General features: G+C 60.2%; 44 protein-coding genes. 24 read left to right on the top strand and 20 right to left on the bottom strand.

Features of this window, described 5'->3' with window-relative positions:
* Window positions 1-41: 41 nt before the first annotated feature.
* Window positions 42-302, bottom strand: a complete 261-nt coding sequence (gene rpsT, locus RIF72_RS16950) for a 30S ribosomal protein S20 (RefSeq protein WP_054808077.1) — start codon at window positions 300-302, stop codon at window positions 42-44.
* A gap of 178 nt (window positions 303-480) precedes the next feature.
* Entirely contained in the window at window positions 481-1,008 is a 528-nt protein-coding gene (locus RIF72_RS16945; RefSeq protein ID WP_309076004.1) for a type II toxin-antitoxin system PemK/MazF family toxin, read from the bottom strand.
* A 159-nt stretch (window positions 1,009-1,167) separates the two neighbouring features.
* On the opposite strand from RIF72_RS16945, the gene lepA reads away from it, so the two are divergent.
* A complete protein-coding gene (gene lepA, locus RIF72_RS16940; RefSeq protein WP_026005317.1) occupies window positions 1,168-3,021 on the top strand; it encodes a translation elongation factor 4 in 1,854 nt (617 codons plus the stop codon).
* Window positions 3,022-4,251, top strand: a complete 1,230-nt coding sequence (gene hemW / locus RIF72_RS16935; RefSeq protein WP_309076003.1) for a radical SAM family heme chaperone HemW — start codon at window positions 3,022-3,024, stop codon at window positions 4,249-4,251.
* A 28-nt stretch (window positions 4,252-4,279) separates the two neighbouring features.
* Here hemW and RIF72_RS16930 read toward each other — a convergent pair whose 3' ends face one another.
* Both RIF72_RS16930 and RIF72_RS16925 read right to left on the bottom strand, forming a co-directional pair.
* On the bottom strand, window positions 4,280-4,693 hold the full coding sequence (locus RIF72_RS16930) for a DUF4870 domain-containing protein (protein ID WP_026005318.1): 414 nt from the start codon (window positions 4,691-4,693) through the stop codon (window positions 4,280-4,282).
* 123 nt (window positions 4,694-4,816) lie between these two features.
* Window positions 4,817-5,668 (bottom strand): DUF3097 family protein, encoded by an 852-nt coding sequence (locus RIF72_RS16925; RefSeq protein WP_309076002.1) that lies wholly within the window; start codon window positions 5,666-5,668, stop codon window positions 4,817-4,819.
* Window positions 5,669-5,860: 192 nt separating this feature from the next.
* Here RIF72_RS16925 and hrcA point away from each other — a divergent pair, with 192 nt between their 5' ends.
* Genes hrcA through RIF72_RS16910 form a run of 3 tightly spaced genes read left to right on the top strand, consistent with a single transcriptional unit; the run spans window position 5,861 to window position 8,824 of the window.
* Window positions 5,861-6,868 carry a heat-inducible transcriptional repressor HrcA gene (hrcA, locus tag RIF72_RS16920; protein WP_309076001.1) on the top strand — a complete coding sequence of 336 codons (1,008 nt, stop codon included), beginning with the start codon at window positions 5,861-5,863 and terminating at the stop codon, window positions 6,866-6,868.
* A 52-nt stretch (window positions 6,869-6,920) separates the two neighbouring features.
* Window positions 6,921-8,048, top strand: coding sequence for a molecular chaperone DnaJ (dnaJ, locus tag RIF72_RS16915; protein ID WP_309076000.1), 1,128 nt, complete (start codon window positions 6,921-6,923; stop codon window positions 8,046-8,048).
* A gap of 2 nt (window positions 8,049-8,050) precedes the next feature.
* Window positions 8,051-8,824, top strand: coding sequence for a 16S rRNA (uracil(1498)-N(3))-methyltransferase (locus tag RIF72_RS16910; protein ID WP_309075999.1), 774 nt, complete (start codon window positions 8,051-8,053; stop codon window positions 8,822-8,824).
* Window positions 8,825-8,869: 45 nt separating this feature from the next.
* Here RIF72_RS16910 and RIF72_RS16905 read toward each other — a convergent pair whose 3' ends face one another.
* Complete coding sequence (locus tag RIF72_RS16905) at window positions 8,870-9,742, bottom strand: GerMN domain-containing protein (protein ID WP_309076006.1); 873 nt, start codon at window positions 9,740-9,742, stop codon at window positions 8,870-8,872.
* A 423-nt stretch (window positions 9,743-10,165) separates the two neighbouring features.
* Between RIF72_RS16905 and RIF72_RS16900 the strand changes: the two genes are divergently transcribed.
* From RIF72_RS16900 to RIF72_RS16880, 5 genes are all read left to right on the top strand, one after another.
* The gene (locus tag RIF72_RS16900) at window positions 10,166-11,248 is read left to right on the top strand and encodes a PhoH family protein (protein WP_309075998.1); all 1,083 of its coding nucleotides are present in this window, start codon (window positions 10,166-10,168) and stop codon (window positions 11,246-11,248) included.
* Window positions 11,245-11,718, top strand: coding sequence for an rRNA maturation RNase YbeY (gene ybeY / locus RIF72_RS16895; protein WP_309075997.1), 474 nt, complete (start codon window positions 11,245-11,247; stop codon window positions 11,716-11,718). The genes RIF72_RS16900 and ybeY overlap by 4 nt, the downstream gene beginning before the upstream one ends.
* On the top strand, window positions 11,715-13,046 hold the full coding sequence (locus tag RIF72_RS16890; RefSeq protein WP_309075996.1) for a hemolysin family protein: 1,332 nt from the start codon (window positions 11,715-11,717) through the stop codon (window positions 13,044-13,046). Before ybeY ends, RIF72_RS16890 begins: the two co-directional genes overlap by 4 nt.
* Window positions 13,030-13,992, top strand: coding sequence for a GTPase Era (gene era / locus RIF72_RS16885; protein ID WP_017197589.1), 963 nt, complete (start codon window positions 13,030-13,032; stop codon window positions 13,990-13,992). Before RIF72_RS16890 ends, era begins: the two co-directional genes overlap by 17 nt.
* A gap of 106 nt (window positions 13,993-14,098) precedes the next feature.
* Complete coding sequence (locus RIF72_RS16880; protein ID WP_375164243.1) at window positions 14,099-15,658, top strand: LCP family protein; 1,560 nt, start codon at window positions 14,099-14,101, stop codon at window positions 15,656-15,658.
* A 74-nt stretch (window positions 15,659-15,732) separates the two neighbouring features.
* Here the strand turns inward: RIF72_RS16880 and RIF72_RS16875 are convergent, their stop codons facing one another.
* Window positions 15,733-17,685 carry a M13-type metalloendopeptidase gene (locus RIF72_RS16875; protein WP_309075994.1) on the bottom strand — a complete coding sequence of 651 codons (1,953 nt, stop codon included), beginning with the start codon at window positions 17,683-17,685 and terminating at the stop codon, window positions 15,733-15,735.
* A 249-nt stretch (window positions 17,686-17,934) separates the two neighbouring features.
* Here RIF72_RS16875 and leuA point away from each other — a divergent pair, with 249 nt between their 5' ends.
* The 3 genes from leuA to RIF72_RS16860 all read left to right on the top strand — a co-directional run bounded on the left by leuA (window position 17,935) and on the right by RIF72_RS16860 (window position 21,336).
* Window positions 17,935-19,674 carry a 2-isopropylmalate synthase gene (gene leuA / locus RIF72_RS16870; protein ID WP_309075993.1) on the top strand — a complete coding sequence of 580 codons (1,740 nt, stop codon included), beginning with the start codon at window positions 17,935-17,937 and terminating at the stop codon, window positions 19,672-19,674.
* 82 nt (window positions 19,675-19,756) lie between these two features.
* Window positions 19,757-20,509 carry a DNA repair protein RecO gene (recO, locus tag RIF72_RS16865; RefSeq protein ID WP_309076005.1) on the top strand — a complete coding sequence of 251 codons (753 nt, stop codon included), beginning with the start codon at window positions 19,757-19,759 and terminating at the stop codon, window positions 20,507-20,509.
* 2 nt (window positions 20,510-20,511) lie between these two features.
* Complete coding sequence (locus RIF72_RS16860; RefSeq protein WP_309075992.1) at window positions 20,512-21,336, top strand: isoprenyl transferase; 825 nt, start codon at window positions 20,512-20,514, stop codon at window positions 21,334-21,336.
* Between the two features lie 15 nt (window positions 21,337-21,351).
* Here the strand turns inward: RIF72_RS16860 and RIF72_RS16855 are convergent, their stop codons facing one another.
* Together RIF72_RS16855 and RIF72_RS16850 are read right to left on the bottom strand one after the other, a co-directional pair.
* The gene (locus RIF72_RS16855) at window positions 21,352-22,425 is read right to left on the bottom strand and encodes an alpha/beta hydrolase (RefSeq protein ID WP_309075991.1); all 1,074 of its coding nucleotides are present in this window, start codon (window positions 22,423-22,425) and stop codon (window positions 21,352-21,354) included.
* Window positions 22,422-23,447: an alpha/beta hydrolase gene (locus RIF72_RS16850; RefSeq protein ID WP_309075990.1), complete on the bottom strand. Its 1,026-nt coding sequence runs from the start codon at window positions 23,445-23,447 to the stop codon at window positions 22,422-22,424. The genes RIF72_RS16855 and RIF72_RS16850 overlap by 4 nt, the downstream gene beginning before the upstream one ends.
* A gap of 207 nt (window positions 23,448-23,654) precedes the next feature.
* Here RIF72_RS16850 and RIF72_RS16845 point away from each other — a divergent pair, with 207 nt between their 5' ends.
* The gene (locus RIF72_RS16845) at window positions 23,655-24,734 is read left to right on the top strand and encodes a quinone-dependent dihydroorotate dehydrogenase (RefSeq protein ID WP_309075989.1); all 1,080 of its coding nucleotides are present in this window, start codon (window positions 23,655-23,657) and stop codon (window positions 24,732-24,734) included.
* A 93-nt stretch (window positions 24,735-24,827) separates the two neighbouring features.
* On the opposite strand, the gene RIF72_RS16840 is transcribed toward RIF72_RS16845, so the two are convergent.
* Complete coding sequence (locus tag RIF72_RS16840) at window positions 24,828-25,421, bottom strand: DUF3043 domain-containing protein (RefSeq protein ID WP_309075988.1); 594 nt, start codon at window positions 25,419-25,421, stop codon at window positions 24,828-24,830.
* Window positions 25,422-25,553: 132 nt separating this feature from the next.
* Between RIF72_RS16840 and RIF72_RS16835 the strand changes: the two genes are divergently transcribed.
* The 5 genes from RIF72_RS16835 (at window position 25,554) to RIF72_RS16815 (ending at window position 30,732) form a co-directional block, all read left to right on the top strand.
* A complete protein-coding gene (locus RIF72_RS16835; RefSeq protein ID WP_309075987.1) occupies window positions 25,554-26,987 on the top strand; it encodes a dipeptidase in 1,434 nt (477 codons plus the stop codon).
* Between the two features lie 164 nt (window positions 26,988-27,151).
* Entirely contained in the window at window positions 27,152-27,544 is a 393-nt protein-coding gene (locus tag RIF72_RS16830) for an iron-sulfur cluster assembly accessory protein (protein WP_011774901.1), read from the top strand.
* A 182-nt stretch (window positions 27,545-27,726) separates the two neighbouring features.
* Window positions 27,727-28,599, top strand: coding sequence for a cytochrome c oxidase subunit II (gene coxB, locus RIF72_RS16825; protein ID WP_309075986.1), 873 nt, complete (start codon window positions 27,727-27,729; stop codon window positions 28,597-28,599).
* 10 nt (window positions 28,600-28,609) lie between these two features.
* Window positions 28,610-30,334, top strand: a complete 1,725-nt coding sequence (gene ctaD / locus RIF72_RS16820; protein WP_309075985.1) for a cytochrome c oxidase subunit I — start codon at window positions 28,610-28,612, stop codon at window positions 30,332-30,334.
* Window positions 30,331-30,732, top strand: coding sequence for a cytochrome c oxidase subunit 4 (locus RIF72_RS16815; protein ID WP_309075984.1), 402 nt, complete (start codon window positions 30,331-30,333; stop codon window positions 30,730-30,732). The genes ctaD and RIF72_RS16815 overlap by 4 nt, the downstream gene beginning before the upstream one ends.
* 119 nt (window positions 30,733-30,851) lie before the next feature.
* Here the strand turns inward: RIF72_RS16815 and RIF72_RS16810 are convergent, their stop codons facing one another.
* On the bottom strand, window positions 30,852-31,145 hold the full coding sequence (locus RIF72_RS16810) for an HPr family phosphocarrier protein (RefSeq protein WP_309075983.1): 294 nt from the start codon (window positions 31,143-31,145) through the stop codon (window positions 30,852-30,854).
* Window positions 31,146-31,293: 148 nt separating this feature from the next.
* On the opposite strand from RIF72_RS16810, the gene RIF72_RS16805 reads away from it, so the two are divergent.
* Window positions 31,294-32,091 carry a GntR family transcriptional regulator gene (locus tag RIF72_RS16805; protein WP_309075982.1) on the top strand — a complete coding sequence of 266 codons (798 nt, stop codon included), beginning with the start codon at window positions 31,294-31,296 and terminating at the stop codon, window positions 32,089-32,091.
* A gap of 105 nt (window positions 32,092-32,196) precedes the next feature.
* Here RIF72_RS16805 and RIF72_RS16800 read toward each other — a convergent pair whose 3' ends face one another.
* From RIF72_RS16800 to RIF72_RS16785, 4 genes are all read right to left on the bottom strand, one after another.
* Window positions 32,197-33,870, bottom strand: a complete 1,674-nt coding sequence (locus RIF72_RS16800; RefSeq protein ID WP_309075981.1) for a ubiquinol-cytochrome c reductase cytochrome b subunit — start codon at window positions 33,868-33,870, stop codon at window positions 32,197-32,199.
* Entirely contained in the window at window positions 33,848-34,918 is a 1,071-nt protein-coding gene (locus RIF72_RS16795) for a Rieske 2Fe-2S domain-containing protein (protein WP_309075980.1), read from the bottom strand. The genes RIF72_RS16800 and RIF72_RS16795 overlap by 23 nt, the downstream gene beginning before the upstream one ends.
* A 95-nt stretch (window positions 34,919-35,013) precedes the next feature.
* Window positions 35,014-35,802 (bottom strand): c-type cytochrome, encoded by a 789-nt coding sequence (locus RIF72_RS16790; protein ID WP_309075979.1) that lies wholly within the window; start codon window positions 35,800-35,802, stop codon window positions 35,014-35,016.
* A gap of 88 nt (window positions 35,803-35,890) precedes the next feature.
* Entirely contained in the window at window positions 35,891-36,529 is a 639-nt protein-coding gene (locus RIF72_RS16785) for a heme-copper oxidase subunit III (protein ID WP_309075978.1), read from the bottom strand.
* A 148-nt stretch (window positions 36,530-36,677) separates the two neighbouring features.
* Between RIF72_RS16785 and trpD the strand changes: the two genes are divergently transcribed.
* Window positions 36,678-37,736, top strand: a complete 1,059-nt coding sequence (trpD, locus tag RIF72_RS16780) for an anthranilate phosphoribosyltransferase (RefSeq protein WP_309075977.1) — start codon at window positions 36,678-36,680, stop codon at window positions 37,734-37,736.
* Between the two features lie 18 nt (window positions 37,737-37,754).
* Here the strand turns inward: trpD and RIF72_RS16775 are convergent, their stop codons facing one another.
* Window positions 37,755-38,033: an Lrp/AsnC family transcriptional regulator gene (locus RIF72_RS16775; RefSeq protein WP_211712356.1), complete on the bottom strand. Its 279-nt coding sequence runs from the start codon at window positions 38,031-38,033 to the stop codon at window positions 37,755-37,757.
* 72 nt (window positions 38,034-38,105) lie between these two features.
* Entirely contained in the window at window positions 38,106-38,495 is a 390-nt protein-coding gene (locus RIF72_RS16770) for a DUF3054 domain-containing protein (protein WP_309075976.1), read from the bottom strand.
* A gap of 130 nt (window positions 38,496-38,625) precedes the next feature.
* Between RIF72_RS16770 and RIF72_RS16765 the strand changes: the two genes are divergently transcribed.
* The 3 genes from RIF72_RS16765 to RIF72_RS16755 all read left to right on the top strand — a co-directional run bounded on the left by RIF72_RS16765 (window position 38,626) and on the right by RIF72_RS16755 (window position 40,063).
* The gene (locus tag RIF72_RS16765; RefSeq protein WP_309075975.1) at window positions 38,626-39,003 is read left to right on the top strand and encodes a VOC family protein; all 378 of its coding nucleotides are present in this window, start codon (window positions 38,626-38,628) and stop codon (window positions 39,001-39,003) included.
* Between the two features lie 252 nt (window positions 39,004-39,255).
* On the top strand, window positions 39,256-39,684 hold the full coding sequence (locus tag RIF72_RS16760) for a VOC family protein (RefSeq protein ID WP_309075974.1): 429 nt from the start codon (window positions 39,256-39,258) through the stop codon (window positions 39,682-39,684).
* A 145-nt stretch (window positions 39,685-39,829) separates the two neighbouring features.
* A complete protein-coding gene (locus tag RIF72_RS16755) occupies window positions 39,830-40,063 on the top strand; it encodes a hypothetical protein (RefSeq protein ID WP_309075973.1) in 234 nt (77 codons plus the stop codon).
* Between the two features lie 192 nt (window positions 40,064-40,255).
* On the opposite strand, the gene RIF72_RS16750 is transcribed toward RIF72_RS16755, so the two are convergent.
* The 4 genes from RIF72_RS16750 to RIF72_RS16735 form a co-directional block, all read right to left on the bottom strand.
* The gene (locus RIF72_RS16750) at window positions 40,256-40,615 is read right to left on the bottom strand and encodes a hypothetical protein (RefSeq protein WP_309075972.1); all 360 of its coding nucleotides are present in this window, start codon (window positions 40,613-40,615) and stop codon (window positions 40,256-40,258) included.
* Between the two features lie 314 nt (window positions 40,616-40,929).
* Window positions 40,930-42,246, bottom strand: coding sequence for a hypothetical protein (locus RIF72_RS16745; RefSeq protein ID WP_309075971.1), 1,317 nt, complete (start codon window positions 42,244-42,246; stop codon window positions 40,930-40,932).
* Window positions 42,247-42,427: 181 nt separating this feature from the next.
* Window positions 42,428-42,760, bottom strand: a complete 333-nt coding sequence (locus RIF72_RS16740) for a helix-turn-helix transcriptional regulator (RefSeq protein WP_309075970.1) — start codon at window positions 42,758-42,760, stop codon at window positions 42,428-42,430.
* 5 nt (window positions 42,761-42,765) lie between these two features.
* Window positions 42,766-43,863 carry a site-specific integrase gene (locus tag RIF72_RS16735; protein ID WP_309075969.1) on the bottom strand — a complete coding sequence of 366 codons (1,098 nt, stop codon included), beginning with the start codon at window positions 43,861-43,863 and terminating at the stop codon, window positions 42,766-42,768.
* Window positions 43,864-44,287 lie beyond the last annotated feature (424 nt).

Genomic DNA, 44,287 nt, shown 5'->3' with positions numbered 1-44,287 from the left:
GGGCGCCGGCCTTTTGATCAGCTCAGTCGAACTGGAAAACCTTAGAGTGCGTTGACCTTCTTGGAGATCGCCGACTTGCGGTTTGCAGCGTTGTTCTTGTGAATAACGCCCTTGCTGACAGCCTTGTCCAGCTTGCGGCTGGCAGCAACAAGTGCAGTTCCAGCAGCATCCTTGTCGGCAGACTCAACGGCGGTGGTGACGGCGCGGATGGCCGTCTTCAGCTCAGACTTGACGGCGTTGTTACGCAGGCGAGCCTTCTCGTTGGTGAGGATGCGCTTCTTCTGGGACTTGATATTAGCCACGTATGAACTCTCTTTTTAATGCGGAAATGGTCTAGAGGGTTTTCAGGTTGGCCATCGACTGAGCGGCGTGGGGATGCCTATGGCAGCCAACCATGTATGGCCGTCGACCTGCACGGACACACAGCTATAAAGGATAGCAGAAACTCAGGGGTCACGCAGAACCTGGCGCATAGGCTGGCTAGTTCCGGGCTTGTAGCGCCCGGGCAACCTCGTGGAACTGCGACTTTCCCAGAACAGCGCCTTCCCGCCGGATCGCGTTAGGATTCAGCCGGATGACGCGACCCACGTTGATTTCACTGGGCCTGCCTTGCCGATCCCAGGCGCCGGTTCCGATATCGACATACTCGCCCGCCCGCGCGTCGTTGTCGTGTTCCTTGGACGTCAGCATGAGACCCAACAGCCACTCGCGGTCCCGACCAACAAGAAGTACGGGGCGGTCTTTGCCTTTCGTGTGGTCCTCTTCATAGGGAACCCAGCTCCACACAATCTCGCCAGGGTCCGGTTGGCCATCGGGTTTGGGGGAGTAGCTGACTTTAACCGAGCCACGAAAATCGCCGGGGTAGGGGCCTGGTTGGCGCACGACGTCGGATCGCCGGGTCTGCGTCTTTCGGGCACCTGCCGGGGTGGCTGTCCTGGTGCTGTTGCCTCCCAACGACTCGAGGGACCGCATGATGAGTTTGCCAAGAGGGCGAAAGTCGAAAGCCATGTGACAACGCTACAGCTGGCTCCTGCTAGTGCCCGGCACGCAATGTACGGCGAAACGCCGGTTCATGGGAGACTAGAGGATCAGATGCGCGGCTTGTTCCGACTGGCCTATGCCCAGTGGCGGGAATTACCGCGCGAGTGTCGACAGTAAGGATCCTGCGTGTCTCCCATGGCCCGCACCGCACCGGTGCCCGCCGCAACAGATCCGGCCATCATCCGGAACTTCTGCATCATTGCCCATATCGACCACGGTAAATCCACCTTGGCCGACCGCATGCTGCAGTACACCGGCGTCGTTAAGCAACGCGACATGAAGGCCCAGTATCTGGACCGTATGGATATCGAACGTGAGCGCGGCATCACCATCAAATCCCAGGCTGTTCGTATGCCGTGGGAACTCGATGGCAACAGCTATGCGCTGAACATGATCGATACTCCCGGCCACGTCGACTTCACCTATGAGGTGTCCCGTTCCCTGGCGGCCTGTGAAGGTGCAGTGCTGCTGGTGGACGCTGCCCAGGGCATCGAGGCCCAGACCCTTGCCAACTTGTACTTGGCGATGGAAAACAACCTCACCATCATTCCGGTCTTGAACAAGATCGATCTCCCGGCCGCGCAGCCCGAGAAGTATGCGGCTGAGCTTGCCAACCTGATTGGTGGCGATCCGGATGATGTGCTCAAGGTTTCAGGTAAAACCGGCGTAGGTGTGGAAGCGCTGCTGGACAAAATTGTCCGCGACCTTCCCGCGCCCGTTGGCGATCCCAATGCTCCGGCACGCGCCATGATCTTTGACTCGGTCTATGACACCTACCGCGGCGTGGTCACCTATGTCCGTGTGGTTGACGGCATGCTGCACCCCCGGGAACGCATCCAGATGATGTCCACCAGGGCCACGCACGAGCTCTTGGAGATTGGTGTCAGCTCCCCGGAGCCCACACCGTCCAAGGGCTTGGGCGTCGGTGAGGTGGGATACCTGATCACCGGTGTGAAGGACGTCCGCCAGTCCAAGGTTGGCGACACGGTCACCAACCTGGCCAAGCCGGCATCGGAGTCGCTCAGCGGTTACGCCGATGCCAAGCCGATGGTCTTCTCCGGTCTCTACCCGCTGGACGGAACGGATTACCCGGTACTCCGCGACGCCCTCGAAAAGCTGATGCTCAATGACGCCGCGCTGGTTTACGAGCCCGAGACGTCTGCAGCGCTGGGCTTCGGTTTCCGTGTTGGGTTCCTTGGGTTGCTTCACCTCGAGATCACGCGTGAGCGCCTCGAGCGCGAGTACAACCTGGACCTTATCTCCACGGCTCCCAACGTGGAGTACGAGGTGACCCTGGAGGACAAGAAGGTTATCCACGTCACCAACCCCAGCGAGTACCCCACGGGCAAGATCTCCGAGGTCCGTGAACCAATGGTGTCCGCAACCATCCTGGCGCCCAACGAATTTGTCGGATCCATCATGGAACTCTGCCAGAGCCGCCGTGGCCAGATGCGCGGCATGGACTACTTGTCCGAGGATCGCGTGGAGCTCCGCTACTGGATCCCGCTGGCCGAAATCGTCTTCGACTTCTTCGACCTCCTGAAGTCCAAGACACGCGGCTACGCCTCGCTTGACTGGAAAGCCGACGGCGAACAGGTGGCCGACCTCGTCAAGGTGGACATCCTGCTCCAAGGTGAACAAGTGGACGCATTCAGCGCCATCACCCACCGTGACAAGGCCTACGCCTACGGTGTGATGATGACGGGGAAGCTCCGTGAGCTCATTCCCAGGCAACAATTCGAGGTGCCTATCCAGGCCGCCATCGGATCACGCATCATTGCACGCGAGAGCATCCGGGCCATCCGCAAGGACGTTCTTGCCAAGTGCTACGGCGGTGACATCACCCGTAAGCGCAAACTTCTGGAAAAGCAGAAGGAAGGCAAGAAACGCATGAAGATGGTTGGACGCGTGGAGGTGCCCCAAGAGGCATTCATCGCAGCCCTGACCACTGACGAGTCCAAGGACAAGGCCAAGAAGTAAATGCCCAGCGTCCTACCTCTGGGCGACCCTGCACCTGCGGATGGCATTTTGCCTCCGCAGGTGCTGGCCGGCGTCGAGCACCGCAATTTCGGGCTCTACGTCCATATCCCGTTTTGCGCCGTTCGCTGCGGCTACTGCGACTTCAATACCTATACGGCCACCGAGCTTGGCGGTGGGGCCTCGCAGGATGCTTACGCTACTACGGCGGTATCTGAGCTCGACTTCGCGTCGTTGGCACTGGACGCGTCCGGTTTGCCTCGGCGTCCTCTCAGCACTGTTTTCTTTGGTGGGGGTACTCCCACGCTCCTCCCGGCGGAAGACCTGGCGCGGATCCTGCGCGCCGCCGTCGACCATTGGGGCTTGGAGCCCGGCGCTGAGGTGACAACTGAGGCCAATCCCGATTCTGTGACCCCCGAATCTCTGAAGGTGCTGGCTGATGCCGGATTCACCCGGGTCTCGTTCGGCATGCAATCCGCCGTCCCGCACGTTCTGAAAGTACTGGACCGCACCCATACTCCAAGCCGCGTGCCTCTGGTGGTGCAATGGGCACGTGAAGCGGGCCTTGCAGTGAGCCTGGACCTCATCTACGGCACGCCCGGGGAATCCATGGCTGACTGGCAGCTGTCACTCGAAACTGCGCTCTCATACCAGCCGGATCACATCAGTGCTTATGCACTGATCGTCGAAGACGGTACCAAACTTGCCGCCCAGATTCGACGCGGCGAAGTACCCGGAATCGATGACGACGACCACGCAGCCAAGTACGAGTTGGCGGACAAAATGATCTCCCAAGCAGGATTGAACTGGTACGAGGTCAGCAATTGGTCCCGGACACCGGAACAGGCTTGCCGGCACAATCTTGCCTACTGGCGCGGGGATGACTGGTGGGGCATCGGACCAGGGGCACACTCCCACGTGGGAGGTGTTCGGTGGTGGAATGTCAAGCACCCCACTGCCTATGCGGGACGGTTGGCTGCTGGAAGCTCGCCGGCCGCCGGCCGGGAAACCCTCGACGCTGAAACCCGCGAAGTTGAGCGCATCATGCTCGAAGCGCGGCTCGGAACGGGCTTGTCCGTGGATGCATTGGACGCGATCGGGAGGCATGCGATGGCCGGGCTGATTGCTGACGAGCTGGTGGACCCCGTTCAGGCGTTCAAGGGCCGGCTTGTCTTGACGTTGAAGGGGCGGCTGTTGGCTGACGCCGTAGTCCGCAGGATCCTTCCGGACTAACCGCAGCGCCCGCCCGAAAGGGGCGGGGCTACTTTATCCAGCGCAGGTTGACCTTGTAACGGTGAGGTTGCCCGTGGTTTACCCGGATTCCGGCCGAGACTGAGAAGCACGTCAGGGCCACCCAAATGGCTGTGGCAATCACGGCGAAGATGTTGCCCACAACCGGCAGCAGCACCAGAATGTTGGCCAGCACTGCGGCGATGGTGGGAGGCAACGTGAAGTTCAGCGCCTCTTTGGATTCCTGCGCGGTGAACGGCCCGCGATCCCGGAAAATCAAGTAGATCAGAAGGGATGGCAGGCATCCCAGGATGCCGCCAAAGTGGGCCAGCGTAGCCCACTGCCTGTCTTCGCTGGCCGTTAACGGGAGTGCGTTGGCAGGCGCGCCATGGTACTGGGGCCGGCCTGCGGCGCTACCCGGTTCTTCAGGAGCGTTATCTGCCACGGTGTCTTCCCTTTGCTTTAAAAGATGCTGCGGTATTGCTGTCCCAGAATACCGGCCCCAACGTAGTTCCCGGGACCAACGCCCCGTTGACACGGTAGTTGCTGTTCCTTCATGGACGTCGCCTCAAGGAACTGTCAGGAAGTCGATGACTTCTTCGACACGGCCCAGGAGTGAGGCTTCAAGGTCGGCATAAGTTCGAACCGCTCCGAGGAGCCGCTGCCAGCCCAAGCCTATGTCCTCTGCGGTATCGTGGGGCCAGCCGAAGGCTGTGAGGATTCCTGTCTTCCAATCGATCCCTCGTGGAACGGCAGGCCAAGCCTCTATGCCCAGGACCTTTGGCCGGATGGCCTGCCAGACGTCCACATAGGGGTGGCCGACAATCAAAACGTTTCCTGCCGCTCCGGGCACCGTCATTGCATCGGCGGCGATGCGCGACTCTTTGGACCCGGGGACAAGGTGGTCCACCAGGATGCCAAGGCGGCGGCCCGGGCCAGGATTGAAGGCAGCGATGGCTGACTTCAGGTCGTCAACGCCATGCAAAGGCTCCACGACGATGCCCTCCACACGGAGATCGTCACCCCAGACCTTCTCGACGAGCTCGGCGTCGTGCTTTCCTTCCACCCAAATGCGGCTGGCCTTTGCCACCTGGGCACGTTGGCCTTGTACCCTCACGGATCCGGACGCTGTCCGGCTGGAAGGAGCGGCAGAGGCGGCAGGACGGGCGGCAGGGGGCATTAGCCGGATGGCCTGCCCCTCCAGAAGGAACCCGAATCCCAACTGGAATGACTTGATCTTTCCACGCCTGTCTTCAAGGGAGACAACGTGCATTCCGCCTGATTTCTCAACACGAGTGACTTCGCCCACCCAGCCCGACTGCACGTCTTCGAGGACCATTCCCCGCTGTACGGCCACTTCCGGCAGCTGGTTTTTGCTGGGAGCGGACAGATCCTGCGGGCCCCAATTGTCGAAAGCCAAGGGATTCCTACCTTTTGTGCGGGTTTATGGCGCGGGCCGAAGCCGGCCACGGGAGGTTTCAATGCTAGCAACGGGGTGGCTCATACTAGACTTGTTAGCACTTGGGCATGTTGAGTGCTAAGTGTGGTGGTCCGGTTGAGATCCCGCGTTGACCGGTCGCAGGGACCAAGGTAGTCGTCAGGAGGTGGAGCAATGAGTGAGCCGCGCAAGCTTGAGGTGCTGCGTGCCATCGTTGAGGATTACGTGCATTCCAGGGAACCTGTTGGATCGAAGGCCCTCGTGGAGCGTCACCATCTTGGCGTCTCCAGTGCCACCATCAGGAACGACATGGCTGTCCTGGAAGAGGAAGGCCTGATTGCAGCGCCCCACACCAGCGCGGGCCGAATCCCAACGGACAAGGGCTACCGCCTTTTCGTTGACCGCATTTCCCAAGTCAAACCGCTTTCGGCTGCCGAACGCAGGGCGATCCACTCGTTGCTTGAAGGCCCGGATGATGTTGATGACATCCTGGAGCGAACTGTAAGGCTCCTGTCGCAGCTGACCAACCAAGTGGCCGTCGTGCAGTATCCGCATTCCAACCGTGCTCTGGTCCGGCACGTGGAATTCGTCTTGTTGGCCCCAAAACAGGTGCTTGTGGTCCTCATTGCGGATACGGGCAGCGTTGGGCAGAAGGTCATCGACGCCGGCTCTGACGTGAGTAACGAGGCGCTGATGCTCCTGAGGTCGCGCTTCCTCGGCAGCATCGCCGCCACCCAGCTGGCTCTTTTGCCCCAAGTGCTTCCTTCGGTAGTCGCCTTGTGTCCGCCGGAGCTCCGCAGCGTGGCGCAGACGCTGGCTCAGGGGTTGCAATCACTCAGCGACACCAGCCGTGAAGAGCGCATCCTGATGGCAGGAACCGCCAACCTGGCCCGCTCCAATGTGGACTTCCCGTTGAGCATCGGTCCTGTGCTGGAGGCTCTCGAGGAACAAGTTGTCATGCTCCGGTTGTTGTCTGACATGGGGGATGATCCCCGCGGCGTCACCGTGAGCATTGGACGTGAGAATCCGTACGACGGACTGGCTGAGGCGTCCGTCGTAGCTACGGGCTACGGCTCCGGCGCGAAAGTGGGGATTCTCGGTCCGACACGCATGGACTATCCCACCACCATGGCAGCCGTACGCGCCGTGGCCCGTTACCTTTCCCGCATTCTCGGCGGTTGAACAAGCCGGTCCGAGGAAAAATCCGCAGTACAACAAGGAAGAGATACCGACTTTGAGCAGCCACTATGACGTTTTGGGAGTCTCGCCGGAAGCCACCGGGGAAGAGATCAAAAAGGCGTACCGCAAGTTGGCGCGGAAACTGCACCCCGACGTAAACCCCGGTGAAGATGTCGCGGAACAGTTCAAGGCCGTGACCCACGCTTACGAAGTGTTGTCAGACCCCCAGAAGCGCCGGGTCTACGATGCCACTGGCAATGAGAACGGCACCGACAACGGTTTCGGTGGCGGCTACTCCGGTCAGGGTTTCGCGTTCCAGGACATCTTCGACACCTTCTTTGGTGGCGGCGGCGGCCACGGTGGTCCCGCCTCGCGTGTCCGTCGCGGCCAGGACGCACTCATCAGCGTCCGCATCGACCTCAAGGACGCGGTGTTCGGCGTAAACAAGAAGCTTGAAGTGGACACTGCTGTGGTTTGCCCCACCTGTGACGGCAGCTGCTGCCGCCCGGGCACCCACCCGGAACGCTGTGACATTTGCGGTGGCAGTGGCCAGGTACAGCGGGCCGTCCGATCCATTCTTGGTCAGGTCATGACCACTGCACCTTGTGGTTCCTGCGAGGGCTTTGGCACGGTCATTAAGGACCCTTGCAACGAGTGCAATGGACAGGGCCGAATCCGTAGCCGCCGTTCCCTCACCATCAAAGTACCGGCAGGCGTCGCAACCGGTACTCGCATCCAGTTGTCCGGGCAGGGCGAAGCAGGTCCCGCAGGTGGTCCCGCCGGTGATCTCTACGTCGAAATCCGGGTCAACAACGATTCCATGTTCATGCGTGAAGGCGATGACCTTCATGCCACGCTCAGCGTTCCCATGACGGCGGCGGCACTTGGTACAGAGCTGCAGCTGGACACCTTCGACGGCGCGCAGGATATCGACGTGAAGGCTGGCACGCAGTCGGGCGAGGTCATTACCCTCCGCGGCCTGGGCGTCACGCACCTCCGTGGTTACGGACGAGGCGACCTCAAGGTGCACCTGCACGTGGAGACGCCAGGCAAGCTCGACCCTGCCCAGGAAGAACTCTTGCAGCAACTCGCCAAGCTGCGCGGTGAGCAGTTCACCGAAGGAAAGCTTGTGGCAAGCGGCGGCATGTTCGCGAAGCTGCGGGACAAGCTGGGTAACCTGTAGCGGTGAGCAATCCCGTTTTCTTTACAACGGCGGGTAGCCTCGACCAGGTGATTCCGGGCTCCACTTTCGTGCTGGATGGTCCTGAGGCCCGTCATGCTGTCACGGTCAAGCGCCTGGCTGTGGGTGAGCCGGTGGACCTGGCGGATGGATCGGGCGTGCGGCTGATAGGCACCGTAGTCGACGCCGGATCAAGCAGCTTGACCGTTAAGGCATCCGAGGTGGTCCACGAGGAGCAGCCCGAAATCCGGTTGGTGCTGGTTCAGGCCCTTGCTAAAGGCGACCGCGATGAACTTGCCATCGAGACGGCCACGGAACTAGGAATTGATGCCGTCATTCCTTGGCAGTCCGAACGAGCAATCGTGCGTTGGAAGGGCGAAAGGGCTGCTAAAGCCCACGCGAAGTGGCAGTCGGTGGTCACTGCAGCAGCCAAGCAGGCGCGGCGTGCCTGGATCCCTGAGGTGCGAAACATCGTGGACACCTCCGCACTGGCGAAGAGTGTTGCGACCGCTGACTTAGCCATCATCCTGCATGAAGACGCCAAGAACCCCCTGCGGACTGTCCTTGAAAAGTCGGATGCGTTGCCAAATGAGGCTTCAGGTACGCCGCGCGAGGTCCTTTTGATCGTTGGACCGGAGGGCGGAATCTCACCTCGTGAAGTTACACGTCTCAGCGATGCGGGTGCCGTAACGGCCCTATTGGGTCACCATGTGTTGCGGTCGTCGACGGCGGGACCTGCCGCCGTCGTTCTGGCCAGTGACGTTCTGGGCCGCTGGTAACCAGCCCGCAGTTGGACGGACCGGCAGAGTATCCGACCCCGGTCGCTAGCCGACGTTGAACAGGCGGGTATCGGTGCTCGCTTCGATGGTTGCGCCGGCTTCGTCGACCTGTGAAACCCGCAACTCATACTTGCCGGCCTTCAACGTAGCGCTGAAGCTGAAAAGTCCGTATTGTCCCGGTTCACCAGTTGCCTCGGTTTGGCCCGTGAGCAGGCTGGTCTTTTCGCCTTTGCTGTTCTCTTGGAGGATCTGCCAGCTGACGGGCCGTGAGCTGTCCGTGCTACGGCCGTTGAACTTCACGACGCCGGCCGGCAAGGACGTTTCTTCCTGCGGATCGATTATCCAGAGCGGCGCCACCAGCGATGCGTTCCGTTCCATGGGCTGGCCGAGCTGCACCTGCCCGAACGCCATGTAGTCCTTGTGTCCGTCAACCAAAATGACAACCTGGATTTGCTGGCCCGAGTTTATGACTCCCGACGACGAGGCTGCTGCCGTAGCCGTGTAGACCAACTGCTGAACGGCGCGATGCGCCATTCCGGCGTCGAGGTTCGAATTGAAAGCGTCCCGGGAGATATCAACGGTAATTACGTTTTTACCGGAGATCGAGGTGGCAAGACTCTCCGGATCCTGCCAGGGCGTAAAGAAGTCGTGATCCAAAGGCTTTTCAGACATCATGATCCGGAGCGCGGTGGTTACGGGGTTCCCGTCGCTGGGAATGTCCCGGAACTCGCGGTAGAGGTAGACCTCTTCCTTGCTGCGTCCGATCCAGTAGACCGGGATCTTGGTGGAGGCCTGCGTGGTCTCCAGGGGAGCGTTGCTGGCCGGGGCATCCTGGACGGTGACCGGTGGCGAACTTATGCTTGATTGGCTATCGCCGCCATTGGCTATGCACCCGGTCAGCAAGAGGACAGAAAACATCGCTGGCACGGCGATGACGGACCTCGTCCGCCTGTGCGCGCCGCTCCGGATGCTTACTGGCTTTGCGATGGGTTTCCTGCCTTAACGTGTCTCTTGGCGGCCGCAGCCGCCGGGGCCGGACCACAGGGTGCTGATCCCACCCGCTATGCCAGCTTGGCACATCGTCGACGGCGGTCGGCCGGGATTGGGTTGCCGGACGTCAACTGAAACAGGATTGATACCCGCTTGATGCAGAGTTGAGACAATATGTCTGACGTGACGGTGCAGGCCCCGAAGATGCCGTCCGCTGAGGTTCATCGCGGGCCGGGCTGGCGTAGGATTGAAGACATTCCGGCATCCGGGCGGCGCCTTTCAGCGGCCACGAATGTCGAATCGATGGAGTAATACGACCAACCGGAGGAGAAAAGGCCTAAGGCCAGCACTATGAGTGAATCTTTGAACGGGCGGCTCAGGACCGGAAACGGCAACCAGCCGCCCACCGAGTTCCCGCACACACTACCGGGTACGCGCACGGAAGTTGTCACGTTCGACAACTCCGACCAAATGGTTCACTCGTTGGGCAGCCACGACGAAGCCTTGCGATACATCGAGGAACAGTTCCAGGACGTCAATTTCCACGTCCGTGGCAATGAACTCTCCATGACCGGGCCTTCCGCAGTCATTCCACGTATCATGCGTCTTTTGGAGGAAGTCCGGGGGCTCGTAGCGAAGGGGACCGTGGTCACTCCGGATATCCTGCAGCAGCTCGTGTCCCTGTTGAGGACGCAGTCCGTTCAGAATCCGGCGGATGTCCTGACGCACAACATCCTGTCCAGCAGGGGTAAGACCATACGGCCCAAAACGCTGAACCAGAAAAACTACGTTGACGCCATTGACGACAACACCGTAATTTTCGGAATTGGTCCGGCAGGTACTGGAAAGACGTACCTTGCGATGGCCAAAGCAGTGCAGGCCCTGCAGACGAAGGAAGTCAGCCGGATCATCCTGACCCGGCCCGCGGTGGAAGCGGGGGAGAGACTAGGCTTCCTCCCCGGCACCCTGAGCGACAAGATCGACCCCTATCTTCGCCCGCTGTATGACGCCTTGCACGACATGATGGATCCCGAGTCCATCCCGCGCTTGATGGCTGCCGGGACCATCGAGGTCGCTCCCTTGGCCTATATGCGCGGACGGACTCTGAACGACGCGTTCATCATCCTCGATGAAGCCCAGAACACCACTCCGGAGCAGATGAAGATGTTCCTGACCCGCCTCGGTTTCGGATCGAAAATGGTGGTCACAGGCGATGTCACCCAGATCGACCTGCCTTCCGGTTCAACATCGGGCCTGCGGATCGTCAGGGAGATCCTGAAGGGGGTCGACGACGTCAATTTCTCCATCCTGGAGGCCGCTGACGTGGTGAGGCACCGATTGGTTGCTGACATCGTCTCCGCCTACAGCACATGGGACGACGCACACCGCACCGACGCCGCAGGAACACAGTACCCACGTGGAGAACGTAAATGAGCATTGAAGTAAACAACGAGTCCGGTGTAGCAGTGGACGAAGCGCAACTGGTGAAGTTGTCACGCTTCATCTTTGAGCGCCTATACATCCACCCCCAGGCCGAGCTGTCCATTTTGCTCGTCGATGAACCGGCCATGGAAAAGCTGCACATCGAACTTATGGACGAGCCCGGAGCTACGGATGTGTTGTCCGTACCCATGGACGAGTTGACACCAGGCACTCCGGACAAGCCCACGCCGCAAGGAATGCTGGGCGACATCGCAATCTGCCCGCAAGTGGCCGAGGTCCAGGCACGCAATGCCGGGCACTCCACGCAGGATGAGATGCTGCTCCTGGCCACCCATGGCATCCTCCACCTGCTTGGCTTCGACCATGCAGAGCCGGAGGAAAAGGAAGAGATGTTCGGCTTGCAGCGGGAACTGCTGTCTGAATTCCTGGGCAAGGATGCCCCCATGGAGACCATGCAGTGACCTCGATCATCCTGGTCGGCATGGCGCTGGTTTTCCTCAGCTTCGTGGCACTGCTGACCGCAGCCGAGGCTGCATTCAACTTCCTGCCCCGGCATGAGGCCGAACAATCAATAGTGCGCAGCAAGGGCAAAGCGCTGGGGGGCATTCTCAAGAACCCGATCGCTCACATGCGGGCACTGCGCTTTTGGCGCGTGTGGTTCGAAATGGCGGCAGCAGTTGCCGTAGCCGTGGTCCTGCACAGTTTGCTGGACAACGTATGGCTCGCAGGGCTCGCAGCTACGGGCATCATGGCGGTGATTGGCTTTGTGCTGGTGGGCGTTTCACCCAGGCAGTTGGGCAGGGCGCACTCGGGACCAGTCGTTCGCTTCACTGCTCCGCTGATCAGGTTTCTGTGTTGGATATTGGGACCCATACCCGGTTGGTTGGTGGCTCTGGGGCAGGCAGTTGCACCTGGCGCCCCGGGCGGGGACGACGCTTTCGTCAGTGAAGAAGAGTTCCGTGAATTCGTGGATCGCGCCGCAGAGTCGGACATGATCGAAGACAATGAGGCTGAGCTCATCCACTCAGTCTTCGACTTCGGTGACACATTGGTGCGCTCTGTCATGGTTCCCCGCACGGACATTGTCACCATCGGTATGGGCTCGGACCTCGAAACTGCAATGGGCCTTTTCCTGCGTTCGGGTTATTCAAGGATTCCGGTCATCGGTGAGAACACGGATCAAATCCGTGGAATTCTTTACCTCAAGGACGTGGCTGCAGCCATGCACCGCAGCGAACCGGGACTGCAAGCCCATGATGTCGACTCACTTGCAAGGGATGTCCGCTACGTTCCGGAATCGAAGCCAGTGAGCGACCTCCTGAGGGAACTGCAGAAGGAGTCCACACACGTAGCGATCGTGATCGACGAGTACGGCGGCACCGCTGGACTGGTCACCCTTGAGGACCTCATTGAAGAGATCGTCGGCGAGATTGTGGATGAATACGACGCCGCCGCCGAGGAAGCGGTCGACCTCGGCGATGGCACGTACCGCGTAAGCGCCCGTATGAGCATCGACGACCTGGGTGAGTTATTCGACATCGACCTCGACGACGACGAAGTGGATACTGTGGGTGGCCTACTTGCCAAAGCCCTCGGTCAGGTCCCGATTGTTGGGAGTTCGGTCGAAGTGAACGGTATATCGCTCCGGGCGGATAGGCTGGAGGGTCGCCGAAACAGGGTCAGCCACATCATTGCGGCAGCCATGCCAAAGGAAGACACTGACTTTGAAGACCTACTCGATGACGCCGACTCAACGCAACAGGGAGTTCCACGTGAGCAAGCAAAATAAGAAATTCGATGCCGATGCCGATTTCGGTGGCTTCCACGCTGGCTTCTCGGTCCTTGTCGGCCGGCCCAACGCAGGGAAGTCGACACTGACCAATGCCTTGGTTGGCCAGAAGGTGGCGATCACCTCTGCCAAGCCGCAAACCACACGGCACACCATCCGCGGCATCGTCCACCGGGATGATGCCCAGTTGATCCTTGTGGACACGCCAGGCCTTCACCGGCCCCGTACCCTCCTGGGTAAGCGTCTCAATGAACTTGTGGCAGACACACTGGCGGAAGTCGATGCCATCGGTTTCTGTCTGCCGGCAAACGAAAAAATCGGCCCCGGCGACAAATACATCGCGGCTCAGCTGGCCGCCGTCGGACGCAAGCCGATCGTGGCGCTGGTGACGAAAACGGACCTTGTGGACCGTCAGGCATTGACGGAGCAGCTGCTAGCGGTCGCTGCGTTGGGACGCGACGTTCTAGGTGAGCAGGGCTGGGCTGACATCGTGCCTGTTTCTGCTGCCGATGGTTTCCAGGTTTCCACCGTGGCAGATGTGCTGATCAGCCACATGCCGTCGTCGCCTCCGCTTTATCCTGATGGCGAGCTGACTGACGAGCCTGAGGCTGTCATGATCGCAGAGCTTATTCGAGAGGCTGCCCTTGAGGGCGTCCGCGACGAACTTCCGCATTCACTCGCCGTGGTGGTGGAGGAAATCGTTCCCCGCGAAGGCCGGACCGAGGACAACCCGCTGTTGGATGTTCGGGTGAACCTTTATGTCGAGCGGCCTTCGCAGAAGGCCATCATTATCGGCAAGGGGGGAAGCCGCTTGCGTGAAGTGGGAACCAATGCCCGCAAAGGAATTGAAACGCTGCTCGGTACGCGCATTTACCTTGATCTCCATGTAAAAGTTGCTAAAGACTGGCAGCGGGATCCCAAGCAATTGGTCAAACTCGGCTTCTAATTGGCATCACTGGATTCGGCGTGGCTTCGGGCCCGATAAGGAACTTCCCAGAAACGGCAACTATGATTGCGGGGACCCAGCTGTTTGATGAAAGGTAAACCAAATAGTGCGACGTCGTGACGCCCGCCCGCAGGGCACCGGCACCGCTGGCCCCACTGGGGCACGCCATGGAGAGGATGCCGACGGTACGCCTCGCCATATGAAGGCGCCCAAAGGCCTGCCGCTGTGGTTGAAAATCGTTACCGGCGTGGTCTCCGTTGCGCTGGTTGCAGGCGTTGCTTTTGCTGCTTTTTGGTTTATCCGGCTGCAAACCAACATCACCAAGGCACCTCTTAGTGCCGGCGAAACACGCAATGCCGGTGATCCGCTGGTCGATGACAAGACGGACCGACTGCAAATCCTGATCCTTGGCTCCGATACCCGAGATGGGAAGAACGCCGAGTACGGCAGCACTGAAGACTCCACCGGCTATGGGCACTCCGATGTCATGATGCTCCTGGATATCTCCGCGGACAACAAGCGCGTCAACGTATTGAGTTTCCCGCGGGACCTGTTGGTGGACGTGCCGCAGTGCACAGACCGCACCAATAACCAGACTTTCCCTGCCCGGAGCGGCGTAATGATCAATGAAGCCATGGCAGAGGCCGGAATCGGTTGCGCCGTGGATACGGTCAACCAGCTGACCGGCTTGGAAATTGACCACTTCATGATGGCCGATTTCAACGCCGTCAAGGAGCTCTCTCACGCTGTGGGCGGCGTTAACGTCTGCGTCAGTGATCCGGTCTTTGACCCGGATTCCCGCCTCCGCCTCGCCAAAGGTGATTCCTTGGTGGAAGGCGAACAGGCTTTGGCGTTCCTCCGAACCAGGCATGCTTTCGGTGACGGAGGTGACCTCGGCCGTATCAAGGGGCAGCAAGCGTTCCTCTCATCCCTCACCAGGAAGCTCAAGGACGAGGGAACTTTGGGCAATCCGCAGAGGCTGTTGCAGATCGCGGATGTGGTCACGCAGAACCTGACAGTGGACGAGGGACTGGCGTCAGTTCCTTCACTGTTGACCATTGGTGGCCGACTCAAGGATATTGACGTTTCCAAGGTTGCGTTCGTGGCTGTGCCCACGCAGCAGGCGGCGGTTGACCCTAACCGGTTGGAACTCGTGGAGCCTCAGGCTTCACAGCTGTTCGCGGCACTTCGTGCCGACCTCGACCTCACAACACCTGGCGCCACTTCCACGCCAGCACCCAGCGAAAGCCCGGCTCCACAGCCCACTGCGACCACCCCTGCCGCGCCTGCGTATGACAAAGCAATCCAGCCAGTTGCTGTTGCCAACGGAAGCGGTGTCGCTACCCGGGCACAGGAGCTCATGACAGTGCTCACTGGCAATGGATTTGCCCAGACCGTGGCTTACCTGGCGAATCCTGTGGATCAGACAGTGCTTTACTACGGACCGGGCTTTGCGGACGTGGCAGCCGATGTCGCCGCACTCTTCGGCATCCCGGCCGCGCAGGTCCAGGAAGCCCCAGGGGTAGCTGGCGTGCAGCTTTACGTAGGCACTGACTTCGGTACCGGGACGGCGTACGGCGCGGCCTCAGTACCGTCAGATGTTGTCGATCAAACGGCCAATGATGCCATTTGCCAACAAGTGAATCCCCTGTACATCGACCAGTAGTAGATTTCTGCTTTGGCAGAACACAGCAACGGCCGGCCAGTTGAAGAACTGGCCGGCCGTTGTGCTTTCGGGTACTACCAGATGCTGACGCGTTCCTCAGGTTCCATCCACATGCCATCGGCTTCCGTCACGGCGAACGCTTCATGGAAGGCGTCGAGGTTGCGGGCTATGGCGTTGGTGCGGAATTCGTTGGGGGAGTGGGGGTCGGTAGCCAGTCTCCGGATGGCTTCTTCGGTGCGGATCACCTGGCGCCAACCTGCAGCCCACGACATGAAGAACCGTTGGAAGCCCGTGAAGCCATCGAGGACCTCCGGCTCGGCTCCGTTCAGGCTGAGTAGATAGGCCTTGTAGGCGATAGTGAGGCCTCCGAGGTCGCCGATGTTCTCGCCCAGAGTTAGCTTGCCGTTGACCTTATGATCGGGCGCAGCGTAGGGGGACAGGGCGTCGTACTGGGCAACCAACTTCGCCGTCAGGGCTTCAAAGGATGTGCGGTCGTCCTCCGTCCACCAATTGCGAAGCGCGCCGCTGCCATCAAACTGCGACCCTTGGTCGTCGAAACCGTGACCGATTTCGTGACCGATCACAGCGCCGATGCCGCCATAGTTCACAGCGTCATCCGCATCTGCATTGAAGAAGGGAGGCTGAAGGATAGCTGCCGGGAAGACAATCTCGTTAAGCATCGGATGGTAATAGGCGTTTACCGTCTGCGGCGTCATCAGCCACTTCGTTAGATCAACGGGCTTACCGATCTCATCCAAGTGTCGGTCCACGTCGGCGTCATGGGCACGCTCCACGTTGCCGAGCAGATCCGTCGGGTCAATTTCCACGGCGGAGTAGTCGATCCACTTGTCCGGGAAACCGATCTTTGGACGGAACGCATCCAGTTTCTTCAGTGCCTCTTTCTTGGTCTCCTCACCCATCCAACCAAGGGAAGAGATACTCTCCCGATAAGCTTCGATCAGGTGTGAGACCAGCGTCTCCATTCTTGCTTTGTGGCCGGCGGGAAAGTGCCGATCAACGTAGATCTGGCCGACTGCCTCGCCAAGGGCCGCTTCGACGACGGCCACCCCGCGCTTCCACCGCTCCTTGTTCTGTGGCGTACCGCTGAGCGTGGTGCCATAAAAATCGAAGTTTGTGGATACGAATGCGGAGGAGAGGTAGGGTGCAGCCGAACTAAGAACCCGGAGGGTCAGCCACTCCTTCCAGGTTTCCAGGGGCTCGGATACCAGCAAATCTGCCGTACCCACAAAGAAGTCCGGCGTGCTCACCACAATTTCACTTCGCTTGGCAGGTTCCACCCTCGCCGCCTGGAACCAGGTGTCGAGCAGGGGGAACAGTTCCGCGGCTTCGGCTGCGGTCTTGAGGTTGTAGGTCTTCTGCGGATCCCGAAGAGTGACATTGTCCCAGTGGTGGGAAGCCAACGCGGTTTCGAGTGCGACGATGCGCTGGGAGGCAGCATGCGCGTCGGGGATGCCGGCAAGGTTGAACAGCTTGGCAATGTAGTCGCCGTAGGCATCGACGATGGTCGCGAACTTTTCTTCACGGTAGTAGGACTCGTCCGGCAATCCCAGGCCACCCTGTCCGATATAGAGGAGAATGCGTTCCGGATTGCCTGCGTCCGGTGCGGGGTAGATCGAGAAGAGTCCGGAGACGTCCGAGCGGAACAGCCGTCCGATGAGGGCGGACAGTTCCGTTGGTGAGCCCACCGCGCGAACTTCATCGAGCCGGCCTCGCACGGGTTCCATCCCTTTCGCCTCGGCTGCTTCTTCGTCCATGAAACTGGCGTAGAGTCCGCCGACTTTCTGTTCGACGCCGGTGGCTGACTCGCCTTGGGAGGCTGCCTCTTCGATAATCGCCTTCACTGCCAACTCCGCGCCATCGCGTAAGGCCGTGAAGGTACCTTCAAGCGGCCTGTCGTCCGGAATCGTTGTGCTGTTGAGCCACGCGCCATTGACGTGCTGATAGAGGTCGTCCTGGGGCCGGACGCTGTGATCGATGTTGGAAAGAGAGATCCCCGACTGTGGCACTGTGGCTCCTTGTGTGGACACTGCAGTCGGCGTTTCCACCGTCGCGGCGTCTGCATAGTGGACGTTGCATGAGGTGTTGCACTGTCATCATACGCATCGTGTTACTGTGAATTTGTGCGTACGGCGATGCTTCTTCTTAGCTGCCGCGGCGAGGCCTGAAAGCTATCTGAAGCTGGGCCATCCTCGCCGCGGAGTTCCGTTGTGTCCGGCTAAGCTTTCATTTAGTTCTTAGAGAAAAGGCCACACGTCATGCGTAATGCACAAAAGCCCTCCGGTATGCCGATTCACCGCTACCTGCCGTTCCAGGACCAGATCACCGTCGAGGTCCCGGACCGCACCTGGCCGGATAAGGTCATCACTAAGGCTCCGCGTTGGTGCGCCGTTGACCTGCGCGATGGCAATCAGGCACTGATCGACCCCATGAGCCCGGCACGCAAGCTGAAGATGTTCCAGCTGCTCGTCAAGATGGGCTACAAGGAAATCGAAGTTGGTTTTCCCTCAGCGTCGCAGACCGACTTTGACTTTGTTCGCCAGCTCATTGAGGGCGGCCATATTCCGGACGACGTCAGCATCCAGGTTCTGACGCAGGCACGTGAACACCTGATTGAACGGACTTACGAATCTCTGGTCGGCGCCAAACAGGCAATCGTGCACCTGTACAACTCCACATCTGTGCTGCAGCGCCGCGTTGTGTTCAACCAGGACGAAGACGGCATTCTGGATATTGCGTTGCAGGGTGCGCGGCTGTGCAAGAAGTATGAAGAGACCCTGACGGACACGCACATCACGTATGAGTACTCACCGGAGTCATTCACGGGAACCGAACTCGAGTATGCCGCCCGCGTGTGCAACGCAATTGCTGATGTCTTTGAGGCATCTGCCGACAAGCAGGTCATCATCAACCTGCCGGCCACGGTGGAAATGGCAACCCCCAACGTCTATGCAGACTCCATCGAGTGGATGCACAGGAACCTGCATCCCCGCGAGGGAATCATCATCTCCCTCCACCCGCACAACGACCGCGGCACCGGCGTAGCTGCAGCTGAGCTGGGTTACCTGGCAGGCGCCGACCGCATTGAAGGTTGTTTGTTCGGCAACGGCGAACGTACCGGCAACGTCGACTTGGTGACGCTGGGGCTCAACATGTTCGTGCAGGGCGTAGACCCCATGATTGATTTCTCCGATATTGATGAGATACGCCGCACGGTGGAGTACTGCAACCAGTTGCCGGTCCCGGAGCGTTCGCCCTACGGTGGCGACCTCGTCTTTACCGCCTTCTCCGGTTCGCATCAGGATGCCATCAAGAAGGGTTTTGAGGCGCTCGAGAAGGACGCTGCTGCTGCCGGGAAGTCGGTTGACGACTACACGTGGCAGGTTCCGTACCTGCCCATCGATCCCAAGGACCTCGGCCGCAGCTATGAAGCTGTCATCCGCGTTAACTCCCAGTCCGGCAAGGGCGGCGTGGCCTACCTGCTGAAGAACGAGCACAACCTGGATCTGCCCCGCCGGGCACAGATCGAGTTCTCCGGTGTCATCCAGCGGCGTACCGATGCCGTGGGCGGCGAGGTCAGCGGTGCCCAGCTGTGGCAGATCTTCCAAGACGAGTACTTGCCTTCGGAAGAGGAACAGGCTCAGTGGGGTCGCTATGGACTGGGTAGTGTGAGCACCGAGACGGATGAATCCGGTGCCATGACCATGAACGCAAACCTGCGGATTGACGGCGTCGAAGTCCGCCGCACCGGCCACGGCAACGGCCCTATTGCGGCACTTTTGGACATACTCCACCACGACGGTGTTGACGTGCGGGTGCTCGATTACAGCGAGCACGCCCTGTCCGAAGGCGGCAGCGCCAGTGCTGCTGCGTACGTTGAATGTGCTGTCGGAGAACGCGTTTTGTGGGGTGTCGGAATTGACCCCAGCACCACCACGTCCTCCCTCAAGGCATTGATTTCGGCAGTGAACCGGGCCGTCCGGGACGCCCAGGCATAAGCCCACCGTGTGGTGACGGGAAATACCGTCACCACACGGTCCGGCGAACACTGCCGGACCAGGCATAGTGGGAAGATTAGTTGTGGCCAATCCGTCGTTTGCAGCGCGGTCCTATCGGGACGATGCCGTGGTGCTTCGTACCCACAAGCTGGGCGAGGCGGATCGAATCATCACTCTGCTGACCAAACACCATGGCCAGGTTCGTGCCGTTGCCAAGGGAGTTCGCAGGACCAGTAGCCGCTTTGGCGCGCGGCTGGAGCCCTTTATGGTGGCGGATCTGCAACTGGTCTCGGGCCGGACCTTGGACATTGTGACCCAGGCCGTGGCGAAGGGCGCGTACGGAAGTAGTATCGCGGCCGACTATGGGCGGTTCACTGTGGCCGCAGCCATGACGGAGACTGCCGAGAAACTCACGGATGCTGATACCGAGTCAGGGACCGCCCAATATAATCTGCTGGTTGGTGCGCTGGCTGCCTTGAGTCGTTCGGATCATCCGCCCGAACTCATTCTTGATTCCTATCTTTTGCGGGCGTTGGCCACCGGTGGCTGGGCGCCCAGCTTCACTGATTGTGCGCGTTGTGGCCGTCCCGGTCCTCATACGGCTTTTGCTGCACCAATTGGCGGCATGGTTTGCGGCGACTGCCGGCCCCCGGGTTCTCCGGCTCCGGCGCAGGAGACAGTGCTGTTGCTGGGCGCCTTACTAACTGGTAATTGGAGCGTCGCCGATGCTTCGGATCCGCGGCACAGGCGGGAGGCTGCCGGCTTGGTGGCCAGTTACCTCCAGTGGCACCTTGAACGTGCCCTGAAATCACTCAAACACGTGGAGCGAAGCTGACAGTGGCACTTGGAAAGAAGAGTAAATCAACCGCGGCAAGGGCTGTCCCCGTGGTCGCCCCCTATGGACACCCTTCCGGGGCCCTGCCGCCGAGTATTCCAAGTGAACTCATCCCTCAGCACGTGGCCATAGTCATGGACGGGAACGGGCGTTGGGCTAATCAGCGAGGCCTCCCTCGAATAGAGGGACATAAGGCCGGTGAGCCAGCGCTCTTGGACGTCATGGCAGGAGCGATCGAACTCGGGATCAAGTACGTCAGTGTGTACGCGTTCTCCACCGAGAACTGGCGCCGGTCACCGGAAGAAGTCCGGTTCCTCATGGGATTTAACAAGGATGTACTACGCCGCCAACGCAACCAACTGGACGAGTGGGGTGTCCGCATCCGTTGGGCTGGTCGCCGGCCCCGTCTGTGGGGATCGGTTATCAAGGAGTTGGAAGAGGCAGAGGACTACACCCGAGCCAATGACACTTGCACGCTGACCATGTGTGTTAATTATGGTGGGCGGGCAGAAATTGCCGACGCCGTTTCCGCCATTGCCCACGACGTCGCCGCTGGCCGGTTGAAGCCGGGTTCGGTGTCGGAGAAGACCATTCAAAAGTATTTGGATGAGCCGGACCTTCCCGATGTGGATCTCTTCCTGCGCAGTTCGGGGGAGCAAAGACTATCCAACTTCCTTCTGTGGCAATCGGCTTACGCTGAGTTCGTCTTCATGGATACGTTGTGGCCGGACGTGGATCGGCGGACCCTTTGGGACGCCGTCGAAATTTATGCCAAACGCGACCGGCGCTACGGAGGGGCCGTGGACGCGGCGCCCGTTGTGAAATAGCACGTACACGTTAACTCAGTACGGGTAGGCCCCCAGCCACACGGCAACGTCACGGTATGCCTGTTGGCGGACTGTGCGTCTTGACAGAAAAACATCGTGCAGGGCGCCCGGATAGCGGAACACGGCAGTCCGGCGGGCAAGGCCAAGCGCCCGCCGAGACGTTTCTTCAACGTCGATGACGGCATCGGCGCGCATGAGGTCGGCAGTCCATTCTGCCTGGATCCTGGTCCTCCCGGACAAAAGCACCAGCACCGGGGCGTCTATGTTGAGCTTGCGCTCCACCGCGGCATGGCCCGCCAGAACTGCTTTTGTCCATCCGGCCCGGATAGGAAACGAAGCCCGCGGACGCCACACTGGGTCCAGCATCCATTCGCCATGTGCCTCGTTGCTGACGCTCTCCCAATATGCGGGCATTTCCGGGAATTTGAAAGGACGTTTTGGATCGGTCCTCGCAAAGGGTTCCACCAGATGCATGGCGATACTTCGGACAAGGCTGCTTCCCTGTAGTTCGAGCCATGGAGAATTCAGGACCAACGTTCCCACTCGGCCGGGATTACGGTCGGCCCAAAGGGCGGCGATCAAGCCGCCCAGGGAATGGGCGAGCATGTGGATAGTAGGCGGCGTCGCGTTACGGGTCCGTGTGGCTACATCGCGTTCAATCTCACGCAAGGCTGCAGCGAGGTCTTCGTCGTAAACGCCAAGATCAGATGTGTAGCCGGGCGTCTGTCCCGGGAGCAGGCTGCGGCCAAATTTCCGAAGGTCCAGGGCATAGAAGTGAAAGCCTGACGCTGTTAGGTACTCGGCCAGCTCCGTCTGTAGAAAGTAGTCCGCCCATCCGTGCAGGTAGAGAACCACCTTTGGGGCTCCGCCGGGATCAGAGGGGGCGGGGCGTCGTTTGCGCTTGGTAAAGGAAGCCAGGAAGTCAAGCGCGCCGTGCTGGGACGGTTGGGTCATGAGTGGTGCATGCCTGACGAGGGTTGCTTTGACCGGCCCCTCCTCGTCGGACTTCAAGGGCAAATCCATGCGCTCGTAGCCGTGTCCGAGGACGTCTGGCTGCCATACTGAAACAGACTCCTCCGTGGTGGTCATGCGTCCCCTTCCCGCCGGCGGTCCGGCTCATTGTTGTCCATAAATCCTTTGACCCACCGGGCCAGTCGTGAATATGCGTCCTTCCTTACTGCAGGAGCTGAAAGGAAGACGTCATGGAGGGCTCCGTCGATGCGTTCCAAGGTAACGCTCCGACCCAAGGCCATCGCCCGTAAAGCGATGACGCTGACGTCCAGGACGGCATCCGAGCGGCGCATCGATTCCTGCCACACCATGCCATTGGCGCTGGTGGTGGAAGTCAACACAAGGACAGGCATCTCCAGCTTCAAGCCGCGGGCTACTTGCGAATGACCTGCGAACACGGCGCTAAGCCAACCCGCCCGGACAGGGAAAGCGAGCGGAGGCCTGTAGTTTTCGTCCAGGGTCCATTCCCCTTCAGCAGTGCTGCTGATGCTCCGGAAGTAGAAACCCCGCTCCGGCAACCTCAAGACCGTCTCCGGTCGGATCTTTGCGATGGGCGACACCATGGCTTGCGCGGCACGCCGCACCAGTGAACTACCATGCATCTCCAACCATGGACTGTCGAGAATCAGGTATTGGACGTCGGCCGGGTGGCGGCTGGCCCACAGCGCTGCAACCAACCCACCGGTTGAATGGCCCATCAAGGTCAGGCTTCCCGCTGAGCGGGCGGCGTGATCGTAGCGAATGATTCCGATCGCCTTCTCAATCTCGGCATCGTAGTCAGCCAGGTTGGCCACGTAGCCACCGGGCATATCGGCCTCCAGGCTCCGGCCGTGGTTGTGCATGTCCAAGGCATAGAAGTCGTAGCCTTGCTCTGCCCAGAAGCGGGCCAGCTCGGTATTGAAAAAGTAATCGCTCCAACCGTGCAGGAAAAGCACGGCACCGTAGCGCCTCGGAGCTGAGTAGGCGTCGCCATCGGCTTGGCCTTTGGACTGGACCCTGTGCCTAATCAAGGTGGCATGCCGGACCACGCCATCCGGCCCTGGGGCGTCAACCCTGCAGGATTGGAAGTCGGTTCCCAGGATGTCAGCCGTCCATTCCATGGCTTTAGCTTAGACACTGGCAGCGGCATTCCGGCCCGCGGCCCTCGCCGTGAAAAGGCAACATCCCGAAATGCTCCTTCCGACGTCGGCAGCGACCTTATCGGAGTCCATGATCTGCGTCACGATTTTCCAATGGCATGCCTACATGCTGGCCGCGGGCCGGGTCACAGGTTTGGTGAGTTGTCAGTAAACGGGAAAACTAGGACCATGCGTGTTTACCCCACATTCTTCAAGTTGGCCTTCTCCTGGATGGATGCCGAGAAGGCCCACAAGATCGGCTTCAAAGGCATCCGGGCGGCCCACCGTTCCGGTGCCGGCCGGATTCTCTCCAGGATTACAGCTCCTGATGCTTCCCTTCGGACGAAGGCGCTGGGGCTCACCTTCCCGTCTCCATTCGGCCTGGCAGCAGGCTTCGACAAGGAGGGTCACGGCATCGAAGCCTTGTCCGAGCTTGGGTTCGGACATGTGGAGGTGGGGACCATCACCGGCCAAGCGCAGCCAGGCAATGAAAAACCCCGCCTGTTCCGCTTGATTGAGGACAAAGCGGTCATCAACCGCATGGGATTCAACAACGACGGCGCCGCAGCAGTCGCCCCGAGACTCAAGTCCGCACGGGCTGCTTTGCAACGGCAGCACCCGGACGTCCGGCCGGTTATTGGGGTGAACATCGGCAAGACCAAACTGGTTGAGCTCGACGACGCTACCGAGGACTACTTGGTGAGTGCACGTAGCCTGGCCCCGGCAGCGGACTACCTGGTGGTCAACGTTAGTTCCCCGAACACACCGGGGCTGCGCTTGCTGCAGAATGTGGAGACGCTGCGTCCCCTGCTACGGGCCGTTGGTGACGCTGCCGACGAAGCCGCCGGTCGGCATGTACCTTTGCTGGTCAAGATCGCGCCGGACTTGTCCGATGACGATGTCGACGACGTTGCACGGCTTGCGCTGGACCTGAAGCTCGATGGAATTATTGCCACCAACACCACAATTTCCCGTGATGGGCTCGTCTCCGATGCCGCGAAGGTGGAGTCTTTTGGTGCCGGCGGATTGTCGGGAGCACCCCTGAAGCAGCGCTCCCTGGAAGTCTTGCGCAGGCTCAAGGACGCTGTGGGGGACCAGCTCGTGCTCATCGCGGTGGGTGGCGTGGAGACCCCGCAGGACGTACAGGACCGTTTGGACGCCGGCGCAACTTTGGTGCAGGGCTACACAGCCTTCCTCTACGAAGGACCGTTCTGGGCTTCGCGTATCAACAAGGGCCTCGTGAAACTTCGGCAGCGGGCAGCTCGCTGATACCGGCTGCAAGAAGACCCCGGACCAGTGGTCCGGGGTCTTCTTGATTGCAAAGGTTGTGGCGCTGGGTTGGAGTGCCTGGGTTTCCGGCTCCTAGGCGGGGTACTGGCCGCGCTTTACCTGAGGTTTGGGAAGGCGGAGTTTGCGGAACTGGAGGGCACGCATGCAGCCATACCAGATGGAGCCCCGCTCTACTTCGCCAAACTTCTCGGTAAGGCGCTTGCGAAGCTTGCGCGACAGGATGAAGACGTCCACAAAGACTGCGAGGAACATGATCCAGAATCCAATAAGGACGTAGCTGATGCCGGCGCTTGTGGGCGGAATGATCAGCGATATCACGACGAAAAGCAATGCGCCGAACATCAGGTACTCGCCCAAGCTGAAGCGTGCGTCCACGTAGTCACGTGTGTACCGCTTTTGGGGCCCCTTGTCGCGAAGGGGGAGGAACCTCTCGTCACCTGTATCGAGGGCCTGCCGCATTTTCTGCCGCTGGTCCTGGATGGCTACCCTTTCCGCTGCCTTGGAGGCCTTGCGGTCGTTGGGAACCAACGGGCGCTTGCGGGCCGCTTCCTGGTCCTTCCGCTTGGGCGTTGGGGCGCCTTTTCCCGCACCGGACTCCGGTGCGGGGGCGTAGGCCTGATCTACTACTGATTGAGCGCTGGGCTCTTCCTTTTTGCGTCCGAACACCCATCCAGAATACCCCTCAGGAAGGTGGCGCACGTTACGTGTCCGGTTGCTGGAGTCCTTTGCCTCGCTGAAGCCCGGTGGCTGGGGCTGCATCTGCGACGGCCGGAGAGTCCCGACGGTAAAGTGTGGCCCATGACTTCAGCACATGCGGAGATCCCGCAGAACAAGCAAGGGCACTCCGGGTCCGCTCCGGTCGAGGCACTGACAACGGCGGTCAACGACTCCTTCGAAAGCACACTCGCGTCACTGGAAGACCTGGTGGGAATTCCGGGGATTGCATGGGCAAGCTTCGATCCCAAGGAACTGGACCGAAGCGCTGACGCCGTGGCTTCCTTGGTTAAGGAAGCCGGCATGGAGGACGTCCGCATCCTTCGCTGTAACAAGGCCGACGGTACCCCCGGTGGTCCTGCCGTCGTCGCGCGTCGACCAGCCGCCGAAGGCAAGCCGACCATCCTGCTCTACGCGCACCATGACGTCCAGCCACCCGGGGACCGGAGCCTCTGGAAGTCGGAACCATTCGTCGCCCAACAGCGTGATGGCCGGTTGTACGGCCGGGGCGCCGCCGACGACAAAGCGGGCATCATGGCACACCTTGCCGCATACAGTGCCGTCACTGAGGTCCTGGGGGAAGATTTCGGCCTCGGTGTGACGTTCTTCTTCGAAGGTGAGGAAGAAGCGGGGTCGCCCACTTTCCGGGCATTCCTTGAGGAACACCGGGAACTTCTCCGGGCGGATGTGATTGTTGTTGCCGACTCCAGCAACTGGAAAGTGGGCGTTCCTGCCCTGACCACCAGCCTTCGGGGTCTGGTGGACGGCACCTTCGAGGTGCGCGTCCTGGAGCATGCCGTTCATTCGGGCATGTTCGGCGGCCCGGTGCTCGATGCCCCTACTCTCTTGTCCCGGCTCATTGCCACACTTCACGACGACGACGGGAACGTTGCCGTAGCCGGCCTTGTGGGCCGGGACGAGGTGGCCGTGGACCTTACCGAAGCGGACTACCGCGCCGATGCCTCAGTGCTCGACGGCGTACGGCTCGCCGGGAGCGGAACCATTGCTTCCCGCCTGTGGACCAAGCCTGCACTGTCCATTATCGGGATGGACGTCCCGGCTGTGGATGTCGCCTCGAACACCCTCATACCGGCAGCCCGCGCAAAGTTCAGCATGAGACTGGCTCCAGGCCAGGACCCGGAGGCCGCAATGGCTGCGCTCAAGCAGCACGTTGAAACCAACGCGCCCTTTGGTGCAAAGGTGACGTTCAGTCCGGGGGAGAGGGGAAATGCCTTTTCCACCGACACAACTTCCACTGCCGCGCGGGTGGCACTGTGGGCACTGGGTGAGTCATGGGGTGTCAAACCCGTGGAAATGGGCATCGGTGGCTCGATTCCGTTCATCGCAGACCTCCTCGACATGTATCCGGACGTCCAGATCCTCGTGACCGGCGTGGAGGACCCTGATTCACGCGCGCACAGTGCCAACGAGTCGTTGCACATCGGAGACTTCCGGCACGCCGTGTTGGCGGAAGCCCTGATGCTGGCCCGCCTCAACGTGGAGGGCTTGGCGGAGTAAGCTCCCACGGCGCGCCGGGAACAACGAATTGCTGTCTGTGGTTACGTCAGGAGTTATAGCTAAGCGTCTGCGCGACGTAGCATTAGCTATAACCCGTACGTAATTGGGTAAGGGCAGGCAGCGTTCCGGCGCCGCCGCCAGGAGCTTCATAAGAAGGTAGGCCAATGAGCACTGCAACCAACGAAAACAGCACCGGAGCACAGCTCGTCACCAACGACGACGAACTGGCCACGCACGAGGTCAATCTGACCGACGTCGCCGCAGGCAAGGTCCGCAGCCTCCTCGAGCAGGAAGGGCGCACAGACCTTCGGCTGCGCGTTGCAGTCCAGCCTGGAGGATGCTCGGGTCTGATCTACCAGCTTTACTTCGATGAGCGCCTGCTCGACGGAGATGCTGTGCGCGACTACGACGGCGTTGAAGTCGTAGTGGACAAGATGAGTGTTCCTTACCTCAGCGGCGCAAGCATTGACTTCGAAGACACCATTTCGAAGCAGGGCTTCACCATCGACAACCCGAACGCCGGCGGGTCTTGCGCCTGCGGCGATTCATTCCACTGATGTGAGCCATCGCCGCATGTCGGCGCCTCTTCGCGCGGTTTGAAACCGTTCGGAGCCACGGCGCCGACATGTGCGCGAAAACCGCGTGATAGCGGTAAGCTCTACATCGGGTAGTAAAACTTTTAGTGTGCCCGGTGAGCCTTCGGCCTGCCGGGAGACAGCAACAAGAGGAAGGGCCGTCTGTGAGTTCGCAGAACCGAACCGGCAGCCGACGCATAAAGATCACATCGATCACTGGCTTGGCACTAGCCGGCGCGTTGGTTTTGACCGGATGTTCACCAGAGGTAGAGAAGGGTTGGCTGCCTACAGAGCGCGGCACGACCAACCACACTGACCGGATCATGGACCTCTGGGTCAACTCATGGATCGCCGCCTTGGCAGTCGGTATTATCACGTGGGGCCTTCTGGTCTGGTGCATCATCGCTTACCGTCGCCGCAAGGGCACCACGGGTTTCCCCAAGCAGCTCAGCTATAACCTGCCGCTCGAGGTCTTCTACTTGACCATCCCGCTGTTCATGGTGCTGGTGTTCTTCTACTTCACCGACCAGGACCAGCGTGCGATCGATGACCGTTCGCAGCCCGCAGACGTCGTTGTTGATGTCCGCGGTAAGCAGTGGGCCTGGGACTTCAACTACAAAAAGGGTGAGGTCATCAACGAAGACCTCCACGAGGCCGGCGTTCAAGCCCACCTGACCGGTGCAGAGGTCAACAAGGAACTGCTCCCCACCCTGTACTTGCCGGTTGGCAAGTCAGTGGACCTGGAGCTGAACTCCCGCGATGTCATCCACTCTTTCTGGGTACCCGCTTTCCTCCAGAAGCGCGACATGATTCCAGGCAAGACGAACTACATCAGGTTCACCCCCACCAAGGAGGGCACTTTCGATGGTAAGTGCGCCGAACTCTGCGGTGAATACCACTCCGAAATGCTCTTCCGCGTCAAGGTTGTCTCCGAGTCTGAATTCCAGGCTCACATGGAGAAGCTGCGCCAGGATGGCAACACGGGCCTGCTCGGTGCGGAATATGACCGCAACCCGAACCTGAACGAAACCAAGTAAGGGGAGCGACGTGGCTACGTACACTCAATCCGCACCGGGGGTCCTAGAAGCTCCCGTAGTTCCTAAATCCAAGGGGCGCATCGTCGTCAACTGGATCACCTCCACGGACCACAAGACCATCGGGTACATGTACCTGATTGCGTCGTTCGTGTTCTTCTGCCTCGGCGGCGTCATGGCTCTGTTGATCCGTGCTGAACTGTTCGAGCCCGGTATGCAGATCCTGCAGACCAAAGAGCAGTACAACCAGATGTTCACGATGCACGGCACCGTGATGCTCCTGATGTTCGCTACACCGCTGTTTGCTGGCTTCGCCAACGTGATCATGCCGCTTCAGATTGGCGCCCCCGACGTTGCCTTCCCGCGTCTGAACGCCCTGGCTTTCTGGTTCTTCCTCTTTGGCTCGACCATTGCCGTTTCGGGTTTCATCACCCCCCAGGGTGCTGCATCGTTCGGTTGGTTTGCGTATGCGCCACTCTCGAACACGACGTTCAGTCCCGGTGTGGGTGGTGACCTGTGGGTCTTCGGCCTGGCCCTGTCGGGCTTCGGCACCATCCTTGGTGCCGTCAACTTCATCACCACCATCATCTGCATGCGTGCACCGGGCATGACCATGTGGCGTATGCCCATCTTCACCTGGAACACGCTTGTTACGGCGATCCTGGTCTTGATGGCGTTCCCGCCGCTGGCTGCAGCCCTCTTCGCACTTGGTGCGGATCGACGGTTTGGTGCCCATATCTTTGACCCCGAAAACGGCGGTGCAGTCCTCTGGCAGCACTTGTTCTGGTTCTTCGGCCACCCCGAGGTGTACATCATCGCGCTGCCGTTCTTCGGCATCGTGTCCGAGATCTTCCCCGTCTTCAGCCGCAAGCCGATCTTTGGCTACAAGGGCCTGGTTTACGCGACGATCGCTATCGCCGCACTGTCCGTCACCGTGTGGGCCCACCACATGTACGTGACCGGATCCGTGCTGTTGCCGTTCTTCGCCTTCATGACCATGCTGATCGCAGTTCCAACAGGCGTGAAGTTCTTCAACTGGATTGGAACCCTGTGGCAGGGCTCCATTACGTTTGAAACGCCCATGCTTTGGAGCATCGGCTTCCTGGTGACGTTCCTCTTCGGTGGTCTCACGGGTATCATCTTGGCATCGCCGCCGCTGGACTTCCACGTATCTGACTCGTACTTCGTTGTGGCGCACTTCCACTACGTGGTGTTCGGTACCGTTGTGTTCGCCATGTTCGCAGGGTTCTACTTCTGGTGGCCCAAGTGGACAGGCAAGATGCTCAATGAGCGCCTGGGCAAGATTCACTTCTGGCTGCTGTTCCTCGGCTTCCATGGCACGTTCCTCATCCAGCACTGGTTGGGTGTAGAGGGTATGCCGCGTCGTTACGCCGACTACATGCCGCAGGATAACTTCACGTGGATGAACCAGTTCTCCACTATTTCTTCCTTCGTCCTGGGTGCTTCCCTCCTGCCGTTCTTCTGGAACGTCTACATCACCTGGCGCAGCAATAAGAAGGTGGAAGTGGATGATCCGTGGGGCTTCGGTGCTTCACTGGAGTGGGCAACGTCCTGCCCGCCGCCGCGCCACAACTTCACCTCCTTGCCCCGTATCCGCTCCGAGCGCCCGGCTCTGGACCTGCACCACCCGGAGTTGGCCCAGATTCACACCGCCGAGGCCCCGTCACCCGCAGCAGCCGTTTTGGGTAACGCCGACCAAAGGGACGTCAGCAAATGAAAATTGAATCGTGGCTCTTCGGAGCTGGAGTCTTCTTCTTCGTCCCTGTATCCATTGCCTACGGTTTCCTGACGGAATGGAACGAGTGGGTCGGTATCCTGGGTATCCTGCTCGTCGGTGGCCTTGCCGGCATGATCGGCGGCTATCTTGGCTTCACGGGTAAGCGCATCGGCATGCGGCCCGAAGACCGTCCCGACGCAGAGATCCACGAAGGCGCTGGCGAACAGGGGCACTTCAGCCCTTGGAGCTGGTGGCCGTTGGTTCTTGGCTTGGCTTGTGCGGGTGGCTTCCTTGGCCTCGCCATCGGCTTCTGGGTGACCTACGTCGCCGGCGGCCTCGCCTTGATTGCCTTGGTTGGCTGGGTCTTCGAGTACAGCCGTGGCGATCACGCCCACTAACTAGTTAGTACTACGACGATGGGCCCCACCTTCTGGTGGGGCCCATCGTCGTTAAGTCCTCGTTGCGGCGGGATCGCACTGTGGACCTCCGAGGGTCTTCAATGAAGCTGGGAGTGCTTTCAGTGGGCTTGTGCGCCCTCCAGGACGGCGGAAAGTGCAATGAGGGCTCTCTCAGCCTCGGGGAGGGTCTGACCGTCGCTAAGAGCGTCCGGAGCTACTGCAAGAAAGACCTCGCACCCATGCCCAAAATCCTCGGTCATGACCTCCAGAAGGGAACGTGCGTCCACTGGTGGGCCGTCTTGCTTACGGATGGTGACGGGCAATCCCGTCTCGGTGACAGCCCGAACGAATACTGCCGCCGCCCGTGCGTGCAGCCCGATTTCAGCGGCTACGAAGGCTTTGTGCTCCGGCAAGCCTGCTCCTTTGATACGACGGAACGTCCGTCTGAAAAATGATCCTTACCAGCCTAGCCGCCAGAGCGCGACGCATTCCACATTTCTCAACGGTGGTCTAGACCTCCCGCCAGCCTGAATTATCCTTGAACCATGACTCAATTGCTGGATGGCTGCCGTGGCTGAGGCAGCAAGCATTGCCGGTGAGATCGACCGTGCCAGTGGGACACCCATCTACGTTCAGCTTCGTGAGATTCTGCGGACGTTCATTGCCCAGTCCTGCCCACCAGGGTCGGCGCTCCCTTCGGAGCGGGATCTGTCGGAACGGTTCGGGCTGGCCAGGATGACCGTACGTCAGGCCATTGATGCTCTGGTTGGCGAAGAAGTCATAGAGCGAGTCGTGGGTCTTGGAACATTTGTCAGGAAGCCAAAGCTGGATCTGCAGGTGAAGTTGACCTCCTACAGCGAGGAAATGCAACGTCGTGGAATGGTGCCCGCCGCAAAGGTTCTTAGTTTCGAACAAATCGCGGCAAGTGCATTCCTCGCCAGGGAGCTGCAGCTGGATGAGGGCACGCCCTTGGTGCGGTTCAGGCGGCTGCTGTTGGCTGACAACGAACCCATGAGCGTAGATGAAAACTTCATTCCGGCGCATCGGGTTCCGGGACTCCTCGACGAGGCGCCCCCAACATCGCTGTACAACGTTCTGAGTGAACGATTCGGTCTGGTGATGGAGTGGGGCGAGGACATGATTGAGGCCACTGCGGCGTCACCGTCAACTGCAAGGCTTCTCAACGTTGATGTAGGCGCTCCGCTGCTCAAGATACAGCGACACGCCTTCGTAGCCCGCGCAATGGTTGATTACTCAGTCTCGTACTACCGCGCGGACCGCTATAAGCTCTGGGTTCCCTTGCAGCGCCCCGGAACTCGACCCACCCGGAACTACTCCTCGGGGTATCGCACGCACTAGCCCCTGGGCTAAACGGGCCCTGATGGTCCGTGGAAGAGTGAAATACATAAGGGAAGGGCCCGGTCCATGTGGACCGGGCCCTTCCCTTGCATTGCGTGCTGAGCGCTAGTGGCTCAGGCTCTTCTGGTCTTCACCAGCTGCGATGGCTTCGTGGTGGCCATGAGCGTGCGCTGCTTCGAGTTCCGCCGGCGTTGCCGGGGCAACACGGTCTTCGAAGAACCAGCGTGAGAGTGCCGCGCGGCGTTTCTCCTTGCGCGTTACAACGCCGTGCTCGTTCGGCTGTGCCGGGATGGGAGCCGGTGACTCGAACCCGACGAGCTTGTAGCGCTTGTACTCATCCAGCGGTGCGTGGACCTCGATGAACTCACCGTGAGGGAGTCGGACTATTCGGCCCGTCTCACGACCGTGGAGTGCGATTTCGCGGTCCTTGCGTTGGAGGGCAAGGGCAATGCGCTTTGTCACAATGAAGGCGATAACAGGGCCGAAGAAGAACAGTGCCCGCAGCCAGTACGTCACATCGTTCAATGACACGTGGAAGTGCGTTGCGATGAGGTCGGAACCAGCAGCTGCCCACATCACGCAGTACCAGGTAAAGCCTGCAACACCGATCGCTGTACGGGTCGGGGCGTTGCGCGGACGGTCCAGAACATGGTGTTCGCGGTTGTCCTTAGTGACCCAGCGTTCGATCCACGGGTACATAAACATCACTGTGAAGATGATTCCGGCCGGTACGAGTGCCGGAAGCAGGACGTTCAGCGATAGGGTGCGCCCAAAGATGACCCACTCAAAATGGAAGTCGTTGATGACACCCGGCATGAGGCGCAAGGCGCCGTCAACGAACCCGATGTACCAGTCAGGCTGGGTACCGGCCGAAACAGGGGAGGGATCGTAGGGGCCGTAGTTCCAGATCGGGTTGATGGTGAACGCTGCAGCCATGAGCGCAAGGACGCCGAAGACGATGAAGAAGAATCCACCAGCCTTTGCAGCGTATACCGGGCCCAGAGGGTAGCCGACGACGTTGCCGTCATTACGACCCGGGCCAGGGTACTGGGTGTGCTTGTGCACAACCACCATGAAGAGGTGGATGACAATCATCAGGAGGATGAGGGCCGGAACCAGGAGGATGTGCAGGACATACAAGCGGCCGATGACGGCCGTACCCGGGAACTCTCCACCGAAGAGGAAGAAGGAAGTGTACGTTCCGATAACCGGAATGGACTTGATCACGCCGTCGATGATGCGCAGGCCGTTGCCGGACAGCAGGTCATCGGGGAGGGAGTAGCCGGTGAAACCGGCAGCCATTGCCAGGATGAGCAGCACGCCGCCCACAACCCAGTTCATTTCGCGGGGCTTGCGGAAAGCGCCCGTGAAGAAGACGCGCAGCATGTGCACACCGAGTGACGCTACGAACAACAGCGCTGCCCAGTGGTGAACCTGTCGCATGAACAGCCCGCCACGGACGTCGAACGAAATGTTCAGCGATGAGCTGTAGGCTACCGACATTTCGACGTTGTACAGCGGTGTGTAGGAACCCTGGTAGTGGGTTTCCGCCATGGATGGGTCGAAGAAGAAGGTCAGGAAGGTACCCGACATCAGCAAGATGACGAAGGAGTACAGCGCCACCTCACCGAACATGAACGACCAGTGGTCGGGGAAGACCTTTCGGCCGAACTCGCGCAGGATGCCGGAGCCGCCAACACGCTCGTCCACGAAGTTGGTGAAACTACCAACCTTGGTCTTCGGAACGAAGGGGGCTTCAGCTGTTGATGAGGCGCTCATGCTCGTCACGCTCCCAGTAACTCGGTCCTACAGGTTCTCTGAAGTCGCTCGTTGCGACGAGGTAGCCCTCTGCATCAACTGCGATGGGCAGTTGGGGGAGCGGACGGCTTGCCGGTCCGAAGATGACCTTGCATTCCTGCGTGAGGTCAAAAGTGGACTGGTGGCAGGGGCACAGGAGGTGGTGTGTCTGCTGCTCGTAGAGAGCAACCGGGCAACCGACGTGCGTGCAGATCTTGGAGTAAGCAACGATGCCGTTGTAGCTCCAGTCCTCGCGGCCCTCCGAGGGGTTCAGCGAATTCGGGTCCAGGCGCATCAGGAGAACGACGGCTTTTGCCTTCTCGTTCAGCTTGCCTTCGTGGAGCTCGTTGAGGCCTTCGGGGATCACGTGGAAAGCCGAGCCAATGGTGACGTCCGAAGCCTTGATGGGGGTGCCATCGGGGTCGCGGGTCAGGCGCTTGAGCTTGTCGCCCTCAGGCGCCCACATGGTGTGTGCCAAAGCATTGTCCGGCCGCGGACCCAGATCGCCGAAGATGGCGAGGGCAGGCAGGGGAGCAAGTGCAACGGCACCAAGAAGGGTGTTGCGGATCAGCGGGCGACGCTTGATGCCGGTCTCATCGACGATGTCGTCGACGATACGGACTGCTGCCTGGCGATCCTCTTCAGTACGGATAGCGTGGCGCTCTTCCGACACTTCATGATCGGGCATCAGGGCCTTGGCCCAGTGCACGATGCCGGTGCCGATGCCCAGCATTGCAAACGCAGTACCGAGCCCCAGAAGGAGGTTCTGGTTGCGGATGGTCGCAATCGAGGTATCGTCGCCCAGGTCGATGGCAAAGTAAGCCACCAGGAAAATCAGCGTACCGATTACAGAGGTGCCAAACAGAATGGCTACCTGACGCTCAGCGCGCTTTGCGGCCACCGGGTCCGTGTCAGCCAGGCGCAAACGATGCGGAGGCAGTCCAGGATCCTGGAACTTCTCCACCTCATTCTGACCAGCCGTAGCTACGGTGCCCGAGTGGTTCGGACTGCCGTCACTATGGTTGCCCATAATTCGCCTCATCCTTCTCTCGTTGTCTCGGCCGGGGCCGAGTTATTTTCAGTTTCAAACTGCTGACCGTGCAGCAGAAGTTTGTCGTGTCCGGATTAGGACGTGCGGGATGTCAGCCAGATCGTGAACGCGATGATGACACCCAGACCGGCAACCCAAACAAACAGGCCTTCAGATACCGGGCCAAGTGAGCCCAAGTCCGCGCCACCGGGGGAGCCGCTGGCTTCGATGGTCTTCAGGAAGGTGATGATGTCGCGCTTGTCCTCAGGGGTGACGTTGGAGTCACTGAAGACGGGCATGTTCTGCGGGCCGGTGACCATCGCTTCATAAATGTGCTCAGCGCTCACACCTGCCAACGCGGGGGCAAACTTGCCGCGGGTCAGGGCGCCACCGGCAGCAGCGGCATTGTGGCACATGGCGCAGTTGACACGGAAGAGTTCGCCGCCATTGGCTGCGTCTCCCTTTCCGTCAAGGAGGTTTTGTTCGGGAATAGCCGGACCTGCACCCAGGGATGCGACATATGCAGAGAGCTGCCTGGTCTGTTCCGCGTTGAACTGGGCGGGTTTCTTCTGGGCCTGCGGGCCGCTCATCTGCATGGGCATACGTCCGGTGCCAACCTGGAAGTCAACTGCAGCAGCACCCACGCCGACCAGCGAGGGGCCGTCCTGGGTTCCGCTGGCACCCATGCCGTGGCAGGTGGCGCAGTTGGCGGCAAAGAGCTTGCCGCCTTCCTCTACGTCACTTGCGCTGAAGCTTGTGGTGCTGGCCTTGGCCTGGTTGACAGTTGTGGCAACGGCATACAGCCCACCAGTGAGGAGGAGGCCCATCAGCAACAGCGCAATGGCTGCCAGTGGGTGACGTCGCTTCTGCGAGAGTGCCTTCACGTGGTGGTTCCTTTATTCGATCCTGCGTCGGCTCCGAGAGCCGCTTCTTGAAATTCTGCCTCTTGTAGAAAAAGAGTCAAAGCCGGGCTTACTTGAGTACGTAGATGACCAGGAAGAGGCCGATCCACACAACGTCAACGAAGTGCCAGTAGTACGAGGTGACGATCGCCGACGTCGCTTCAAAGTGCCCGAACTTCTTGGCTGCGAACGCGCGGCCAATGATGAACAGGAACGCGATCAGGCCGCCAAGGACGTGCAGGCCGTGGAAGCCCGTGGTCATGTAGAAGGCGGAGCCGTAAGCATTGGACGATAGGGATACATGCTCAGAGACAAGCATGGCGTATTCCATGGTCTGGCCGGCTACGAAGAAGGCACCCATGACGAACGTGAGGGAGAACCATTCGGTCATGCCCCAACGTGTGAACTGCAGGAGCCCACCGGTTCGGCGCGGCTCGAGCCGTTCGGCGGCAAAGACGCCCATCTGGCAAGTAAAGGAACTTGCCACAAGGACGATGGTGTTGACGAGCGCAAACGGGAAGTTGAGCTTGGCCGTCTCCTCGGCCCACATCGTTCCGGATGTGGAGCGCAGGGTGAAGTACATGGCAAAGAGGCCGGCGAAGAACATCAACTCACTGGACAGCCAAACAACGGTTCCAACAGAAACCAGGTTGGGGCGGTTCAGCGTCGGGTGCGCCGGGGTACTGGGGGCATGGGTCGCAGATGTCACAAGGACATTATGTCTGTAAAAGTCCAGACTTCCCAATGCAAACCACCGATTCGGGAGACTTTTTCTACAAAGGCGCGAATTCGCGCGGAAAAGTTCCCGGCCTCGTTCACATTGGTCATCGGCGTGGCTGGCTCGATAGCATCAGTGAGTGACTTCTCCGGCATCGGCACCTGCAGCCAGTAATACCTGGCCAGGGCTCATCTCTGCACTGATCAACGGCGACGACCTGGCAGTGGGCAACACAGAGTGGGCCATGAACACGATCATGTCCGGAGAAGCGACTCCCGCTCAGATCGCCGGCTTCCTGGTTGCACTTCGTGCCAAGGGCGAGACGGTGGAAGAGTTGGCCGGCTTGGTTGCGGCCATGGTCCAGCACGCCAATCCGATCGCCATTTCCGGTGAGAAGCTGGACATCGTAGGAACCGGTGGGGACCGGTTGAACACCGTGAACATCTCAACCATGGCGGCGCTGGTGGCCGCAGGCGCAGGGGCCAAGGTGGTGAAGCACGGCAATAGGGCCGCTTCGTCAACATCGGGTTCTGCCGACGTTCTGGAGGCCTTGGGTGTCCGTTTGGATCTGTCGATCGAGCAGGTGGCGAGGAACGCCGAAGAAGCGGGAATCACATTTTGCTTTGCCCAGGTTTTTCACCCCTCGTTCCGGCATACGGCTGTTCCGCGCCGCGAACTGGCTGTACCTACAGCCTTCAATTTCCTGGGGCCGATGACCAATCCTGCGCACGTGCAAGCCTCAGCGGTGGGTGTAGCGAATGCCCGCATGGCGCCGTTGGTGGCGGGAGTTTTGGCCCGCCGAGGTAGCCGGGGCCTGGTGTTCCGGGGTGACGATGGGCTGGATGAGTTGACCCCCACGGGACCATCCACTGTCTGGGAGTTCAGGAACGGAACGGTCAGGGAGCAGGTGTTTTCACCTGAAGACATGGGAATCCGCCCTTCGACAGTTGCGGACCTTCGTGGTGGGGACGCCGCAGCAAATGCGGCAGTGGTGCGTGAAGTCCTCGACGGTAAGACGGGTCCGGTGCGTGATGCCGTTTTGCTGAATGCCGCGGCTGGACTGGTGTCAATCGATCTCGACGCCGATGGGAGCCTTGAGGAGCGGATGCGCACCGCTTTTGCAAGGGCGGCAGAATCCATTGACTCCGGCAAGGCTGCCGAGGTACTCGCCAAGTGGATCGCCCTCAGCCAAAGCTGACGAACAGCGGCCCTGCTGTTACTCGAATCCGAGTGCGAACGCTGCGTCCAGGTCGTGCTGTGAATAGGCCCGGAAAGCGATGTGGGTAGTCGTGTGGACCACTGAATCAACCTTGGACAGGCGGTCGGCGATCACGTCGGCGAGCTCCTCGTGCTTTGTCACACGGGCCACGGCAATGAGGTCCCATTCACCGGTGACTGAGTAGACCTCGCTGATGCCCTGGATGGCCGAGATCTGTTCTGCGGTCTCCGGTATGCGGGAGGCATCGGTTTTGATCAGGACGAAAGCGGTGATCACGTGGGGCCTTTCCGGAAATGCATCGTTGCGGACGATTTCCAGCCTAGTGCATTCTCGCTGGGTGGGGCTTGATCACACCCGCCGCTGCCGCTTACGCGACACGCGCAGTAGCAATGTCGCAAGGACCCTGTGTCCGAGAAGCAGTACGCCGAGGCTGATCAGCGCCACCAGGACAAAAGGTAGTACGACGGTTTGGCCTGTGACTGCCCTCAACAACATTCCCACCAGCACCGCAACGATCCAGATGCACACCCCGGATGGCCATGCAGCCAATGGTGCCCGCCACGCACGTATGACCACCCAGGCAATCGCAGCTCCGGTCAGGAAAGGCCATGCTGTGGCGAATGCCCCCGAAATGATGTCTCCGCGGGCGTGTGCGTCGCGGCCAATGGCGGCGAAGACAAGAATGAGCAGAACGTCGGCAATAGCTGCGGGGATCCAAAGTCGAGATGGTGAAGACATACTGCCGACACTATCCGGGCCTTCCTTCCTGCGCGAAGCCGGCTCCCACGCCACAGCCCTTGCGTGCAGTCCGATGGGCCGTCACCATGAGGGCAGGTGCCCACGTGAGAGCCCAATTTTGGAGGATGCCGTGCGATTTGTTCAGGTGGCCCAGCATGCCGAAGATCTTCAAAGGGCAGCGGCCTTCTACGCAGCGCTGTTGGACGCTGAGCCGAGTGCCATCATTGATCCGCCCGGCCTCCTGTTCTTTGATGTAGGCGGGGTTCGCCTCTTGTTGGAGAAAGGTGCGCCGTCGGCGCTCGTTTACTTAGAGGTGGCGGACCTTAATGGAACCGTGGCAGATCTTCGGCGCAGGGGAGTGCGCATCATCACGGAGCCCCACGTGATCTATATGCATGAAGACGACACCCTAGGACCCGCCGGCTCGGAAGAGTGGATGGCATTCATCGAGGACAGTGAGGCCAATACCGTGGCTTTGGTGAGTCGGATACGCACGTCGGGGGACTGACAAGCAGGCGACCGCTCCGAGACCACGGCGCGTGGCGCCGGGTCGGCGATAGGCCGTTTCGCCGTCGGGCGTTGTGTGGGCGATCTCACGGTACTAACCTCTGACGGGGGCCACCAGGCAGGGACCCCGGATGGAGAGGAGTTCACTGTTGAGTTCACGAGGCTGTCTGGCATGGGGGAGAGGCGCCGGTTGGCGCTGTTGGCAATTCCGCACGGTGACGTGTGACCATCACAACAACGAGGAGAACTGACGATGACAACCCGCCTCAACCCGTACATTTCATTTCGGGACAACGCGCGCGATGCAATCACTTTCTACGAATCCGTCTTCGGCGGCGAACTCAACATCAGCACTTTCGGCGACTATCAGGCAAGCGAAGATCCAGGGGAAGCCAATAAGGTTATGCACGCCATGCTGGAAACTCCGAGCGGATTGACCTTGATGGCTGCTGACACGCCAAGCGGCATGGAGTACAACCCCGGTGACAACATTTCAGTCTCCCTGAGTGGAGAGTCGGCGGATGAACCGGAGCTCCGGGCGTACTGGGACAAGTTGATCGACGGCGGCACCGTCACTGTCCCATTGGAGATGGCGCCCTGGGGCGACACCTTCGGAATGTGCGTAGACAAATTCGGCATCGGCTGGCTGGTCAACATTGCCGGATCCGAGCAGCAGCAGTAGTTCCGGGACGCAAGGAGAAGCTGCCGCGGGACTGACCTGACGGAACCTCTTCTAGCTTTACTGGGAACCGTGCGTATTCGATTCCAAACTATTCTGTTCTAGCGTCCTCCATTTTGGGGCGGACTCGAGGTGGGGAGTTTGTTAAATGGATCCTTCGATACCAACTGTTAGCGTCAATCTCTGGCGCGCGGACGTTGTTGTTCTCTACGACTGGCTGATGTCGGTTGATCTGAACTCGGTGCCGATTACGCACCCGGCGGAGAAACAGGCCTTGGCGGATCTCCTGACTCGCATTGAAACTGAGACGGACGTACCTGGTGTCACCCAGACGCAGATCGACATCGCACGCGCAGAGGTTGCCCGTGACATGGGATGGTGAGTCCCAGGCTGCCGGAATTCAAGTGGCAGTCTGTCGGGCAGGCGCTCGGCTGGGCGCGTAGAGCTGCCATTGGGCCGCCGCTGCTGCAGCGTGTTTTTGTGTGACTGGTAACTGTAGCCAAGCATTTCTGCACCGAGCGGGGCGGGCACTTCCTTGACTAGCGCGCGCAGGGCGTGATTATTCGGTTGGAACTCATGCCCACTTTTTGCCCGTGCTGTCGCGGCGTAGATCATCCAAGAGTCGGAGGGCTGCTAGCTGGGGGTAGTCGTCCCGGGCAAATCGCCATCGGTCGTAGGCATTCCAGTAGCTCAGGGCTCTTTGTTCTGTGAGCTTCACGAACGTTGGGTTGTCGGCGATGAACTGTCTGTATGACTGGAGAAGTTTTGGGCTTTTTGGTAGGTCCGTGGTGAGGAATTGAAGTACGTCAGCTGCGATCTCGACCACGTATTCGCCGCAAAGTTGGATGACGTAAGGGATGGTCCACGGAGCGTCTTCTTGCAGGAGCTTCCTGAGGGCTTTTTGACGGATTCTGCCGTCAGCGCTTCTAGTCATCCAAGCACAAAGCACGAGTAGTTGGGTTTGGTTCAAATGCCTAGTTCGGCGCGACTCAGGCCACGCGTAGTAGACCCTATAAGGGATCTGGACGAGCTGACCCTCGATGAGTATTCCGGGCCGTTGTGGGACTCCGGAATGCGTGTCTTGAATTAGGTGAGGCGTCGTCTGGAGTTCCGGGCTTCTCAAACTAAGGAGTGCGGAGTCAGCGTCTGTGCGAATCGATGAAGGCACGGCGCTTAGGAGTAGCGTGTCGCTAGCCGCAGCTTTGTTCATTGAGTCATTAAACAGTGCTTCAAGAGCGGTTGTGTCATCTAGGTCCCCGGCCGAGTTCGTGGGTATCGGGACCAGGGTTCTGCTGCGGCTGCAGCGTGCTTTTGCGTGACTTGGTAGCTGTAACCGAGCATTTCTGCCACGAGCGGTGCCGGGACTTCTTTGACGAGCCCTCGCAGGGATGCGTTGCGTGCGCCCAGGAGGTCGATGCCGATTTCTCGGAGGCGTTCCATGAGCGTATTGGGGTGGATGTGTTGCCCGGGCCGGTATCCGGGAAACAGCCATTCGCTGCTCGAGCTGCTGCCGGTGCGCATGTTGGGCCGGGAGGCCAGGTGTTCTGTGAGCAGTGAGGCGAAAGGTTCCGGTACTGGCGCTGGATCTCCGTCGCCTAGTGACAGTCGCAGGCCATCGGGAGTGAGGACAACGTCGGTGCTTTTCATCGCAGCGATCTTCACGACTGGCTGGGCGTAGAGCAAAAGGAAGGTGGCGGCGACGCGGTATTGCAGGGTGTCGACGTTGTCGGTGAGGCAGGCTTTGAGCATGGCGAGCCGCTGGCCCTGGGTGAGCAGCGGCGCGGTCTTGGCCTGTCGGAATCCGATGGTGATGTTGGTGCAGGTCCGGTTGTTGACCCCCCAGACGAAGAAGGTTCTGATGGCGTGCCTGGTGGTTGGGCCGTCGGCCAGCCATGCGTCCACGTCGGCTTGGACGCAGGAGGCGGCGGTCCGTCCGTGGGTGAGCTTGAGCCAGATGAGGAATTTGATGGTTTCGGTGATTTCCTGCTTCGCACTGTGCACGGGGCCGCGACTGGGTTTCCCGTCTTTGGAGAGGCTCCGGATGCGTCGCAGGTGGTGCCACCGGGCAAAAGACTCGACCGGCCGTCTGATGTCGGCGTCGCCAAGGTCCGCGAGCTTGCTGGCGAGCCAGCGTTCGAAGAGGGCGAGGTAGTGGTCCCTGTTCGGGAGTAGCTTGTGGTGGGTGAGCAGGCTGCGCATGTGTTCCACTCGCAGGCTTTTTGGTTCCTGATCCAGCGCTTCATGGCTGAGCGGTATGCCGCCGGTGGCCAGCCGGGCGAGTAAGTCGCGAACACCAGGTTTGCGCAGCCATGTGAGGATACTTTCGGGGCGCTGGGCTCCGCAGAGCGCGCCGAGCAGTTTCGTCGCCGTCGTTTCCGGTCCCCGGTCCTCGTCGACGCGCAACAGGACGGTGAGGTCATCCCGAAGTGAGCACCGTGCGCAAGTGTTCTGGCGGTAGTGCTCGGTTTCCGTGCCGCAGCGGGAACAGTGGTAATCCTGGGTGATACCCGCGCAATCGACACAGACCGGTTGGTCGCCGTGGGCAGCAGACCGCCCGGGAAGCATGCGCGCTGTTCGGCAGCCGGCGCAGGGTCCGTGCGTGCGCAAGGCGATCGTGAAACAAGTCCCGCAGATCCTGCCTTCCGGCCAGCTGGCGCGGTGCCTGCCGGCTGACCTGAAGCATCTGTCACAGGTGAACGCCCCTGCCGTACGGGGCCGGCCGCGGACGGCAATCCGCGGTGTGATCTCAGCCGTCATCGCGGATCACGCGGGCCCGTTTGGGCCGGATGGTCTTGTTCAGGTCCACGACGTTGGCGTCGGACGCGACCTTGCGGACCTTGGCATCTATTGCCGTGACGGTGACGAGGTCCTCGGGTCCGCAGGAGAAGATGTCGCAGAGCGCAGCAATCATCATCAGTGAAACGCGTTCCGGGCGCTGAGTGACCAACCGGTAGACCTGGGAGGCAGAGAGTTCGATGCCGCGTTCCTTCAGCAACGGGCTCAGGTCGGTGCTGTTGTGCATTCCTCGGGCTGCCATGAGTTCCGCAAGCCGCCATCGGTAGTCGATCTCTCGTTTCATGAGGTTCAGTCTTCCATCCCGGCCAGTGCGTCCCTGATGGTCGAGTCCAGGGCGCGGCGCAGTGTTTTGACGCGGTAGTCGCTGGAAACGGACGTATAGAGGGCCGTAGTCGACGCATGTTCGTGCCCGGCCTGGTGCTGAACAAACAGAGGGTCCATGCCGGCCTCAATCAGGTGGGTGACGTAGGAGCGGCGCAGGGAGTGGATGTCCAGTCCGGGGGAGAGGTCCAGGTCTTCGCAGTAGCGGTTGAACCTGCGGTTCAGCGCCGTCTCGGAAACCAGGGTTCCGCGCTCGGAGGGGAATAGGTCCAGCCCGTCAGTCATGTGCCGGTGGCCGCGTTCCAGCCAGTCGGCGATGATCTCTGCCGACCAGTCAAACACCGTCAGGACGCTGCGGCGTTTCGGGGGAGACCCTTTCATGGCCTTGCCATAGCGGACCTGCAGCACCCCGTACTTGCCGAACTCCCGGGCGTGCGGGTTCCGGGCAAAATCCACGGTCTGGAGGTGCCTGACCTCATTGCGTCGCAGCCCCCAGCTGTAGGCCACCTTGAACAGAACAGCGTCGCGGTAGGCCGGCAGCCAGCCCTTGCGACCCAGGGTCGCGATCCGGTCCACCTCGTCATCGGCTCGGTCAAAGAAGGCCTGCAGCTCCTGCCTGGTGAACGGGCGCCGGACAGGAGTGGATTCTGTCGCCTGGGCATGGACTGCGGTGTTCCAGTCAAAGCAGACCTGCGAAGGGTGTGTTCCGAAGTACTGTTCGCAGACCCGGTCCCAGCCGTACTCAGGCGACGCTGCGTAGGCGCAGAACGCCCTCAGTGCTGCCTGGTAGCTCCGGATGGTGGATTGCGCGGCATGCTTCTCGCCGCGAAGATCCCCGAAGAACTCGTCCACGTGGGCCGGCGTCCATTGCCATGGATACTCGTTGGTGGACTCCTGGAACCGCGTCACTAGCCGTTCCCGGCCCTCGATGGTGCCAAGTGCCAGGTTCCGGCTCAACTGCTGGTTGCGCCAGCCAGTGAGCATCTGGGTGAACACGTAGTCTTCCGGGTGAAGGAAACTCACAGCGCCGAAGTCGAGCACCCGTCCCGCTGAATCGACCGCCACAAAGCCTCCTGATACATTGCATTGGATGCAAGAATCATGCAATTAATGCAGAATTCGCGCAAATCCGCGGAACCGGGCGCCATTCCAGCCTGATGCAATCCAGTCTCTGAGGGCCTGCGCGATGGACTCACAAACACCCTGGCGGACCATTCGCGCGGTGTTTCCCCAGTTCAGGGGAACATTTCGGCTTCAAGTGACGCGATACCGAGTGGCCGGGGGCGGAGGAGGAGTGATCGTGCATCAAATGCAATAATCACTGTTTTACTTTACATAATGTAGATTATCGGCGTTAAAAGTACGGGAGTAGAAGTAGCCGCGAGAACTCCCGTAAACCTTGAACGTTCACGATCGTGAGTTCCTGCATTGGATGCACATTTCCATGGCTCACTGAAGTGAGAGCGGTTAGGCAAATCCTCTGAACACG

The organism is Paenarthrobacter sp. (genome assembly GCF_031180005.1).
Lineage (GTDB): Bacteria > Actinomycetota > Actinomycetes > Actinomycetales > Micrococcaceae > Arthrobacter.
The sequence above is the reverse complement of the archived record's forward strand: the minus strand, read 5'-3'. Positions and strand labels throughout refer to the sequence as shown.

Excerpts from the sequence above, each read along its gene's own strand:
- RIF72_RS16945 (WP_309076004.1), bottom strand. The coding sequence starts at position 1,008 with ATGGCTTTCGACTTTCGCCCTCTTGGCAAACTCATCATGCGGTCCCTC.
- hemW (WP_309076003.1), top strand. The coding sequence starts at position 3,022 with ATGCCCAGCGTCCTACCTCTGGGCGACCCTGCACCTGCGGATGGCATT.
- hrcA (WP_309076001.1), top strand. The coding sequence starts at position 5,861 with ATGAGTGAGCCGCGCAAGCTTGAGGTGCTGCGTGCCATCGTTGAGGAT.
- RIF72_RS16905 (WP_309076006.1), bottom strand. The coding sequence starts at position 9,742 with ATGTTTTCTGTCCTCTTGCTGACCGGGTGCATAGCCAATGGCGGCGAT.
- RIF72_RS16900 (WP_309075998.1), top strand. The coding sequence starts at position 10,166 with ATGAGTGAATCTTTGAACGGGCGGCTCAGGACCGGAAACGGCAACCAG.
- ybeY (WP_309075997.1), top strand. The coding sequence starts at position 11,245 with ATGAGCATTGAAGTAAACAACGAGTCCGGTGTAGCAGTGGACGAAGCG.
- leuA (WP_309075993.1), top strand. The coding sequence starts at position 17,935 with ATGCGTAATGCACAAAAGCCCTCCGGTATGCCGATTCACCGCTACCTG.
- RIF72_RS16855 (WP_309075991.1), bottom strand. The coding sequence starts at position 22,425 with ATGACCACCACGGAGGAGTCTGTTTCAGTATGGCAGCCAGACGTCCTC.
- RIF72_RS16850 (WP_309075990.1), bottom strand. The coding sequence starts at position 23,447 with ATGGAATGGACGGCTGACATCCTGGGAACCGACTTCCAATCCTGCAGG.
- RIF72_RS16845 (WP_309075989.1), top strand. The coding sequence starts at position 23,655 with ATGCGTGTTTACCCCACATTCTTCAAGTTGGCCTTCTCCTGGATGGAT.
- RIF72_RS16835 (WP_309075987.1), top strand. The coding sequence starts at position 25,554 with ATGACTTCAGCACATGCGGAGATCCCGCAGAACAAGCAAGGGCACTCC.
- RIF72_RS16830 (WP_011774901.1), top strand. The coding sequence starts at position 27,152 with ATGAGCACTGCAACCAACGAAAACAGCACCGGAGCACAGCTCGTCACC.
- RIF72_RS16815 (WP_309075984.1), top strand. The coding sequence starts at position 30,331 with ATGAAAATTGAATCGTGGCTCTTCGGAGCTGGAGTCTTCTTCTTCGTC.
- RIF72_RS16805 (WP_309075982.1), top strand. The coding sequence starts at position 31,294 with ATGGCTGCCGTGGCTGAGGCAGCAAGCATTGCCGGTGAGATCGACCGT.
- RIF72_RS16800 (WP_309075981.1), bottom strand. The coding sequence starts at position 33,870 with ATGAGCGCCTCATCAACAGCTGAAGCCCCCTTCGTTCCGAAGACCAAG.
- RIF72_RS16795 (WP_309075980.1), bottom strand. The coding sequence starts at position 34,918 with ATGGGCAACCATAGTGACGGCAGTCCGAACCACTCGGGCACCGTAGCT.
- RIF72_RS16770 (WP_309075976.1), bottom strand. The coding sequence starts at position 38,495 with ATGTCTTCACCATCTCGACTTTGGATCCCCGCAGCTATTGCCGACGTT.
- RIF72_RS16760 (WP_309075974.1), top strand. The coding sequence starts at position 39,256 with ATGACAACCCGCCTCAACCCGTACATTTCATTTCGGGACAACGCGCGC.
- RIF72_RS16755 (WP_309075973.1), top strand. The coding sequence starts at position 39,830 with ATGGATCCTTCGATACCAACTGTTAGCGTCAATCTCTGGCGCGCGGAC.
- RIF72_RS16750 (WP_309075972.1), bottom strand. The coding sequence starts at position 40,615 with ATGACTAGAAGCGCTGACGGCAGAATCCGTCAAAAAGCCCTCAGGAAG.
- RIF72_RS16745 (WP_309075971.1), bottom strand. The coding sequence starts at position 42,246 with ATGCTTCCCGGGCGGTCTGCTGCCCACGGCGACCAACCGGTCTGTGTC.
- RIF72_RS16740 (WP_309075970.1), bottom strand. The coding sequence starts at position 42,760 with ATGAAACGAGAGATCGACTACCGATGGCGGCTTGCGGAACTCATGGCA.